Source organism: Brevibacillus sp. FW301-21C12A, from assembly GCF_058788915.1.
The window spans coordinates 1-57671 of record NZ_JBYTBG010000023.1 but is presented as its reverse complement, the minus strand read 5'-3'; the positions used below and the strand labels follow the sequence as shown (position 1 = coordinate 57671).

Annotated in this window: 23 protein-coding genes (1 of these 23 running past the window's edge); 20 read left to right on the top strand and 3 right to left on the bottom strand. The window is 56.2% G+C overall.

The window, feature by feature from the left end; genetic code table 11:
* The 19 genes from AC3WQH_RS15210 to AC3WQH_RS15120 form a co-directional block, all read left to right on the top strand.
* Positions 1–393: the 3' portion of a non-ribosomal peptide synthetase gene (locus AC3WQH_RS15210; RefSeq protein WP_492332132.1), read on the top strand. 3426 nt of this gene lie to the left of the window's left edge; only the last 393 of its 3819 coding nucleotides appear in the window; the start codon falls outside the window, past its left edge; it ends in the stop codon at positions 391–393.
* Positions 339–5321 (top strand): amino acid adenylation domain-containing protein, encoded by a 4983-nt coding sequence (locus AC3WQH_RS15205; RefSeq protein ID WP_492332134.1) that lies wholly within the window; start codon positions 339–341, stop codon positions 5319–5321. Before AC3WQH_RS15210 ends, AC3WQH_RS15205 begins: the two co-directional genes overlap by 55 nt.
* Positions 5314–6126 carry a transglutaminase family protein gene (locus AC3WQH_RS15200; RefSeq protein ID WP_005833628.1) on the top strand — a complete coding sequence of 271 codons (813 nt, stop codon included), beginning with the start codon at positions 5314–5316 and terminating at the stop codon, positions 6124–6126. The genes AC3WQH_RS15205 and AC3WQH_RS15200 overlap by 8 nt, the downstream gene beginning before the upstream one ends.
* Positions 6127–6164: 38 nt before the next feature.
* Complete coding sequence (locus tag AC3WQH_RS15195) at positions 6165–9416, top strand: beta-ketoacyl synthase N-terminal-like domain-containing protein (RefSeq protein WP_492332131.1); 3252 nt, start codon at positions 6165–6167, stop codon at positions 9414–9416.
* Positions 9417–9449: 33 nt separating this feature from the next.
* Positions 9450–13865 carry an SDR family oxidoreductase gene (locus AC3WQH_RS15190; protein WP_492332130.1) on the top strand — a complete coding sequence of 1472 codons (4416 nt, stop codon included), beginning with the start codon at positions 9450–9452 and terminating at the stop codon, positions 13863–13865.
* Entirely contained in the window at positions 13858–20859 is a 7002-nt protein-coding gene (locus AC3WQH_RS15185) for an amino acid adenylation domain-containing protein (protein WP_492332129.1), read from the top strand. The genes AC3WQH_RS15190 and AC3WQH_RS15185 overlap by 8 nt, the downstream gene beginning before the upstream one ends.
* Positions 20860–20888: 29 nt before the next feature.
* On the top strand, positions 20889–25283 hold the full coding sequence (locus tag AC3WQH_RS15180; RefSeq protein ID WP_492332128.1) for a beta-ketoacyl synthase N-terminal-like domain-containing protein: 4395 nt from the start codon (positions 20889–20891) through the stop codon (positions 25281–25283).
* 32 nt (positions 25284–25315) lie between these two features.
* Entirely contained in the window at positions 25316–25795 is a 480-nt protein-coding gene (locus tag AC3WQH_RS15175; RefSeq protein ID WP_025848612.1) for a type II 3-dehydroquinate dehydratase, read from the top strand.
* The gene (locus tag AC3WQH_RS15170; protein ID WP_283857801.1) at positions 25785–28202 is read left to right on the top strand and encodes an excinuclease ABC subunit UvrA; all 2418 of its coding nucleotides are present in this window, start codon (positions 25785–25787) and stop codon (positions 28200–28202) included. The genes AC3WQH_RS15175 and AC3WQH_RS15170 overlap by 11 nt, the downstream gene beginning before the upstream one ends.
* A gap of 59 nt (positions 28203–28261) precedes the next feature.
* Positions 28262–29368 carry a cysteine peptidase family C39 domain-containing protein gene (locus AC3WQH_RS15165; RefSeq protein WP_492332127.1) on the top strand — a complete coding sequence of 369 codons (1107 nt, stop codon included), beginning with the start codon at positions 28262–28264 and terminating at the stop codon, positions 29366–29368.
* Positions 29281–34743 carry an amino acid adenylation domain-containing protein gene (locus AC3WQH_RS15160; RefSeq protein WP_492332126.1) on the top strand — a complete coding sequence of 1821 codons (5463 nt, stop codon included), beginning with the start codon at positions 29281–29283 and terminating at the stop codon, positions 34741–34743. The genes AC3WQH_RS15165 and AC3WQH_RS15160 overlap by 88 nt, the downstream gene beginning before the upstream one ends.
* Before the next feature lie 5 nt (positions 34744–34748).
* Positions 34749–39503 carry a type I polyketide synthase gene (locus tag AC3WQH_RS15155; RefSeq protein ID WP_492332125.1) on the top strand — a complete coding sequence of 1585 codons (4755 nt, stop codon included), beginning with the start codon at positions 34749–34751 and terminating at the stop codon, positions 39501–39503.
* A gap of 20 nt (positions 39504–39523) precedes the next feature.
* Entirely contained in the window at positions 39524–40621 is a 1098-nt protein-coding gene (locus AC3WQH_RS15150) for a hypothetical protein (protein WP_327991289.1), read from the top strand.
* A gap of 54 nt (positions 40622–40675) precedes the next feature.
* The gene (locus tag AC3WQH_RS15145) at positions 40676–41761 is read left to right on the top strand and encodes a Gfo/Idh/MocA family protein (protein ID WP_221842031.1); all 1086 of its coding nucleotides are present in this window, start codon (positions 40676–40678) and stop codon (positions 41759–41761) included.
* On the top strand, positions 41758–42699 hold the full coding sequence (locus AC3WQH_RS15140) for an ROK family protein (protein WP_026557197.1): 942 nt from the start codon (positions 41758–41760) through the stop codon (positions 42697–42699). Before AC3WQH_RS15145 ends, AC3WQH_RS15140 begins: the two co-directional genes overlap by 4 nt.
* Complete coding sequence (locus AC3WQH_RS15135; protein WP_242507356.1) at positions 42696–43880, top strand: DegT/DnrJ/EryC1/StrS family aminotransferase; 1185 nt, start codon at positions 42696–42698, stop codon at positions 43878–43880. Before AC3WQH_RS15140 ends, AC3WQH_RS15135 begins: the two co-directional genes overlap by 4 nt.
* Positions 43881–44037: 157 nt before the next feature.
* Positions 44038–48333 (top strand): non-ribosomal peptide synthetase, encoded by a 4296-nt coding sequence (locus tag AC3WQH_RS15130; protein WP_492332124.1) that lies wholly within the window; start codon positions 44038–44040, stop codon positions 48331–48333.
* Between the two features lie 37 nt (positions 48334–48370).
* Positions 48371–50599, top strand: coding sequence for a condensation domain-containing protein (locus AC3WQH_RS15125; protein WP_492332123.1), 2229 nt, complete (start codon positions 48371–48373; stop codon positions 50597–50599).
* 123 nt (positions 50600–50722) lie between these two features.
* Complete coding sequence (locus AC3WQH_RS15120) at positions 50723–51304, top strand: GNAT family N-acetyltransferase (protein ID WP_005834055.1); 582 nt, start codon at positions 50723–50725, stop codon at positions 51302–51304.
* A gap of 100 nt (positions 51305–51404) precedes the next feature.
* Here the strand turns inward: AC3WQH_RS15120 and AC3WQH_RS15115 are convergent, their stop codons facing one another.
* From AC3WQH_RS15115 to AC3WQH_RS15105, 3 genes are all read right to left on the bottom strand, one after another.
* Positions 51405–52103 carry a 4'-phosphopantetheinyl transferase family protein gene (locus AC3WQH_RS15115; protein ID WP_005834057.1) on the bottom strand — a complete coding sequence of 233 codons (699 nt, stop codon included), beginning with the start codon at positions 52101–52103 and terminating at the stop codon, positions 51405–51407.
* A gap of 67 nt (positions 52104–52170) precedes the next feature.
* Positions 52171–52761, bottom strand: a complete 591-nt coding sequence (loaP, locus tag AC3WQH_RS15110) for an antiterminator LoaP (RefSeq protein ID WP_025844095.1) — start codon at positions 52759–52761, stop codon at positions 52171–52173.
* 910 nt (positions 52762–53671) lie between these two features.
* Positions 53672–53971: a hypothetical protein gene (locus AC3WQH_RS15105; RefSeq protein WP_005834059.1), complete on the bottom strand. Its 300-nt coding sequence runs from the start codon at positions 53969–53971 to the stop codon at positions 53672–53674.
* A 299-nt stretch (positions 53972–54270) separates the two neighbouring features.
* On the opposite strand from AC3WQH_RS15105, the gene tycA reads away from it, so the two are divergent.
* A complete protein-coding gene (gene tycA, locus AC3WQH_RS15100) occupies positions 54271–57537 on the top strand; it encodes a tyrocidine non-ribosomal peptide synthetase TycA (RefSeq protein WP_492332122.1) in 3267 nt (1088 codons plus the stop codon).
* Positions 57538–57671 lie beyond the last annotated feature (134 nt).

Below are 57671 nucleotides of genomic sequence, written 5' to 3'. Positions count from 1 at the left end.
GCGGAGCGCACGGACTTGTCCCGCGACCTTTTGCTGAAAGCGTGCCTGATTCAGTTGGGGAGCACACGCACTTTGCTGCTGTCTGCCCATCATCTCGCAGTCGATGGCGTGTCCTGGCGCATCATCCTGGAAGATTTGAACGCGCTGCTCAAGCAAAGCTGCCTCGGACAAGACGCCGCGCTTCCTTTGAAGACGCATTCGTATCAAAAATGGGCGGAGGCGTTGGAGCGCTCTGGGCAAAGCGTGGGAGCCAGCTTTCCTTGCTCGATGCCGCGGAGCTTGCGCTGCTCGTCACCGGGTTCAATCAGACGGCAGGGGAATATCCGCAGCAGTTGCTGGTGCATGAGCGTTTTGCAGCGATCGCCGACAAGCACGCGGACGAGCCTGCGGTGACGTTCCAACAGCAAACCATGACGTACCGCGAACTGGATGCGCGGGCCAACCAGCTCGCCCATGCGCTCAAGTCGCATGGCGTCGGACCGGACCAGGTCGTCGCCCTCATTGCCACCCGTTCGTGTGACATGATCGCCGGACTATTGGCGATCGGAAAAGCAGGCGCCGCGTACTTGCCTGTCGATCCGGGCTTGCCAGCCAACCGGATCGCCTACATGCTGGACGACAGCCGTGTCCAGGTCATTTTGACCAATACAACCGTAGAGGCAGCAGGCGAGCGACAGGTTGTTGACATGCGCGATTCCCGCATATCGGCGCAGCCTCAAGCAAGGCTGCCTTTGCAAAACAGCAGCACCGATGTGGCGTACTGCATGTACACCTCGGGCACGACCGGATTTCCCAAAGGAATTTTGATCGAGCACCGCGCCTTGCTGAATTTCCTTTTCGGCATGACGGAAGTGCTGTCTTTTGGCGAAAAAGAAAAGTTTTTGTCGTTGACGACCATTTCTTTCGATATTTTCTGGCTGGAGAGCATCTTGCCGCTGTTGGCGGGGCAGCAGGTGGTCATTGCCGATGAGGACTGCCAGCGAGATGTGCGCATGCTGGCAAGCCTGGTCCGGCGCGAGGAAATTACCGTGCTGCAAACGACGCCGTCGCGCTTGAAGCTGTTGCTCGCGGAGCCGGAGTTGGCCGGGCAGTTGAGCCGCTTGCGCTACTTGCTGATCGGCGGCGAAGCGTTGCCGCAAGCGCTGGCAGACGAAGCCGTGCGACTGTTGCCGGCGGGACGGGTGTACAACCTGTACGGTCCGACCGAAACGACCATTTGGTCCACGCTTCAGCAAGTGACAGACAGCGAGCCTGTCGCCATCGGCAGACCGCTGAAAAATACCCAGGTCTACGTGCTCGATCAGGAGCTGGTGCCGCAGCCTGTCGGCGTCCCTGGCCTGCTGTATATCGGCGGGCACGGCTTGGCCCGCGGGTATTTGCACAAACCGGAGCTGACAAGCGAGAAGTTTATCGACAACCCGTTTCGGCCTGGCGAAAAAATGTACGCGACCGGAGACATGGCGAGGTGGACGCGCGAAGGCTTGCTCGAATATTTGGGACGAACCGATTTTCAGGTGAAAATACGCGGCTACCGGATCGAGCAAAGCGAAATCGAAAACCAGCTCGAGGCCCATCCCGCCATCGAAAAAGCGGTGGTGCATGTCCAGCAGGACGCTTTGCGCGAACCTTTGCTTGTCGCTTACTATACTTCGGCAGATGCCGTACCGAACCAGGAGTTGCGCGATTATTTGCGCAAACAACTGCCGGAATATATGATCCCGCCATTTTTCATGCGGCTTGCGCAAATTCCGCTCACCATCAACGGCAAAATCGACCGGAAGTCGCTGCCTGCCGTAACCGAGGTGGCAGAAGCGCACCAGGAGCTGGTCGGCCCGGGCGACGAGGTGGAAGCGAAGCTGTATGACATTTGGCGCAAAGGATTGCGGCGCGAGTCGATAAGCGTTCGCGGCAAGTTTTTTGAGTTGGGCGGAAACTCGATTCAGGTGATGCAGCTCGTGTATGAAATCAACCGCCATTTTTCATGCGCCATGCCGTTTAAGGACTTTATTGAACTGCAAACGATCGAGGCGATTGCGGGATGGATTCGCGCCGCGATCCAGGAAGAGCGCGAGGCGGACTTGCCAGCGCTGACACCGGAGCCAAGCCGGTTGCATGAACCGTTTCCGTTAACGAATGTGCAAATGGCCTATTATTTGGGCAGAAGCAGCCGCTTCGAGCTGGGCGGAGTCTCGACGCACTCGTATCAGGAGGTTGTCACTACACTCGATATCCCGCGCCTGAACGATTGCTTGAATGTGTTGATTCGCAGGCACCCCGCGCTGCGCACGATTTTTTTGCCGGATGCCCGCCAGCAGATTTTGGCCGAGATCCCCGAGTACGCAATCGAAATTCGCGATTTGCAAGGATGCGAAGCGGAGGAGCAGGCTGCGATCATCGCAAACGAACGGGAGCGGATGTCCCACGCGACGTTCCGTCCGGAGCAATGGCCGCTTTTTGAAATCAAAGCGTTTCGCTTGACGGAGCAGAAAAGTTTATTGGGCATCAGCTTCGATCTGCTCATAATGGATGCGTACAGCATGGAAATTTTAGGGAAAGAGCTGCAAGCGCTTTACGCAGGCAAGACGGACGAGCTGGACGATCTAGCGATTTCCTTCCGGGATTATATGATCGGCTATGAGCGGCTGAAAAACAGCAAGCTGTATGAGCAAGACAAGGAATATTGGCTGGCGAAGCTGCCCGATTTTCCGCTGGCCCCGGAAATTCCGTTGCTGGTGCAGCCGTCCCGCGTCCAAAACCCGTACTTCCAAAGAAAGTCGAAGCGATACGCCAAACAAAGCTGGCCTGCCTTGAAAAAGGCCGCCCAGAAGCGCAATTTGACCCCTTCGGCCGTGTTGTGCGCGGCGTATGCGGAAGTGCTGGCGAACTGGAGCAATCAGCTCGCCTTTAGTCTCAACTTGACCTTGTTCAATCGGCTGCCGCTGCACCCGGATGTGGAAAAGCTCGTCGGCGACTTTACCTCTGTTGTGCTGGTCGAGGTGCGGCTAGGTCCGGCGGATACGTTTTGGCAGAAGGCGGGCAACGTACAGCAAGCGCTGATGGAAGCTTTGGCGCACCGTCATTTTGACGGGATTGATGTGATGCGAGAAATCGGCAAGCAGCGGGAACTGGGCAACAAAGCGTTGATGCCGATCGTATTTACGAGCGCCTTGTTTGAAAACGAAGACGTTGTCCAGCAGCAAGCGGCAGACGACGAGCAGCGCATATCGGAACAGGAGAACGATACAAAAGGGATCACGCAAACTTCGCAAGTTTATTTGGACAATCAGGTGGCGCTGCTCGACGGGAACATCGTCATCAACTGGGACTACATCAGCGAGTTGTTCGACCCTGTCGTGATTGACACGATGTTTGCCCAGTACCTGGCCCGGATTGATACGATTTTGAACGACGAGGCCGAGTTGGAGCTGCCAGCGGTGTCCGCCAGTGACCGAGCCGCGATTGATGCGTACAACGATACGGCCGTGGAGATTCCGAGCAAAACGCTGCACGGGCTGTTTGAGGAAACGGTGGCGCAAACGCCTTTTGCCGTCGCGATTGAGGATGGCGAGCAGCAGATCACGTACCAGGCGCTGAACGAGCGCGCCAATAAAGTCGCCAGCTTCTTGCAGGACTGCGGCGTCGGTCCGAGAGACTTGATTGGCGTCATTGCCAAACGGGAAATAACTACCTTCGTCTATTTGTTAGCGATTTTAAAAAGCGGCGCAGCTTACGTGCCGATTGATCCCGACTATCCGGCGGAGCGCGTCGACTACATCCGCGAGCACAGTCAATGCAAGCTCGTCATAGCGCCTGACTTTTACGAGCGAAACGGGCTGGAACATGCTGCGGACAAGCGCGAGGCTGTCGCGGTGCAGCCGGAGCAGCTCGCCTACGTGATCTACACCTCGGGAAGCACGGGCAATCCAAAAGGAGTCATGATTCGGCACGAAGCCGCATGCAATACGATTCAGGATATCAATCAAAAGTTTCAGGTTACCGCCCGGGATCGCCTGCTGGGCGTATCGTCGCTCTGCTTCGATTTGTCCGTCTACGACATTTTTGGCGCGTTTGCCGCAGGGGCGACGCTCGTGCTGGTCAAGGACCAAAAGAACATGACCGAGCTTGCCGAGACGATTACAGCGAAAAACATTACGATCTGGAACTCCGTCCCGGCGATTATGGATCGCGTGGTCGCGGAAAAAAACGAGCGGGGCGGCGAGCAGAAAGATGAGCAGCTTCGCCTGGTCATGCTGAGTGGTGACTGGATTCCGCTTACGCTGCCGCATGCGATCCGCGAGCGCTTCCCTGCGGCTGAAGTCATCAGCCTGGGCGGCGCTACCGAGGCGTCGATCTGGTCGATTTACTATCCGATTGAAGAGGTAGGCGCTGATTGGAAAAGCATTTTTTACGGGAAGCCATTAGCCAACCAGCAGTTTTACGTGCTCAACTCGCAGAGAGAGCTTTGCCCGATTGCCGTACCGGGCGAGCTGTACATCGGAGGACGCGGCGTTGCGGACGGCTATTTGCATGACGATGAGAAGACCGCGCGATCCTTTGTCCACCATCCGCAGCTCGGGTACATCTACAGGACTGGGGATTACGGCGTACTGCACCGCCACGGGCAGATGGAATTTTTGGGCAGAAAGGATCAGCAGGTAAAAATTGGTGGATATAGAATTGAATTAGGAGAGATAGAAGCGCGGCTGCTGCAAATCGAGACGGTGCGAAATGCGGTTGTACTGGTGGCGGGCGATACAGACAAGCGGTTGTATGCGTATCTCGTGCCGGAAAACGAACCGCAAGAGCGGGACCGTTTTGTCAGCGAGATCAGGACAAGGCTGGCCAAAGCCTTGCCGGATTACATGATACCGTATCATTTTATCGTCGTGGGGCAACTGCCGCTGACGGCCAACGGAAAAGTAGATGTACAAGCCCTGTTGAAGCAAAAGCCGACTGGCGCGGGTAACGGAACGGCATACGTCGCCCCGCGCAATGAAGCGGAGGCGCGAATCGTCGCTCTGTTCCAGGAGGTTTTGCAGATGGACCATGTGGGCGTGTTCGACAACTTTTTTGAGCTGGGCATTCATTCGCTGCAGATCGGAATGATTCACAGCAGGCTGAAAGACGTGTTTGCCAGGGAAATCCCGATTCTTGCCATGTTTGAGCACGCCAACATCAACGCGCTTGCCGCGTATTTGACAGCGGACAACCACGACCTGCCAGACGAAGGGCAGGAGGAGACGATCAACGCCCGCAACCAGGGAAGAGAACGGATCAAGCAAAGAAACGCCAAAAGAAGGAGGAACTCCGAAAGTGACTAAAGCCGAACTGCTGCAATTTTATACGACGTTTACTCCCAACACCGATCCCGGCGAATACGGCTATCTCTTTTACGAGTTGCCCCAAGGCCTGTCAGAGCTGTGCCGATTAATCAAGTGCCAATTGATCCATCCCACGATGATAAAAAAAGTGAGGCATGCGCTGACCGACTATACGCGAAATGAAGACGAGAAATTTTACACGGTCGCAGACATGCTCGACGCGCTGGTCGAACGCAACGCAGACGGTCTCACCTACGACCGCCTGCCAAGCGAGCGGCTGCTCATTTCTTGCCGCTTCCATTCGTTACTGCTCATTTCCATGCTGCGCTCCCGGGGCATCCCGGTGCGCAGCCGCGTCGGATTCGCCAGCTATTTGTCCGAGAACGGCCAAAAATACATCGATCACTGGATTTGCGAAGTGTGGGAACAAGCCGAAAAACGGTGGATTCGGGTCGACCCCGATTGGGAGCTTGTTGACATTTGCGGCGACGAGTTCCTGATGGCGGGCGATGCATGGCTGATGGCTCGGGACAAAGAAATCAACCCACAGCTTTTCGGGGTGAAAAAATCGTGGGGCATGCACTACATCCGCAACAACCTGTGCTACGACTTAAACGCCGTTCTCGGAAACGAGCTGGGCTACTGGGACTATCCTCCGCTTTGCCAAAAAGAGATGGACGACCTGGACTGGGAAGAACTGCAACTGCTCGATGAGATTGCTCTCTATTTGCAAGACCCCGATGAAAATTACGCACAACTGCAAGCGTTGTTTTCCGAGCATGACTTCCTGCATTTCAAAGGATAGGGCAGTTGTTCGATTAAACTCGAAGCGGTGATACGAAGATGGATAAATTGAAGAAGTACATTTACGAGCTGGTCGCAGACCGGAAGCTATCGGCCAAGGAAGCGACGGCATACATCACGAGCCTGCAAAAAGCAAGCGAAGCAAAAAGCGATGACATCGCGATTATCGGCATCGCCGGACGCTTTCCCAAGGCGAATACGGTACAGCAGTTTTGGGAAAACATTCGCTTTGGCCGAGAATGCCTCGACGACTTTCCTGTCCATCGCAAGGAAGATGGACAGGCGCTGTTTTCCGACCGGAGCTTTGCGCACAAACGCTTCAAAAAAGCGGGCTATTTGGATGAAATCAGCTTCTTTGATCCAGACATGTTTCGCATCTCGCCAAAAGAAGCCTTGTCCATGGAGCCTTATCAGCGAATCATGCTGGAGCTTGCCTATGAGACCATGCTCAATGCCGGGTACGAGACACGGGAGATCATCGGCTCCAAGACAGGCGTTTTTATCGGCAAAGACCATGTGACAGGGATCGAGTACCGCCACTACGTCAGCCCGGATATTTTCAGCCTGACCGGCTCGTGGCCGGGAATTTTGGCAAGCCGCATCTCGTACGTCTACAACCTGAAAGGGCCGAGCATCGTCTTCGATACATCGTGCTCGTCCGGGTTGGTAGGCGTTCATTTTGCATGCGAATCGTTGCGCAGAAATGAATGTGAGATGGCATTTGTAGGCGGCATCAGCGGCCTTTTCTATTTTCCTCCCGTTAAAGAAGACGGATCGCTCGATCAGGTCGAATCCGCCGAAGAGAAGATTCGCGCGTTTGACAAGGAAGCGACAGGCACGGTATGGGGCGAGGGTGGCGGAGGGCTGCTCTTGAAGCCGTTGTCCAGGGCGCTTGCGGACAACGACGTGATTTACGCCGTCATCAAAGGCAGCGGGATCAACAACAACGGCCTGTCCAAAGGCATTACCGCCCCCAACGGGGAGGCGCAGGAAGCGCTTTTGAAAAGCGTCTGGAAGCAGGCGCAGATCAACCCGGAAACGATCCGCTACATCGAAGCGCACGGAACAGGCACGGTGCTGGGCGATTCCATCGAATTACAGTCGATCATCAACGCCTTTCAAGCTTTTACGTCCAAAAAGCAGTTTTGCGGGGTCGGCTCGGTCAAGACGAACATCGGGCATCTGGTCGGAGCTTCCGGGATTGTCTCGCTCATCAAGGCAGTGATGATGCTCCGGCATGGGGAAATCCCGCCTTCGCTGCACTTCCAGTCGCCCAGCCCATACATGGACCTGACCAACTCGGCCGTGTTTGTCAACGACGCGCTGACGAAATGGGAGCAGCAGGACCAGCCTGTTCGCATCGGGATTAACTCGTTTGGATTCAGTGGAACGAATTGCCACGTTTTGCTCGAGGAACCGCCCAAGGCCGTCCGGCAAGCCAGCCGCGGACAAGACAGCTACTTGCTTGTCCTGTCGGCGAGAAGCGAGCAAAAACTCCAGGAGCTGGCGAAGCAATACCAGCAGTTTTTACTGGCAAACCGGGACGTCCACCTGGGGGATTTGTGCTTTACCGCCAGCGCGTCGCGCCATCATTATGCGCACCGGGCGACGATTGTGTTCGACAGCTATGAAGATTTGTTAGTGAAGGTAAATGAGCTGAAAACGGCGAACCGCGTATCCGCGTGGACGGCAAACCCGGCGATCCGCTACCAACGGCACGAAGTCGTGCCGGACAGCAAGCAGACAGTCGAGGCGTGGGAAATCAGGGAACGAGCGAAAAAATCGTTAGATAGGCAAGCAAACAAAGCGATCAAGGAATGGATCGGGAAGACATCTGACCAGAGGCTGATCTGGGAGCAGGTCGCGTCGCTGTACATACAAGGAGCAACCATTGACTGGGGGATGCTTTACTGTGGTGGCCGCAAGCTGGCGCTGCCGGGAAATATACTGGAGCGGCAAAAGTTTTGGCCCGCAGGCGCACAGCCCAAAAAAGCAGAGGCAGACTTTCTTTACCAAGTGGCCTGGAAGGAAGAAGCTCTGCCCGCCACGGACAGCGAGCAGCAAACGGCTTGCGATACGGTGCTGCTGATTGTCGATGCGGCAGATACAGCCATCTGGCGGGCGCTTTTTTTGCAAAAACACCAAGCGAGACGCCTGGTGACAGTCGAGCTGGGAGCGCGCTCTGCGCAAGTCGCGCCAGACTATTTCCAGGTTTCGCGCACGCTGGACGATATCGCCGCCTTTTGCGCGCAGCTCGATTTGGCGTCGCTCGCTCAGATTGTGTTCATGCCTCCGGCTCGCGCTGCACTGCCGGAGTCGTTGGCCGCTTTTCGCTCGGCCATGGATCAGACCGCCGGGTCGCTGCTGCTTTTCGCCAAAGCGCTCGCTACGACAGGCAAGCTGGCAAACGAAATCGACGTCGTCCTGCTGACGCAAAACGCTCAGGCGGTACAGCCGGGCGATGCGGCCTGCGATCCTTTTCACCATATGCTGGGCGGACTGGGAAAATCGCTTCGCCAAGAAAACTACGGCTTGTCCGTGCGCCATATCGACATCAGCCCGGACGGCTTCGCGCCTGAGCCGCTTTTCGCCGAGCTAGGGCGGAAAGGGACGGACTACTCCGTAGCGCTGCGCCAAAACCGCCGCTACATCGAAATTATCGAAAGAGCAAAGCAGCCGGGCGCGCAGGAGGACGGCTTCGCGGTCGAAGCAGGCGATGTGTTTCTGCTAACGGGCGGTCTGGGCCAGTTGGGAACGGAAGTATGCAAGTACTTGAGCCAAAAAAACAAAGTCAAGCTGATCGTGCTCGGCAAGACGATGCTGCCGGAACGGGAGACGTGGCCGGCCGTGCTGCGGGAGTCGCCAGACATAAGCTTGGCGGATAAAATCAATGCGGTGCTCGCTGTGGAAGCGCTAGGCTCCACGCTCGACTACCACTGTGCAGACATATGCGACGAAGCGCAGTTGCAGCGAACCGTTCAGGCGATCCGCCAGACACACCAGCGGCTTGCCGGAGTGATTCATTGCGCGGGCATAGGCGTTGGCGAGCTGGAAGATGCGGCGCTCGGCGAAGCGGAGTTTGCGCGCAGACATGCCGTGAAAACAGACGGGAGCTGGCTCTTGTACACGCTTACGCAGGAGATCGACACCGGGTTTTACCTGTTCTTTTCCTCGGCGGTATCCGTCACGGGTGGACGCGGGGCGCTTGGCTATGCCACTGGCAATGCCTTTTTGGACGGCTGGGCAGAAGCGATCAGGCGGCAAGGCAAAAAAGTATTCTCCATCAACTAGGCTACGTGGGAGGAGACGGCCGAGCGGCTTTCGATGCAGGAGGAACGGCACGTTTTCCGCTTTCTGCCTACCCATCAGGCGCTGCAAGCGCTCGACTCGATTCTCCGCCGCCAAATGTTCCGGACAATCGTCGGCCAGTTCAATCAGGCGAACGAGCTGCTGGAGCTTGCGCACATCTGGCCGTTCCGCTTGGCAGATGAAGTGAAGAAAGACGTGTTCCGCCAGACGGCAAAGCCGGGGCGTGCAGCCGCCGCACCTGTACCCGTGACGCTCAAGGAGCAGGACGGATTTACCGCGACGCAAAAAGAGCTGGCACAGGTATGGGCAGAGGTGCTCGGACTGTCCTCGATCAGCCTGTTCGACACGTTCCATCAGTTGGGCGGCGATTCGATCCACGCTGCCCAGTTGTACAAGCAGTGGAACGAGAAGTACCCGGGCACGCTTCACGTCGCAGACCTTTACCTGTATCCGACCATTTTTGAAATGGCGAACTACTTGGACGGCAAAAAGGTGCCAGAGCCTGCCGCGCTTACCGTCGAGTCGATCCTCGAAGGGTACAAAACGAGCAAATACTCGCAGGAGGAAACCAAGCGGCTGCTGGAACAGTGGACCGCTTTTTCAGCAGGCGAGACTGCGCCGTCCGAACAAAAGGACGAGTACGCGATCATCGGCTACGCCTGCCAATTTCCGCTGGCGGAAAACGCCGAGCAGTTTTGGACCAACCTGACCGCAGGCGTCAATGCGATCCGCCCGTTTCCCGCCTCCCGAAGAAAGGATACCGACCGCTTTTTGAGCGCAACCCAAACCTACTGCCAGGGCGGCTACCTGGAACAGATCGACCGCTTTGACTCCGCGTTCTTCCACATCGCGCCCAAGGAAGCAGGGCTGATGGACCCGGAACAGCGCCTGCTTTTGCAAAACGTGTACGAGGCCCTGGAAACCAGCGGGCTTGGCGGGAAAAGCCTGTTCGGGACGAAAACGGGCGTGTACATCGGCAAAGACACGACCGGGCGCAACGAGTACAACAACATGATTGATATTCAGCACCCGCTGAAGGTCACCTCTGGCTCGACAGGCATACTCGCGAGCCGGATCGCCTATTTCCTCAATCTGAAAGGCCCTTGCCTCGTTGTGGACACAGCGTGTTCCTCGAGTCTCGCAGCACTGTGTCTGGCCGCCCAGGCTTTGCAGGCGGGGCAAATTGACGTGGCGATTGTAGCGGGCGTGTCTTTGGCCTATTTGCCGACGCAGCACAATTCGCTGATTGATTCCGCCGACGAGACGATTCGCCCGTTCGATGCGCAGGCAAACGGCACGATGTGGGGAGAGGGAGTAGGCACGATTGTGCTGAAGCGGCTCGATCAGGCGGTGCGCGACAACCACGCCATTCACGCTGTGGTCAAAGGCTCGGCGATGAATAACAACGGAGCGTCGAACGGAATTACCGCACCGAATGCGGAAGCGCAGGAAAAAGCGCTGGTCGAGGCGTGGCAGGCAGCCAAGATTGATCCCGAAACAATAACGTATCTCGAGGCGCACGCCACCGGAACGAGATTGGGCGATCCGATCGAGCTGAAGGGCATCGCCAATGCTTTTCGCAGATTTACCGATAAAAAGCAATTTTGCGGGGTCGGTACGGTAAAAGCGAACATCGGCCACCTGGTCGGAGCGTCGGGGATGGCTTCGGTCATCAAAATGATTTTGGCCTTCAAGCACGGGCAATTGCCCCCGGTCGCCAACTTCCGGCAGCCGAATCCGTTCATCGAATTTGCCGATTCTCCGGTCTATGTCAACGACAAGCTGCAGAAATGGCGTGCAGCCGAGACGCCGCGCCGATGCGGCATCAGCTCGTTCGGATTCAGCGGGACGAATTGCCATGTGCTGCTGGAAGAACCGCCTGCGTCCACTCCGGCGAAGCGCGAGAGCAGTCCGGGCTGGCAGCTTCTCGCGTTGTCGGCGAAGACGAAAAGCTCCTTGCGCGCGCTACTCAGCCGCTACGCCCGATACCTCAACGAGACGCCGGCGGTCGATGTGCCCGATTTGTGCTATACGGCCAATGCGACTCGCGGCCATTACGAGCACCGCGTAGCGATCCTGTTCCGCGATCAGGCCGAGTTGCGGGAAAAATGCAAATACGCGGACGCGACAGGGCTGGAAAATACGCAGGAGGCTGCCGAGCGCGGGATTTTCTACAAGGCGAGCCGCGTCATCGTGGACGAAAACGATCCGTCTGAAAACGGGATCATGGAGGAAGAAAAAGTCAAGCGGACGGCGCTCGCGGAAAGAACGATCCGGCAATACAAGGAAAACGGAACCGCGTTTGCGCTGGACAGCCTGCAAACCATCGCCGCCATGTACACGGACGGGGCCGATATCGAGTGGCAGCGCCTGTATGCAAAAGAGCAGCACCACATCATCGCATTGCCAGCCTATCCGTACGAATCGGTCCGTCACTGGATCGGGACCGGGCCGCAAAACTCCGAAGGCCCGGCGCAAACAACAGACACATGCTATCGCCTGCATTGGGTGCGCGACGACAAAGCGACAGCACCGTTGCGGCAAGCTGGCGCGAAACCGGGCACGTGGCTGTTTTTGAGCGGAACGGGCTACAGGAGTCATGAGTTGCTCGTGGAGCTACAAGCGCGGGAAGCGGATGTCATCGAAGTTGCTTTCGGCGCTGCTTTTGAAAAAGGCGGCGATCGTCAATACAAGATCGGCTCGGCGGACGATTTTCCGCGCTTGCTGCAAGAGCTGGCGCACCGGGACATTCGCCACATCGTCCACTGCATGGGCATGACGGAGGAGAAGCTCGCATGTGCGGACGACTTTCACGAGTGGGAAAACCGGAGCGTCTACAGCTTCTGCCAGCTTGTGTGCGAGCTGTTGAACCAGTCGTATCACCAGGAGATCAACCTGTATCTTTTGGGCGACCAGGCGTTTTCGGTGACCAGGCGAGAAGCCGCCTTGAACCCGCAGCACGCCGTTTTGTTCGGCCTGGCAAAAGTGGTCGCGCAGGAGTACCCGCAGTTGAAATGCCGCTGCATTGATCTGGACAGCGCTACTGCGCCGTCTACGCTCTGGGCTGAGTGGGAAGCGGGAGAGGAAGACTTCCAGGTGGCGTATCGGGAAAATGTCCGATATGTCGAACGGCTGGAAGCGCAGACGCTGCAAGCGGCAGAGCCGCAGGCCGTCTCCATCCGGGAAAACGGCGTCTACCTGGTTACGGGCGGGCTTGGCGATATCGGGCTGAAAGTTGCTCATTATCTCGGCAAAAAGCAGCCCGTGCACCTGTGCCTGCTCGCCAGAAGCGCCTTTCCTGCGCGCGAGCAATGGGCCGAAATTGTCCGGGAGCAGCCCCATTCCGCACTGGCGGGCCAAATCGGGCAAATCCGCAGCATCGAGGACAGCGGGTCCAGCGTAGAAGTGCATACGGTGGATGTGGCCGATGAGCGCAGGCTGGCCGATGTGTTGCAGACGATCCGCCAGCAATACGGTGCGATCCATGGTGTTTTCCATTGCGCGGGTGTGGCAGGCGAAGGTCTGCTCATCAACAAAGGACGAGCCAAAATCGCGCAAGTGCTCGCTCCAAAGGTCGTCGGCACCTGGCTGTTGGACCGTTACACCGAGCAGGACCGCCTCGACTTTTTTGTCCTGTTTTCCTCGGTAACCAGCTTGCTCGGCGGGCTCGGACAGGCGGATTACACGGCGGCCAACGCCTATTTGGACGCGTTTAGCGACTACAGGCAAGCCAAAGGCCGACAGAGCGTGACGATCAACTGGCCTGCCTGGAACGACACAGGCATGGCGGCGCGATACCGCATCCAGAAAGAGGCTTCGCCGTTTTGCGGCATGCATCCGGACAAGGCGATCGGCATTTTGGATGCGGTGCTGAGACGAAAGCTCGCGCGCGTCATCGTCGGCGAACTGAACGAGGCGCATTTTCAGACCCACCGCTATCCGTTGCCTTTTGCCATCTCGCCGGAAATCAGGAGCATGTTCGCGCGTCCTGTTGCTTGGGAGCCGGAGACAGCGGACGCCACACCGCTTGCGCCGATGCTCACAGGCAGGACCGACCACACGTACAGCGCGGTGGAAACGCGCCTGGCCGCCGTTTGGCAAAAAGTATTGGGGATCCCGGAAGCGAATGTGTACCAGTCTTTTCAGGAGGCAGGCGGAAACTCCATTCTCGCGACCAGTCTCGTCAAAGAAATCGAGCAGCTCTACCCGGGGCGGATCAACATCGCCACGCTGTTCGCCTATCCTTCGATTGCGAAAATGGCGGAATATCTGGAAAACAAGCCGAGTGCCCACGAGACGCCCCGCAAGGCCGGACAGAGCGAGACGGTCCCCTTGCAGGACAAACTGAGCGATTTTCTCAAGGGCAATGTTTCGATGGAAAACATATTGGACTACCTAGACCAGAAAGAGTGGGGAGAAGAAGATGAGTAGCCGAAAAGAGATGAATGACAGCATCCTGCAACTGCTGAAAGCGGGACATCTCAGCCAGGAAATGGCGGTTTCCATTTTGGAAAAGCTGAATCGCCATCCAGAGCGCAAGAGCCGTCAGGACATTGCTGTCATCGGCATGGCCTGCCGCTTCCCCGGAGCGAGCAGCCCCCAGCAGTTTTGGGACAATCTGGTCCAGGGAGTAAACAGCATCGGCTACTTTCCGGAAGAGCGGTTGCGCGATTTGTCCGGCTTCCTGCCAGAGCTGGAAGAGATGCTGGAGAGCGCCCATCACCAGGCTGGCTACCTCGATCAGATTTGCTGCTTCGATCACTCTTTTTTCCAGATCGGACAAAACGAAGCGCTGGCGATGGAGCCGTATCAGCGCCTGTTTCTGGAGACGGCCTACCACGCGCTGGAGGACGCCGGATACGGGGGAGCGAGGCTGAAGCATTCCAACACGGGCGTGTTTGTGGGACTGGAGACGGCTTACCAGTCCCATTATCGCTCGCTCTTGCAAAACGAAGATATTTCTTCGCTGGTCGGCTCGCTCGTGGGGCTGTTGTCCAACCGGATTTCGTATTTTCTGGACTTGCGCGGGCCTGCTTTCGTGCTCAATACGGCGTGCTCATCGGGGCTTGTCGCCTTGCATCAGGCGTGCACGGCCCTGGCGAACAACGAATGTGAAGCAGCGCTGGTCGGCGGCGTGAATCTGATGGTCATTCCGCAGGTGACCGGGAAGCTGCACGATCTGGAGACGTCGGACGGCAGAGTGAAGGCGTTTGACAAACAGGCGGACGGAACGATCTGGAGCGAAGGAATCACAGCCGTGATGCTCAAGCCGTTGGCGAAGGCGCGCGAGGATCGCGACCCGATCTACGCGGTTATTAAAGGAAGCGGCGTCAATGCCGACGGCGCTTCCAACGGCTTGACCGCCCCCAATCCGGATGCCGAGACGCAATTGTTTTTGCGCACGTGGGAAAAAGCCAAAATCGATCCGCTGTCCATCTCGTACATCGAAGCGCACGGCACAGGGACGCTGTTGGGCGATTCGATCGAATTGCAGGCGATCAACGACGCCTTTCAAAAATCTGCGTCCCGGCCCCATGTGTGCGGGATCGGCTCGGTCAAGACGAATATCGGCCATACGGTTGCCGCATCTGGTCTGGCGTCGCTCATCAAAGTCGTGCTCGCCCTCCGGCACAAAAAAATTCCCGCTACGCTGCACTACCAGTCTCCGAACCCTTTTCTCGATCCGCGCAACGCTGCGGTCGAAATCGTGACCGAGCTAAGAGACTGGAAAAGAGGGGGCACCCCGCTGCGCGCAGGGGTCAATTCCTTTGGCTTCAGCGGCACCAATTGCCATGTCGTCGTGGAAGAGGCGCCGGAAAGCGACCGCCCGGAAACGGAAACAGAAGCGGAGCCGTTGCCGCCGGTGCATCTTTTGACGCTCTCCGCCAAAAGCAAGTCGTCCTTGGCGGAGTTGCTAAAAGCCTACCATTCCTATTTGCAAACTCACTCATCCATAAATCTGGCGGACTTGTGTTATACGGCAAACACGGGCCGAGGACAATACGAAAACCGGGTCGCGTTCGTATTCCAGTCGATAGAAGAGTTGCGGCAGCAATTGCGCGTAGCCGATTTGTCCGGAGCAGAAGAGGCGAAAGACAAAGGAATTTACCTCTATGGGGGTGCCGAATCCAGCCGTGAGGGCGGCACTCCCGCCAGCTCTTTTGCTGGCTTGGGCGAGCATGCCGAGACTGATTGTGACGGCTGGCTGACGAAAGCGTCGCTGGAAAAGCTGGCGGAGCAATACGTCGCGGGAATGTCGATCCCGTGGGAGACGGTGTACCGCCAACCGCGGCAAAAGCTGAATTTGCCCGTGTATCCCTTTGAAAAAATCAAAATCTGGCCGACGGCGGACAAAAAAGCGCAAGGCCCTTTGCCAAGCGCATCGGGAACAAGCGGGCATGCGAGCGAAGCGCCAGCCGCACTACCCGCAGCCGAGCAGGCTCTCTATGAGCGCATCCAGTGGGTCCCTGCCGAGCCTTTGTCCACACAAGCACAGAAACGAGCGAAGGTGCTGGTCATCACCGACTCTACCGATTGGGGCTACGAGCTGGCCGACGCCATCGCGACGCACAGCGAGCGCGTCGTGCATGCCCGGCTGACGACTGCCTATCGCCAAGAAAGTGCCACCGAGTATGGGCTTACTTGCTCGCAAGCCGATTTTGAGCGGCTCATTCGCGATACAAGCGAGGCTGCTTTTAGCAAAGTCGTATTCGCGGTCGCAAAGGCGCCCGGACCGGCCAGCGACGATGCCGAGCAGCTTTTGCACGCGCTGTTTTTCTTGACGAAAGCATTGGCGAAAAATCGTCCTGCCCCCAGCGAAATCGTCTTGGTCGGGAAAAACGCCCAGCGGGTTCTGCCGGACGATCACACCGTCCAGCCGGAGTTCGCGGCCTTGTTCGGATTGGGAAAAGTCATTCGCGAGGAGTACAGCGCTCTTCCTTGCAAGTGCATCGACTTTGATGATGCCACACCTGTCAGCGACATCGCGGCGGAAGCGTTGGGCAGTAGCGGACATTACCAGATCGCGTATCGTTCTGGACAAAGATACTATCCTGAGCTGGCGCCATTGGATTTGTCCGCAGTCGACGACAGCGGCCTGCGCTTCAAGGAGCAAGGGGTGTACGTCATTACAGGCGGTACGGGCGGCATTGGCCTTGCGCTTGCGAAGCATATCGCCCAGCACCACCGGGTGAAACTCGTTCTCATCAGTCGCAGCGCATTGCCCGAGCGTGCCCTGTGGGACGAGTTCAGCCAGCACAAGCACGATAAGCAGGGTAGGCTGCTTCACCATCTGCAAAGCTTGGAGAGCAACGGCTCCCGGGTGTTTACATACAGCGCCGACGTAGCCAACCGGGATGAGATCGCCGCGGCTATCCGCGACATCTACCGCGTCCACGGAAAAATCGACGGCATCATCCACGCAGCAGGCTTGCCGGGCAGCGGTCTGCTCGTCGACAAGGACGAAGCCGATTTTTCGGCCGCGCTCGCTGCCAAAATCAGAGGGACGCAGCATCTGCACGCGCTGACGCGGGAAAACCCGCCTGAGTTTCTCGTGCTGTTTTCTTCCATCGCGGCAGTGGTCGGCGGGATTTACTTGGGCGATTACGTCGCCGCCAATTGCTACCTGGATGCTTTTTCCGGCGTCGCAAGCGCGCCCACGCGAATCGTCGCGATCAACTGGGCGACGTGGATGAATACGGGCATGGCGAAAAAGGCAGGGGCGAGCCTCGATGCTGCTTTTCGCTCCCTCTCGCCTCGCCGGGCGGTCAAAGCGTTCGAGCATGTTCTCCGTAAAAACTTGTCCAACGTCGTCATCGGGGAAATCAACACGGACAATGACTTGTTCTGGAACAGCAGCCTGCCAATCGCGCTTGCCGCGGGGATTCGGGCGAAAATCAGGCTGCCGGAGGTCGAGATTCAGGTAGAGCTGACGGGCCGGGCGGATGGCGGCTATACCGAGCTTGAACGGCAGCTTGCGCAAATTTGGGGAAACGTCTTCCGGCTGCCAACGATTGATATACACGATCATTTTTATGAGCTGGGCGGAACCTCGATCATGGGCATCAAGATCGCCAACCGGATTAACGCGCAATGCCAGGTCACCCTGTCGGTGCAGGATGTGTTTACGCATTTGTCCATCCCGGACTTGGCCGAGTTTGTCTCGCAAAAACAACGGGAGCGAAGCGGGGAAGACGTTCCGCAGCAAAGAGAAGCAGCGCCAGACCAGCGGATCATGCCGCTGTCGCACGCACAGCGGCGCATATGGTTTTTGCAAAAGATGACCCCCGAGCTGGTCGCCTACAACTTGCCGTTTATTCGCACGAATGACATGGCCATTGACGTCGCGCTGTTGGAGCAGGCCGTCGCCTATCTCGCAGACAGACACGTGATGCTGCGCACGAGGTTCACTCTGCAAGACGGAAGTCCTGTGCAAGAAGCGCTGCCGAAGTACCGTCCGGCGATCCAGGTGATCGACGCAACGAAGCAGCCAGACCAGGCGCTTTTTGTGGAAAAAAGCATTCATGAGCAGAAAATGCAGCCGTTTGATCTGGAATCGCCTCCGTACCGCATCTATTTGTACCAGCTTGCCAAGGAGCGCTTTTGCCTGTACGTCAATTTTCACCATGTGATTACGGATGGCTGGAGCATCGACATTTTTTACCGCGAGCTGTTTGGCATTTACCAGTCGCTTTTGCAAGAGCAGCCCCCAAGGCTGACCGAGGCGAAGCCCGATTACTTTGATTGGATTGCTGCCCAAAAAGAATGGGAAACGAGCGAAGAGTTCGCCAAGCACGAAAGCTACTGGCTTTCCGAGCTTGCCAAGCCGTTGCCTACGCTGTCGCTGCCGACTGACAAAAAACGGCCGCCCGTCCAGACGTACAACGGTAGCTACCACAAGTTCGAAATCAGCGGAGCGCTTTATGAAACGCTCAAGCGCCACGTCGAGCAGCAGCAGATTACGTACAGCAACGTTTTGCTGAGCGCCTACTTCCTGCTGCTGCACAAGCTGTCGCAGGACGACGAGCTGATCGTCGGTGTACCTACGGCTGGAAGAAACCAAAAGAAATGGGAAGAAGTAGTGGGGATATTCATCAACACTTTGTGCATTCGCCTTTCTTTTCAGGACGTCGCGACGTTTGCCCAGTTGCAGCATGCTGTCCAGCAAAAAGTGTGGGCGGCGATCGACAAAGCGCAATACCCGTTTGACCTGCTGGTGGAAAAGCTCAATCCCGAGCGTGATTTGGCGCGAAATCCCGTTTACAATGTGCTGTTCCAGTTTTTTGACAAGCTGCATCTGGAAAACGACGGGATCAGCCAGTTTGAGCTGAGCTGTCTCGCGAAGGAAGGCGATCAGCGGATCGAGATTTCCTTTGAGTACAACTCGGACTTGTTTGCGGACAGCACGATCCGGCAGTTTGCCCGCTTTTTCCTGCACATTCTCGCGCAAGTGACGGAGCGTCCGGAAATGCCGATCAAAGAAGTGGCTTTGCTGACTGGCCCCGAGGCGGACGAACTGCTGCACCGTTTTCAAGGGGCGCACCTGGACTGGCCCGAGCCGCTGCCGCTCCACCAGCAATTTGAAGCCCAGGCGCAAAAAACGCCGCATGCGATCGCGCTGGTCTGCGAAGAGCAGCAGATGACGTATCAGACGTTAAACGAACAGGCCAATCAGCTCGCCTGGCTGCTCATCCGCAAGGGCGTCGGCAAACGCGTGCCCGTCGGCATTTTCGTCGACAGAGGTTTGCAGTCCGTCGTCGGCATCCTCGCTATTTTGAAAGCCGGTGGTGTCTATGTGCCGCTCGATCCGGGCTATCCCGAGGAGCGAATCGCCTACATTCTCGCTCACAGCGGAGCCAGACTGCTTTTGACCGAAAATCGCCTGCTCGAAAAAGCCGGGCGGATCGGACAACAGCAGCAGGTCGACATCGTCAATCTGAGCGTGTTCCAGGAAGCAGCCGCGACGGAGGCCGCTTTCGAGACAACTGCCAATCCGCCGACGGAAAGCAGCGGCGCTGACTGGATGTATATCATGTACACCTCCGGCTCGACAGGCAAGCCAAAAGGCGTGCCGGTTACCCATGCCAACGTCCACAATTTTGTGGCGTGGAGCATCGCTGACTTCCAGTTGCGATCAGACGATGTATTCATGCTCGTCACGTCCATCAGCTTTGACATCTCGGTCTTTGAAATCTTCGCCGCGCTGCTATGCGGAGGGCAGCTTTGCATCGTGACGCAAGAGCGGCTCCGGGATATGGACGGATTGCTCGCGTACATGGAGACGCAGCAAGTTTCGGTTTGGCATTCCGTCCCGAGCTTGATGGTACAGCTCACTACGTTTTGGAAAGCCAACAAGGAGCGGTACGGTCATTCTCCCGTGCTGCCAGCGCTCAGGCATGTGCTGCTGGGCGGGGAAGCGTGGAGCTTCGCCCTGGCGAAACAGGTGCGGCAGATGCTGCCGTTTGCCGACATTCGCAACATGTACGGACCGACCGAGACGACGATCTGGGTGTCCAGCTACAAGGTGGAGCCAGACGCAGACGCCCCTTATGGAGCTGTACTCATCGGCAAGCCGATTGCCAATAATCAAATCATCATTTTGGCTCCGGACGGCAACGTTTGTCCGCCGGGCGTGATCGGTGAAATCTACGTAGCAGGCCGAAATGTGACCAGCGGCTACTTCCAGGACGAGGAACGGACGAGACAAGCGTTCATCCGGCGAGCCAGCGGCCAGCTTTGCTACAAGACAGGCGATCTCGGCCGATACTTGCCGGATGGCAACATCGAATTTGTCGGCAGAAAAGACCAGTTGGTAAAAGTGCGCGGCTACCGCATCGAGCTTGGCGAGATCGAGCATGCGCTTCGGGATGCCGCGCCGCTTCAGCAGATCGCCGTGACGACGGTAAAAGACGGGGAGACAAGCAAAATCGTTTGCTACTACACAGCAGACAGACCGCTGCCGATGGGCCAATTGAAGGAGTACGCGCGGAAAAAACTGCCGGAGTACATGGTTCCCGCCCAATTTTTCCATGTCGAGCGATTTTGGCTGACTCCGAACGGCAAGATGGACTGGAAGGCAATGGAGCAACATTGCCAGCAGTTGGACGCGGGGCCTCTGTTTTCGGAAGCCCGGGACGACGTCGAGCAAAAGCTCGCGGAAATATGGAGCAGGCTGCTTGGCGCGCCTAGCATCGGGATTCACGACAACTTTTTTGACATCGGCGGAAATTCCTTGCTGATCGTGCAGTTGCAGGAAATGATTCAGACGGAGCTGTTCCATGAGCTGTCGATTGTGGAGCTTTTCCAATATACGACGATCGAAAAGATAGCCGAACAGATCAAAAGAACGGCCGTGAACCGATCCAGCGTGGAAACGGGACAAAAAAGAGCGGAGCTGCGCAAAAAACGAAGAACGATGCGAAGCTAGGGAGCCGTTTGGGGGAAAGGAAAATCGGAATGGAAAATGCGCATGCGCCAAGCGAGAAAATCGCGATCATCGGCATGGCGGGAAAATTTCCGCAAGCCGAAAATATTCGTAAGTATTGGAACAACCTGGTGGACGGCGTAGAAGGAATCCGCTTTTTCACAAAAGAGGAGCTGTTGGAGTCGGGCGTAGACCCGGCTCTGCTCGCTCGGCCGGACTACGTCCCCGCTTGCGGTCAACTGGCAGGGATCGAATGGTTCGATGCAGCCTTTTTCCACTATACGCCGCGGGAAGCCGAGATTATTGATCCGCAGCAACGGCTGTTTCTGGAAGCTGCCTGGAATGCCCTCGAAGATGCCGGACAAAGCGTGTCGCAGCTTGAGGGTGCGGTGGGCGTGTTCGCCGGAATCGGCGCGAACAAATATGTGACGCATGTGGTCAGTCGCCCCGACTTGTTGCGCATTTTGGACCATCGCCAAATCGAGGTCGGAAACGACAAAGACTTTTTGACGACGCGGGTTTCCTACAAATTGAATTTGACTGGCCCGAGCTTTTCCGTTCAGACGGCTTGCTCCTCCTCGCTGGTGAGCGTGCATCTGGCGTGCCAGAGCCTGCTGAACGGGGAGTGCGACATGGCTCTGGCAGGAGGCGTGTCCGTCCAGTTTCTCGACAAGCACGGCTATTTGTACAAGCAGGGGGGCATCGAATCGCCGGACGGACATTGCCGCTGCTTCGATGAAAAAGCGGAAGGGACCGTCTTCGGCGACGGCGTGGGCGTCGTTGTGCTCAAAAGGCTGGACGAGGCGCTGCAAGACAAGGATCATATCTACGCGGTCATTAGCGGTTCGGCCATCAACAACGACGGCGCAGGCAAAGTCGGATACACCGCGCCTGGATTCGAGGGCCAGATTCAAGTCATTTCCGAAGCGATGGAAGTGGCCGGAGTGACTCCGCACGAGATCGGGTATGTGGAAGCGCACGGCACGGGGACGAAGCTGGGGGACCGGGTAGAGATTGCCGCCCTCAAGGAAGTGTTCAAGGAGCGCGATCCGGCCGATCCGTGTTACATCGGCTCGGTCAAGGCGAATGTGGGGCATTTGAACACCGCTTCCGGCATCGCGGGCCTGATGAAGACCGTTCTCGCCATCCACCACGAAACGATTCCGCCGCTCTTGCACCTGCAAAAGCCGAATCCGGAGCTCGAATTGGAAAACAGCCCGTTCCGCTTGAATAACACCCCGGTAAGGTGGCAGGCGGAGTCGGGAAAAAGAGTGGCAGGCGTCAGCTCTTTTGGCATCGGCGGGACCAATGCGCACGTCATTGTCGAAACGGCTCCAAAGACGCCCGCCCTAGAAGCGGCGAGCGAGTGGAATCTGCTGGCGATTTCGGGGAAAACCAGTGCGGCGAGACAGCGAAACTATGAAAATGTGCTGGCTTATCTCCGCGAGAATCCCGAGGCAAGCTTGTCGCAAGTCGCCTACACGCTGCAAACGGGCCGGGAGCATTTCGATTTTCGCGGGATCGTCCTGTGCCACACGGAAGAGGCGGTTGCCCATCCGGATGCGCTGCGGCTTGTTTGCAGCGAAACGGAGGAAAGCGCGGAAGAGAAAGCGGTCGTCTTTGTCTTTTCCCCGGCGGGAATCGCGTGTGGAAGCACGGCCCGCGACTTGTATCGGCAGTTCCCTTTCTTCCGCGAGCAGATGGACCAATGCTTCCGGTTCGTGGAGCGGGTGCTGCGGCTGGATGCCAAAACATGGCTGGAAAACGATTCGCCCCATGGCCCAATCGCCCAATTCATCCTGGAATACTCGCTGGCGCAGCTATGGCGTCACTGGGGAGTGACACCAAAAGCGCTGGCAGGAGATTGGCTCGGAGAATACGTCAGCGCGTGTCTCGCAGGCGTTTTGGCTTGGGAAGACGCTTTGAAGCTGCTCTGTTTCCGTGGGGACTGTGCTTATGCCATCGCGCTTGGCAAACCGGGCATTCCGTTTTTGTCGAACAGAAGCGGCACGTGGATCACCGAGGAGCAGGCCAGCTCCATGGACTATTGGCGGGAGCTGGTCAGCTTTTCCGGTCAAGGGGTGGATGTGGCTAGCTTGCCTGTGCTCGCCCATGTGCAAAAGCCGGTATTTCTCGAAGTCGGCCCAGGGAAAACGCAGCTTGAACGGCTGGCAGCAAGCGAACGGTTCCGTTCCGCGCCATTGCTGCCGTCCTTGCCCGCCCCCGGAGAAAACGAATCGGCCTGCAAGACGATGCTCGCTTCGTTAGGGCGACTGTGGCTGTACAAGGCGAACATCCGCTGGAAAAACGTCCATGCGCCAGCGCACCCGAGCCGCCTCCCGCTGCCGACCTACGCTTTTGAACGGAAGTATTACTGGATTGAGCGGGCGTTCGCTGCGCCTGCGGAGACGCTTGGCAATGAAAAGCGTCTGCCTCCCTCTACGCTCCTGATAAGACAGGGCGGCGAGTTCATCCAGGACGGCCAGGCCAGCTACACGTTACAAGCGCACCAGATGCGGCAAGTAGAAGAGTTGTTGGCGAGCTTTGCTGCTGATTCTCCCGGAGAAAAGCTCGCACCGCTCGCCAGCGCTTCGGCTTCCGCTCCGGCCACCGAGCAGCAGCCGCGCAATCAGCGTCAGGAGGACATGGCTTCGTGGCTGTGCACAATTTTGGAGGAGTTGCTCGGAAAAAGCCCGATCAGTGTGGCAGACGACTTTTTTGACCTGGGCGGCGATTCCGTGACGGCCATCCAGTTCGCTTCGCGTCTGAAAGAACATCACATTGAGATTGCCTCCGAACTGCTGTTTGATTACCCGACGATGGAGGAGCTGGCGCGGCAGATTCGGCTGGGGAGCGACAGCAAGCCGTCCACGGAAGCATTGGCGGGGGATCACCCGACGATGGAGGAGCAGCAGGCGCGGCAGGTCGGGCGGGAAAGCGACAGCCAATCAACCACAGGAGCATTGGCGGCAGATGACCCGACGCAGGAGCAACAGGCGCGGCAGATCAGCCTGGAAAGCACCAGCCAGCCATCCGCCCCAAGCACGCTGTTCTACAACGTCGACCAGGCCGACCAGGAGATTTTACTGCGTACAGTGGATACACGGGAAGTCGAAAGCGTCTATCCGCTCACCTTCATGCAGTTACTGGTCCTGAACCACAACATTTTGCACGCGCGGCAAGGCACGGTCAGCCTGCTCGCGTTCCCGATTGCAGAGGAACTGAGGCTTGACCATTTCCGACTGGCCTGGCAGCGGGTTATCGACCGCCATTCCGTGCTGCGGACTGGATTCATCTGGAGAAAAATATCGCATCCGGTTCAATTCGTGAAAAGGCATGTCGACGTTGCCATCGACGTGCTGGACTGGACGAAGCTGTCTGCGGACGAGCAAAAGCAAGCTTTGGCCGAATGGATCGCGCAGGAACGGCAAAAGAGCTTCAAGGTGGACGAAGTTCCGCAAATGCGGTTTCAGCTCATCCAATACGACAAGGCAAGCTACCAGTTTGTCTGGACGTATCAACATTCCTTGTTTGACGGCTGGAGCATGAATCTCATTTTGCAGGAAGTGTGGGCGAACTATCAGCTCGGCGAAGCGCTCATCCGCGAGCCGCAGACGCCCGCGACGCCTTTCCTCGATTATGTCAAGTGGCAAAAAAGGCAGGACGACCAGGAAGCGCGGCAATTTTGGACAGGGGAGCTGGGGCCGTTCCGCTATCGCGAACAGCTTGTGCCGACGACACCGAGCCAGCGCAGCGGCTATGTAAGCGCCGTGAAAAGTGTTGCTCTGGCACAAGACGAGGTCTATACTGTAAGAGAATTTTCCAGAAAGAACCAAATAACGCTAAATACGGTAGTCTTGGGCGCGTGGGGCTTGGCGCAGGCGCGACTGCTCGAACAGCGCGACGTCCTGATCGGGCTGATGACATCGGGACGCGTCCCGGAAATCGGGCAAATGGACAAAATGGTCGGACTGTTTACCAACAGCTTGCCCGTCCGGCTGACCTACAACGACGCGGACCAGGTCAAAGAGTGGTTTGTCGCCTTGCAGAAAAAAATCGTGCGCATTCGCCGCTACGAGCATATTACGTTGCAGCAAATGGCGCAGTGGTCGCAAATTCCGCTCGATTTTTTGCAAACCGTTATCAATACGCGCAGCCTGGTTTATACGCACTTTCCGTTCCAGACGCAAGCTGGCGAGCAAAAGCCGTTTCAGGCAAAGAGCAGCGGGCAGCTTCACCTTCCGCTGCGCCTGTTTGTCAACCCGTCCGAGGACCGCTTCACGCTCCGGGCGGAATACGACAGCAGTCAATTTGCCCACGATGCGGTCGCGCAACTGCTGGAGGAAGTAAAACGTCTGGTAGTGGCCGTCCCGCGAGCTGACGGGATTGCCGATTTGTGGGCAGAGGCAAAAAATCAGATGAAGTAAGGCGCATGCCACGTAGGAGAATGATAAACGCTATGAGAATTGCAATCGTAAACGGACCGAACATGAACCTGCTCGGATTGCGGGAAACCGCGATTTACGGAACCGTCACCTGGAAGCAAATCGAGGACAGGCTGTACAGGCTGGCGGGCGAGCTGCAAGTGGATGTCCTCTTTTTCCAATCCAACCACGAAGGCGAAATCGTCGACTTTTTTCAGCAGCAACTGCACGACCTGGACGGCGTGGTGCTGAATCCGGCGGGATTTTCCAAGACCGGTTACTCGATACTCGACGCGCTGGCCGCAGTCGGCGTTCCCTATATCGAGGTGCACATGTCCAACATTTTTGAACGGGGCGGCTGGCATGCCGAATCAATTTTCTTCGCCAACGCTGTGGGCCACGTGATCGGCTTGAAGGCCAATGTGTACGAGCTTGGCTTGCGAGGGATCGCGCAGTACGTAAAAGAGCAGCGAACATCGATCAGTGGGAAGGAATGGAGAACGGGTGCACATTGAAGTCTACAACGCGAAGCTTCACAATCTGAAAAACATCACCACGACGATTCCGAAGCATCGGTTTATCGTCGTCACGGGAGTTAGCGGCTCGGGGAAATCCAGCTTTATTTTCGACACCTTGCACCACGAGGGGCAGCGGATTTACTTGGAGGCGCTGGGCATCGCGCACGATGTCCTGCACTACGACTCGTTTGACATGATTCAGGGACTCAGCCCGACGATTGCCGTGCAGCAGCGAACTGTCAGCAATCTGAATCGGCGCTCGGTCGTCGGCTCCGTCACCCGCATTTTGAACCTGCTGGCGATCATTTACGCCCAGGAAGGACAGCGGGCAGGCAAGGAAATAGCCTCGCACCAGCCAGACGAATTTGTGCCGGGGCTGTTCATGTTTAACTCCCCGCATGGCTCATGCCCGGCCTGCGGCGGCAGGGGAAGTGTCGTCGAGGTAAACGTCGAGAAAATTTTGCCGTCGGAGCGCGAAACGATTGAACGGTGGCATCAGTTCGCCTACCAGTTCCCGCACGCGAAAAAAGAGGAAAAGGAGTACGTGTACAAGCGCCTCGATAATTTCAGCAAACATTTTCAGGTGAGCGCGGACACGCCTTTTGCCGAGTTGCCGCCGGAAGCGAAGGAAGCGTTTTTGCATTATCGGCCGAAGCGGACGCAGAGCAAAGGCCACCTGATTTTTTACGGAGTCACTGTCGTCATTGAAGAAAAGCTGAAAAAGATCAATCTGCAGCAATTTCCCGATCTGCAGACGACGCGGCCGTGCACGAGATGCCAAGGGTTCCGGCTCGGGCCAAAAGCGCTCTCGATTACGATTGGCGACAAGCATATCGGACAGCTTTGCCAGATGAATGTCAGCGACCTGGCGGCATTTCTCCGCCACTACCAGACAGCGCGGCCGCATACCCCGTTTATTGCCCACTTGCTCGGAGAGATTTTGCGCAAGCTGGATTGCCTCGAAACGGTCGGCTTGTCCTATCTGAACCTGTATCGCGAAATCCCGACGTTGAGCGGAGGGGAGACACAGCGGCTGCACATCATGTCTCACCTGTCAGCAAAGGTCGATTCGATCATCTACATTTTTGACGAGCCGACCGCCGGGCTGCACGAAAAAGAAAAAGAAAAGATCATCGAAAGCTTCCATCGGCTAAAGCAGCAAGGCAACACGGTCATTGTCGTGGAGCACGATGAAAGCGTCATCAAGCACGCCGACTACATCATGGACTTCGGCCCTTTGGCTGGCCAACTCGGCGGCTCTATCGTCTACCAGGGGAGCTACGCCGGCTTTCTCCAGTCGCGCGAATCAATCACGGCCCAGTATTTGCGGAAGAAAAAGCACCCGCCAAAAGAATACGCAAGCGGCGTGGACGCATCCGCTCCCAAGCTGTCGATTTGCAACGCGCGCACGAACAATCTGAAAAACATCGACGTCGATCTTCCTTTGCGTGCCATCGTCGGCATCAGCGGGCTGTCTGGCAGCGGAAAAAGCTCGCTGGTGATCGACACGCTTATCCCTAAGCTTCAAGCAGCGTTGAAAGCAAAAGCGGGCAAGCAAAAGCAGTTGCTGGAGGAAGAAGAGCACGACAGCGATTACGCCCATGCGCACGCCGATGCCCGGCTGGAAGGCGCGGAAAACGTCGACGGCTGCATCGTCGTCACGCAGAAGCTGGCGCGGCGCCATGAAAACTCTTGCGTCGCCACGTTTTTGGGGGTGTGGGACCACATCCGGCAACTTTTTGCCGCGCAGGAGGAGGCCATCGCCCGGCAGTTTACGCGCAGCTCTTTTTCGTTCAACTCGACAGGCTCGTGTCCGGTTTGCAACGGAAACGGGCAGATCAAAAGATGGCTCGGGCAGTTGACGTTCAGCGATCCGTGCCCTTCCTGCCGCGGCAAGCGATTCAAGCAGGAAGTAATGCAGGTTCGCTACAAAGAGCGCACGATCTCCGACATTTTGGAGATGTCGATTTCCGAAGCGCACGCGTTTTTCTCTGACCACGCCAAAATCAGCAAGATGCTCGGCACGATCGAGGAACTCGGCATGGGCTATATTCTCATCGGGCAAAGCCTGACGACGTTGAGCGGGGGAGAAGCCCAGCGGCTGAAACTGGCGCGTGAGCTGGGAAAAAGCAGCAAGGGAAGCTTTCTGTACATTTTGGACGAACCGACTGTCGGCCTCAGTTACTACGACACGGAAAAACTGCTGGTCATTCTCGGCAAGCTGATCGCCAGCGGACATTCCGTCCTGCTCATCGAACACGATCCGTACGTGCTGTCTTACTGCGACTATTTGATCGAGCTTGGGCCAGGCGCGGGGCACAAAGGCGGCGAGGTCATCGCCAAGGGAACGCCGGAAGAGATCAAGCAGTTCGCTTGCTCGATGATCGGTCCGTTTTTGGACTAAACGGCACGCTTGCTTGCAGCCATGCCTGAAAAATCATGATTCGAAACGGAAAAGAGGAGATGCTTGTGGAGAGCGTAACGCTGCCAGTCGTCCAGCCGCCGATTTTCGGCTATCAATTTTTTGCCTTTCCTCTATGTATCGTCTTGCAGGACAAAAGAAGCCTGCCCTGGCTGTACAGCAATTTTATCCAGGTGTGCTTCGACAAGCGCCCTGATCCGCCTGTTCCGTTTACGTTTTACATTCACGACTATACGTTGAACCCATGGCTGCACGTCGAGCATTTGCAAAGGGGCACGATGAACATCGTCCAAAGGAACATCGTCGAGTTTGTCCGCGATTGCCTCCTGGACGGCTACTATGTGTACCTGAATGTCGATGAGTACTACATTCCCGAGCGCGCCGTCTATCAAAAAAGCCATCTCTCCCACGATGTGCTGGTGCACGGCGTCGATCTGCAAAACGAAACGTTTCAATTGCTGGGCTTTACAGACAAGCAGATGCTCGCCACCACGAGCGCGTCTTTTCAAGCGTTTGCGCAGGCGTATGACAGCATCGCCCGGATCGACCACCAGGCCATTTGCAATCGCATCTATTTGTACAAAATCAAGGAAACGGGGGCGTATGCGTTTGATTTGGCATTGGTGCAGGAAACGCTGGAAGAGTATTTGACTTCCGGCAATACGTCCAGCAGATTTCGCATGGTCGCCAACCCGTGGGATCATTGCGCCTACGGTTTGGATACATATCGTTGCCTGCAAGACTATTACGAACGCTTGCTTGCGGGCAAGGCAGGCTTCGACGTGCGCCACGTCCACAGCTTATGGGAGCACAAAAGCTTGATGGTCGCCCGGATCAAATACATGCAGGAGCACACCGACTATCTCGACTCGCCCGACCGGCTTCATGCGGCGTATAGCGAAATCGAGCGCAAAGCGCGGAACGCGCGCAACTTGACGCTCAAGTTTTACATGCAGCAGGAGGAGGCGACGCTGCATAAAATCATGCGCTACCTGGAAGGCGGACGAGATTCGGTCCGCGCTGGCACAACATTCGGGCTTTGGCGAAAAGCGAAGAGCGCGTGCTGGTCCACGTGCAGTTGCCAGAAGCCTACCGGAATGATTTTGCCTGGTACGACTTTCATCCGGCCTTGCTCGACACAGGGTTGAATGCCGTGACGATGTTTGTTCTATCAGACCTGTACCTGCCTTTTTCCTTCAAGCGGATGAGCTTTTACAGCAACATGCCTGCTTCTTTTTACAGCTATTTGCAGCAAAGAGAAGCGCGAGGCGACAGCCGGGAGACGGTTTCCTACGATATCAGCCTGATTGACGAGCAAGGGAACGTGTTTGCCGAAGTCGAGAACTACATGTTGAAGCGCGTCTCTCTGGCGATGGTCGCGCACGATTTGTTTTACCAGATTCGCTGGATAAAAGCTCCGTTGGAACAGCGTGGAGAGGTCGACGCAGGCAGCGTGCTGTTGTTTGGCGGCAGCGACAGCGGAAGTGGAAGCGGAACGGTGCGGGAGCTGATTCAGGAATGGGAAGCGCGCGACGTCGAGCTGATTCAGGTCGCTTACGGTGACGGCTATCGAAAAGAGCGGGAAACGAAGTACGTAGTCGGACACGCGGAAGCGGATTATGAACAGCTTTTCGCCGACCTGCAAGGGCGAGGTATCAGCCGGATTGTCCATGCGTATGCGCTGGATGAACAGCATGCCGCCCCCAGCCTCGGCCGCTTGCAAGCAACGCAAGCCCGCACCGTCCGTAGCCTGTTTTCGCTGGTGAAATCGCTGGTACAAGCCAAGTACAGGCAGGAGATCGAGTTGGTCATACTGGGCCGGAATGGCTGGGAAGTGACAGGCAGCGAACCAGAGCTGGAGCCGTGCTACACGGCGTTGTTCCAGTTAGGAAAAGGAATCAACGCGGAGTATCCCCATCTGAAATGCCGAAGTATTGATCTCGACGAAGCGACGGACGGCGGCAGCCTTTTCGCGGAAATCTACGGTGCAACCGACGCGTATCAGGTCGCCTACCGCGGTCAGGAGCGGTATGTCGAAGAATTTGCCCGCTGCCCGGTAGAAGAGTCTGAGTCTGTACAGCCGCTGGAGCTGCAAGAGGACGGGCTGTATCTGATTACCGGAGGCACGGGCGGAATCGGGCTGGAAATCGCCAAACATCTTGCCTCCCGCAAAAAAATTCGCCTTGGCTTGCTTAGCCGCAGCACACTTCCGCCGCGTGAAGACTGGGCGGCAATCAAACGGCGCGAAACAGAAGCAGACAGCAAAACGCGCCGCATCATCGACAGTGTGGAAGAAGTCGAACGGTCGGGCAGCAGCGTCACCGTCTGCGCGTGCGATATCACCGACGAGCAGCAGTTGGCGGCCACGTTGCAGCAGCTTCGCGAGGCGTGCGGCCCGATCAAAGGGGTCATTCACGCGGCAGGCGTGGCGGGCAGCGGATTCCTATTCACCAAAACATGGGCAGAGTTCGCGCAGGTGACCAAACCAAAAATCGAAGGCAGCTACTTGCTGTACAGCTTGCTGGAAGAACGCCCCGACTTTTTCGTGCTGTTTTCCTCGATCGCAACGGTCGAGGGCAGTCCGGGGCAGGGCGATTATGTGGCGGCGAACGGCTACCTCGACGGCTTTGCCTCTTACTTGCGTCAGCAAGGGATTCGCGCTACGACGATCAACTGGACCGCGTGGGCAGAAACAGGGATGGCGGCCGACTATGGCGTGACAAACGGCAACGCTCTGTTCAAGCCACTGAAAACGGCGCAGGCCGTCCAGGCATTTGCCAGTCTGCCAGACGTTCCGCGCGTAGTCGTGGCAGATGTACGCTTCGAGCAGCTCCACGCCTCGCCGGACAAGCGCTTCCCGTTGCAGCTAGTCGCTGGTCTGCGCGGAAACGTCGCGGAGCGAGCCGCAGCGGCCGCACCTGGTGAAGCTTTCCCTCTCGACGTGCCGATTGGCGGCAAACCGCACGACGAGCTGACCGCTACCGAAAAACAACTGGCGCAGGTGTGGGCAAAAACGTTTGGCCTCTCCGAGATCGACCTGCAAAAAAGCTTCTACGAAGTCGGCGGCGACTCGATTATCGCGACGCAAATGGCGAATGTGCTGAACACGCACCTGAACAAGCCGATCACGATTGCGGAAATCTTTGAATTTCCGACCATCCCCGAGCTGGCGACTTATTTGGACGCAAACGTGCTGCCTGCGCAACCCGCAAGGCAGGAAGCGACAGCCGAGCCACATGACGGGCACGATCTGTCCAAGGCGCAATACCGGATCTGGTTTTTGCAAAACTACGATCCGCAGACGACAGCCTATCATTTGCCTGTCGTCAAGCAATTGCAGCTCGCCATTGATCTGGACGTGCTGCAGCAAAGCCTGGACATGCTGACCCGGCGCCACGCCTCGTTGCGCACCGTCGTCCAAACTGTCGCTGGCGTACCGAAGCAGTTCATTTTGCCGGATTGGCAAAACGTCATCCAGTTTCGCGACTACAGCCATGAACCGTCCGGCGCAGAAATGTCGGCCCGACGACTGGAGGAGCAAAATGCGACTCCGTTTGATTTTGCGCAGCCGCTGTTCCGCATGGAGCTGCATCGTCTGGCTGCTAATGAGCATCGCCTTTACGTCAACATGCATCACATCATTTCGGACGGCTGGAGCGTCGGGCTGTTTTTCCGGGAGCTGATGGCGCTGTATGAGCGCATCCGCTCGAAGCAGCCCGTCCAGTTGCCAGCCGTGACGTTGCCCTACAGCGATTGGGTCGAGCAGGAGAAAAAGTGGCTCGCGTCGGAAGAGTTCCGGCACATGGATCGGTACTGGACAAGCGAGCTCATCAAACCGCTGCCAGTGCTGAATTTGCCGACCGATTTTGAGCGGCCGCCCTCTCTCGTCTACGACGGCAGCTACATCAAATTCACGGTGTCCAAAGAAAAAACCGAACAGTTGCGCCTGCTGGCGAGAAATCGCTCCACGACTCTTTACATGACGGTTTTGGCCGTCTATTTTCTTTTCCTGCACAAAATCAGCCAGGAGGAGGACATCATCGTCGGATTTCCGGTGTCCGGCAGGGAGCGGCAAGAGTGGGAAAATGTCATCGGCCTGTTCATGAACATGGTTTGCATCCGCCTCGATTTTCGCGGACTTTCCCGCTATGACGAAGTGTTGGAGGCGGTCAAGCAAAAATGCGTCCGAGCCTATGCCAACGGGCGCTATCCGTTCAACACGCTGGTGGAAAAGCTGAACCCGGAGAGGGACCAGAGCCGGACGCCGATCTTCTCCACGATTTTTCAGCTATACGACAACGTCCCGCAAGATAACGACCGGATCAGTCTCTACGACCTGAGCTGCATTTGCAAAATGGAGCAGGAGCAAATGGAAGTGCGAATGGAGTACAAAACGACGCTGTTTGCCGAGGCGACCATCCGGAAATACGCCGACTATTTTTCGTTTTTGCTCGACCAGGTGATCGACCATCCGGCGCAAATGCTTGGGCGCTATGAGCTGCTGGATGCCGAGCAAAAGGCAGAAGTGCTCGGGCAAAATCCGACGCCTGTTGCGCTGGACGCTCCCGACGAGGTACACCGCCTGTTTGCAGCGCAAGCCAAGAAACAGCCCGCGCAGACCGCCGTCGTTTTCGAGGGAATGCGCTTGACCTACCAGCAACTGGATGAGCGCTCCAACAAGTTGGCCGCCTTCCTGCTGAAAACGAGCGCCGAGGAATCGCAGGAGCCGATCGGCGTCTATTTGCCGCGCGGTATCGAAATGATCGTCGCGCTTTTGGGCATTCTCAAGGCTGGACGCCCGTATGTGCCGTTGGACGTCGATTTTCCGAGCGAACGCATCGCCTACATGATTCAGCACAGCCGGATCAAAACCGTTTTGTCGGAGCAAAGCGTCATTCCGATGCTGGAAACGATCGCTGGAACTCATCTGGAAGCGGTGGTCGATTTATCAGGCGATGTGCTCCTGGCAGAAGCGGTAGGGCATCTTCGCTATTACGGGGACGCGCATATTCGCAACCAGCCCGCCGCACCTGTGACAGCGCCGCCATCCGAGCTGATGTACATCATGTACACTTCCGGCTCGACTGGCACGCCAAAAGGCGTCATGGTGACCCAGCAAAACGCGCTGCACTACCTTTTGTGGAGTCAGCAGCAATTTCAACTGCGACCTGGGCGCAACATGATGCTGGTCACTTCGATCAGCTTTGACATTTCTGTGTTTGAAATTTTTGGCTGCCTGACGAGTGGAGCTACCTTGCATATCATGCCGTCGGAGCGGCTGCGCGACCCTGCTTTGCTGTTTGCCTATCTGGAGGAACATCCGGTCGACGTGTGGCATTCCGTCCCGACTTTAATAAGCCAATTCATCCTTGGCCTTGCTCAGCAGGACGAACAGCGGTTGGCGTGCTTGCGCCAGTTCGAAACCGTCCTCGTTGGCGGCGAAGCGTGGGGCCCTGCCTTAGCCAGCGAGATTGCCCGCTATTTCCCTGCCGCCAAGCTGTACAACTTGTACGGACCGACAGAAGCGACGATCTGGGCTACGTGTTGCGAAGTGAACAGGGAGCTTGCAGGCAAAGCGGTCGTTCCGCTCGGCCGTCCGCTCGGACATAACCAGGTCTACATTTTGGACAAAGACGGAAACTTGTGCGGCCCCGGCGTGCCCGGCGAAATTTGCATTAGCGGCCCTGGCGTCACCCCCGGCTACTTCCGTGACAAAACGAAGACCGAGCAAGTGTATCGCCTGCACCCGTTTACCGATCGGATCGTCTACCATACCGGAGACTTGGGCAAATACGGGACCGATGGACAGCTTGAATATATTTCGCGCAACGACGGCATGGTCAAAGTCAGAGGCTACCGGATCGAAACAGGGGAAATCGAACACAAACTCGCAAGCGTCCCGGGCGTCACGTCAGTTGGCGTCGTCGCGGTCAAGGAAGGCGAATCGAACAAATTGACCTGCTACTATACGTCGACCTGCGACATTGCCGCTTCGGAATTGCAGGAATCGCTGCGCAAAGCGTTGCCTGCTTACATGATCCCGGCCCGGTTTGTGCGCCTGGAGGCGATGCCTGTCACCTCCAACCAAAAACTGGATCGCAAAGCGCTGCAAGCGATGTCGCTCCCGGCTGAATCCACAGAGCAAGGCGAGCTGCAAGCCCCCGGAAGCGAAGTGGAAACGTTCCTGGTTCAGTTGTGGCGCGAGCTGCTCGGTGTGGAACAGGTCGGGACGAGGCAAAACTTTTTCGATCTCGGCGGAAACTCGCACCTGATCGTCCGCATGCAAGCCCGAATCGAAGAGAAATACCCGCAAAAAATCAAAGTGATGGATTTGTTCGAATGCAAAACGATCAGTGCCATGGCCCAGCATATCGAGAGAAGCCAGCCAAACCGAGGACGGTCGGGCGCGAAAGCGGAAGGGCAGCCAAACGACAATGAAATCGGCGACATTTTGCAGCTATTGGACGAATTTAGCGAGGGAGAGGCGTCGGTGGAAGACATCCTGAAAAAATTAGGAGAGTAACGCTTATGGCAAAAAAAGAAGAGATGTACGCCTATATATTGAAGCAGGTCGGCTCCGGGCAGTTGGACAAAAACGTTGCCGCCCGCCTCATTCATTTTTTGCGGCACGATCAGCAAAAGGAGGCGGAAAACGACATTGCCATCGTGGGGATCGCCGCCCGGCTAGGCCAGGCTGACACGGATGCCCGGCTGGAGCAGCTTCTGCATCTCGGCATCGACTCCATCCAGGATATCCCGGCAAACAGACAGGAAAACGCTGCCCTTTTCCTGCCCATGCTTCCCATCGAACGAGCCAAAGCGCAGTTTGACCGAGCCGGATATTTGCCCGAGATCGACCGGTTCGATCCGGGCTTTTTCCACATATCCCCGCGCGAAGCAAGTTTGATGGACCCGAATCAACGCCTGTTTTTGCAATTGGCCTGGGAAGCAATCGAAGAGGCTGGCTATGGAGGAGCGAAGCTTGCTGGCAGCAGAACAGGGGTGTTTATCGGCTACAGCACCGATTTTGGCGAAGTGTACAAAAAAGGCATCCAGCTTCTTGCGCCGGAAGCGATGGGCATTGCGATTCCCGGCAACATCCAGTCCATTATCGCCAGCCGCATTTCTTACCTGCTCGACTTGAAGGGGCCAGCCGTCGCGATGGATACGGCGTGCTCCTCTTCGCTCGTCGCGATTCATTTTGCCTGCCGCCAGCTCATCGAAGGCGCTTGCGACCTCGCTTTGGCCGGAGGAATCAAGTTGCATCTTTTCCCGCTGAAAAGCCATGCGCACGTCAAAATCGGCATTGAGTCCTCGGACGAAAGAACGAAGACGTTCGATGCCAGTTCCGACGGGACCGGAAAAGGCGAGGGGATGGGGGCCGTTTTGCTGAAGCCGTTGAAAAAAGCGCTGGAGGATCGCGACCATATTCATGCGGTGATTAAAGGCAGTGCGATCAACCAGGACGGCAACTCGATCGGCATTACCGCTCCGAACGCGAAAGCGCAGGAGGAAGTCATTTGCCAGGCGTGGGAGCAAGCCGGGATTGATCCCGAGACGATCAGCTATATCGAAGCGCACGGAACCGGAACAAAGCTGGGCGATCCGATTGAAATAGAGGGCATTACGCGAGCTTTTTCGCGCTATACGAGCAAAAAGCAATTTTGCGCCATCGGTTCGTTCAAAACCAACATCGGCCATCTCGATCATGCCGCAGGGATTGCGGGCTTGGTAAAAGTGATCCACGCCATGAAAAGCAAAAAACTGTTTCCTTCGCTGCATTTTCAAAAGCCGAATCCAGCGATTGATTTCAGCTCGTCCGCCGTTTACGTGAACGACCAGTTGCGCGACTGGAGCGCTTCTGGAGGGCTACGGACGGCGGGGATCAGCTCGTTCGGGTTGAGCGGCACGAATTGCCACATGGTCGTGCAGGAGGCTCCGCCCGCTTTTTGTGAGCGAAAACAAGCAGCTCCCCTTTATTTGCTTCCGCTGTCCGCAAAAGACGAGCAGGTGCTGTCGAGGCTAGTTGCCAAATACGCCGCCTATGTAGCTAGCCATCGGCAAGTTGATCTGGACGATTTGTGCTACACCGCAAGCACCGGGCGCGGCCACTACAGCCATCGGCTGGCGATTGTTTTTACCGATTACGACGATCTGCTCGGCAAGCTGGATGCGCTCCAAAAACGCGGGCTTGCCTCAGATGAGCGTGTGTATTACCAGGTTCACGGAAGCGAGGTGGGCGGCGACACGATAGCAGCCCGGGCTGGCGGCTGGCTGAAAGTGACGGAGGAAGAAAAGCACGCGCGGACGCTACAGGCAAAGCGGGAGCTGCAAAGCATGACCAGCGCCTTGCCGGACAGAGAGCTGCCCTCCTATCTCCGCTTGGGTGAGCTGTACGTCGCAGGCGCCGAAATCGACTGGGAACGGCTGTACGAGGGGCTGGCGTGCAACCGCATCAGCTTGCCTGTCTATCCTTTTCAAAAAGTGCGCTGCTGGCTCAACCAGGAGGACTTCGCGGCCTACAAACAGCAGCCGCTTCCCCGTGCACAGAAGCCGCCGCATCCGCTGCTTACGAGCTTGCCGGAAAGCGCATCCGACCACATAACGTATCGCGTCGGCCTGTCTGCCGCAGACGATTGGGTCGTAAACGAGCATCGCGTGGGCAGTGAATACGTATTGCCCGGCACGGCCTACATCGAACTGCTGCTCGAGGTGGGCAGGCAGCAAGGCGGGCTGACCGTCATCAAGGACCTCGCCTTTTTGCAGCCCTTTTCGTTGCGGGAAGGGGAGAGCCATGCGCTGCACATCACGCTGAAAAAAGCGGGCGACGAAAAACACTTCCGCATCGCGAGCATGGATCAGACAGACGGCTCGTGGCGCAAGCACGCAGAAGGCAAGCTGTGCCGTCCGACAGCGCAGCAAAAACGCGTAGACGTGTCGGCTCTCATGAAGCAACTCCCTGTGGCTGCCCGCGCAGCCGATTTGCAGGCAAGCGGCGCCTATATCACGACCGGAGCGCGCTGGAACAACCTGCAGGAATTGCGCAGCGAAGGCGCGGAATGTCTCGTTGCGATCGAGTTGGCCGAGCCGTATCGCGCAGAAGCTGCTGACTACCACTACCATCCGGCCATGCTGGACAACGCGGCGAACATCGCGATCAGAAGCATTGGCGAGCATCTGTATTTGCCCTTTTACTACCAGTCGATTCGCGTTCACGCGCCAATTCCTGCGGCGATTTACAGCTACGTGAGGCGGCGGGAGCAAACGGAAGGGAGCGAGACGGCGACCTTTGACATCGACATCGTCAATGCTGCTGGCGAGGTGCTTGTGGAAATCGAAGGCTACACGATCAAGCAGGTGCGCACGCAGTGGACGGCAGCAAGCTACTACGAAAAAGACTGGGTCGTGCAGGAAGCGCCGTCCCCCGCTCAGGCAAAGGCAAAGGCTGACGAAGCCGTGGTCGTGTTCACCGGGGCAGGCGAGCTGGCCGAGCGGCTTCGCGAGCAGCTTGCCGCTGTCTACGGAGAAGTGATCGAGGTCGCCTTCGGAACAGAGACGGGGCAGGTCAAGAATCGCGTCGATTACCAGCGCTTGTGGCCGCAGTGGCAGGCGAAAAAGGTCCGCAAAATCGTGCATCTGATGAGCGTGACAGACAAAACGATTCAATCGGTAAAAGAGCTGGAGGAAGCCGAACAAAGAGGCTTTTACAGCCTGTATTATTTGCTCGACAGCCTGTTTGCCCATCCGCATAGCGACGAGCTGGACATCATCCTCGTCGGGGACTGCGCCAACCGGGTGACAGGCGACGAAGCCGCTCTGCGGCCGGAGCATGGCTGCTTGCTCGGCCTCGGCAAAGTAGCGCGGGAAGAGTTCCCGCATGTGCGCATCCGGTTCCTGGATGTCGACGCCTATACCGCCCCGTCTGTAATCGTCGCGGAATTTTCGGTCGCCGATGCGCCGTATCAGGTCGCCTACCGCCATAACAAACGGTACGTGGAACGCCTGCAACAAACGACGCTGGCGGCGACAGGTGACACCGCTGCGATCAAAGCGGACGGCGTCTACGTCATCACAGGCGGAACCGGGGGACTCGGCCTGGAAGTCGGCAAGCGGATCAGCCGCCTGCATCCGGCAAAACTCCACCTCATCAGCCGCCAAGGCTTGCCCGGGCGCGAAAAGTGGCCGGAGATCGAGGCGGCCGGAGCCGATCAGCGGCGAATCTCGCAGATTGCGGCGATCCGCGAGATGGAAAAACAAGGAGCGAGCGTGCACGTTCACGCCGCAGACATCAGCGAAGAAAGCGAGCTTTCGCAAGTGCTGGAGCACATCCGCGCGAAGTCTGGCGCGATCCGCGGCGTCATTCATTGCGCAGGCGTGGCAGGAGAAGGACTGCTCGTGCGCAAGCCGGAAAGCCGCATCCGCGAAGTGCTGAACGCCAAAGTGAAAGGCACGTGGCTGCTCGACCAGCTTACCGAAGCCGACGACCTCGATTTCTTTGTGCTGTTTTCCAGCATGCACACCGTCACAGGCGGCATCGGGCAGAGCGATTACGTGGCTGCTAACAGCTACCTGGACCTGTACGCCGCGCATATGCGCCAGATGGGCAAAAAGGCGCTGACGATCAACTGGCCGCTGTGGCGTGACGTCGGGATGGGGCAAGCGCACGAAGCCGACAATCGCCACAGCCCATTCGAGAGCCTCGCGCCCAGACAAGGAGCGGCGATCTTCACAGAACTTTTGCACGCGGATCAACCTCAGGTCATCGTCGGCCAGCTCAAGCGCCGCCTCCCGAAAGAAGCGATTGGACACAGTCTGGTGCGCGATTACGCGCTGGGAGAGGGCATCGAGCGGGCTGTCTCGCAGGCGATTGGCGGCGGGAGCCATCCGGCAGAGGTGTCAGGCAAGGAAACGGCCGCGATTATCAAGGAAGCAGAGCATCAGGAGATCACGGCGTGGGACGAGGAAATCGCGCACATCCTGGCAAGTGTGCTGGGGCTGGATGAGATCAGCATTTTTGCCAACTTCGAAGACTTGGGCGGCAATTCGCTGCTCGCGGTCAGACTGCAAAAGGAGCTGGACGCAGCCTATCCCGGCGTGTTTATGATCTCCGATATTTTCTCCTATCCGACGGTTCACGATATGGCGGCTTATTTGGAGCGAAAACGCGCCACTCCGGCAAAGCGGAGCATGACGATCGAACAAATCATGAGCGATTTGGAGCAAGGAAAAATCACGGCGGACGAAGCCGATCTGCTCATCAGAGAGAGCAGCGAGCCAGTCTAGCATGAGCGTGGAGGTGAGGAGTGTTGGATGCGTTTTCACTCCCCGCAGAGCCTTTTAACGGCACGTGGGTGAATTGTGTCAGCAACAATTTGATCTCGATCCTGATGAATCGCGACAAAAGCTTCGCGTATGCTCCGTGCATGGCGCAAGCCCAGTTTCACCTGCACGTTGTCGAAGCCGATGACGGGCAAGAGGCGGCAGCAGCGCATGAGGAAGGAGTCCTGTTGCTGGACGTTGCCCGAGGGCTGGATTTTTCTTCTGTGCTTGATTTCCAGACCCGCTCTTTGCAAGCAAACGACAGCGTGCATGTGGCCATCAAGGAGCTTTTGCGCAGCGGATACTACGTCTTTGTCGATCTGGACCGCTTTCATTATCCTTCTGGCGTGGACGCAGAAAAGCAGCACCAAATCCACCCTGCTTTTCTGTACGGCTACTATGAACACGCGCGCTCCTATTTGTTGATAGAAGATTGTCTTCAACCGAGCAAAATGGAGCCATACGCGCTGCCTTACGATTGTTTCGAGCGGGCGTTGGCAGCCGCGCAGACTTCTTCTCTGCTCGTCACGCGGATCAAGGCACAGGAAGAAGCAGCGTTTTTTTCCAGGTGCACAAAAGAGCTGATTTGCGCGAATCTCCAGACGCTTCTGCGCGAAGAGCGCAAGCCGTTCAAGACCGATCATGCGGGAAATACGCTACTTTCCACGACGTACGGACTGTCTGCGATCAAGCAATTCGCCGAGAGCCTGGAGCCTCGATTGCTCGGAATGTCCCCTGCGCAGTTTCAGCGCAAGGCCGTGGCGATCAAAAATCCGTATTTTTTTCGCAAGTCTACCGTCCATTTGCCGCTGATCTTGCAGAAGCAAAGCTGGGTGAACGAGCGGGAATGCGAGCAGTTGCAGGGCGAGTATAAAACGCTGTGCCAGCAGTGGGAGCTATTCGGGAACGCGCTCATCAAATTTTATTACAAGAGCTATTACAGCAAGGGCAGAGGCTCTACTCCGGCGCACCAGCGCGAAGTCGAGTCGCTGCAAGAACTGCTTGTCGGCCTGTACGAAAAAGAAAAGCAGGCGGCGTCTTTCACGCTTGAGCTTTTGACATGCCCGGTCGCAGGAACATAACCTTTTCTTTCGACCGAAATGAGTCGCAACCAACAGACGAAGAGGATGAATGCTTTGGCTAAACAACGTCAAATGTCCATAGGGATTGTCGGAGCCGGGTGGATCGCCGAACACGCGCATCTCCCGTGCTTTTTGTCGCTGGATAACGTGTCCGTGCGCGCGATATACGATACAGACGAGGCACGGGCGGCGCGCCTGGCCAAACAGGCGGGAGCGACGGCGTGCTCCCGTCTGAGCGAGATCGGACAGGTCCCGCTGGATGCTGTCATTTTATGTACGCCCAATCACACCCACTACGAAATAGCCAGGCACTTTTTGGAAAAAGGAATCCACGTGCTGTGCGAAAAGCCGATGACGACCACAGCAAAGGAAGCCGCGTCTTTGCGCCGCCTGGCGGAAGAAACCGGGACCGTTTTGATGATGGGCTTTGTCAACCGGTACCGGGACGATATCCGGGAGCTTCGCTTCCGAATCGCAGCCGGGCAGATTGGCGAAGTGCAAATGTGCGAAGTCACCTGGCGCCGCAAAAGAGGGATTCCCCGACCGGGAAGCTGGTTTACGCAAAAGCAGCTTTCGGGAGGCGGCGTCCTCATTGACTTGGGCAGCCATATGCTCGACCAGTTGCTTTTCCTGACAGGAGCGTCGGAGCCGGTCGCTTGCCTGGGCAGCTTCCATTCCCGTCCGTTTTTCGCCCGGGAGGGATACAGCAATTGGCTGGGCGGCTTTGAATCGGAACAGGTAGAAGTGGAGGACACGGCAGTAGGGATGATTCAATTTGCGGGCGGCATGCTCGGCAAGGTGCATGTAAGCTGGCAGGACGACGTAGCCGGAGATTTTGTGCAGATTCATCTGAAAGGCGAGCGGGGCAGCTTGACGCTGAATACGCTGTTCGGCTTTAGCGATCAAGGGTTGTACAAGCAGCCCCATTTGCTTTTGACTTACGCGGGTCAAGAAGCCCAGTATTTTCCTTTGCCGCCGAAGCCAGATCCGCTCGTTGCGTTCAAGCGCCAGGCGGACCAGTTCGTCGCGTGTATCCGCGAGAAAAGCCAGCCCGTTCCGTCGGCGCAAGATGGCGAACAAGTAGTTCGACTGATCGAGCTGCTTTATCAATCAGCGCGCAAAGGACTGATGGTCACATGAGCGAGGGACTCGTCGCTGTCGATCTTGGCGGTTCTACCGCTAGAATGGCGCTCTTTGCTCTCGATGGCGCCACGATGCTGGAAACGGCCCGGCTCGAATTGGGGCAGGAAACGGGACCGCTGCAAGCGATTTCGCAAGTCGCCAGCGTCATCGCAGGCTGGGAACAAGGGGCGCAGACGAAAATCCGCGGCGTTGTGACCGGGCTTGCTGCCGTGCACGATGCCGCAGGAACGATTGTCACCTGGCCCAATCGTCCAGCATGGAATGGCTTCGCCTTCCGCGATACTTTTGCCGCGATGGTCGGCAAGCCTGTCGTGCTGTTTGACGATGCCAATCTCGCAGCGCTGGGAGAGTATGCGTTCGGGCTTGATTACCCGGTGCCGCATCTCTTGTACACAGTAGTCGGCACAGGCATTGGCAGCGCCTTCGTCTGGCAGGGCCATGTGTACGCAGGAGCGAGGGGAGCGAGCGGAGAGCTCGGCCATATGATGGTTGACCCGCGGGGAGAAAAATGTCCGTGCGGCGGCTTCGGCTGCTTGCAAATGTACGCGTCTGGCCGGGCGATGGAACGAATCGCGCAAGCCAGCGGGCTGCCCGCTGCAAGGGCGAGTGACGTGTTTCGTTTGGCCTCTGCCGGAAACGCAACAGCACAGGCGATTGTGGACGATGCCATACGGATGCTGGCGATCGGAATTGCCAATGCGGTCCGTCTGTTCGACCCCGACATGGTGGTCGTGGGCGGCGGGATGGCAAGCCGATTTCCGGAACGCTATCGCTTGCTGGAAACGCTCGTTCAGGAGTTTCTAGGGACTTTGCCGCAGCGAAATGTCAGCGTCACGCTTTCCAATCTGGGAGACGATGCGGCGCTTTGGGGCGGGATCGCTTACGGTTTGCAATGGTTTGCCAAAAACAAAGAAACGGAAGGTGTTCGCAAATGAGTAACCTGACAGGAAGATTCCCAAGCTGGCCGATGGCAGATGAGAACCAGGAAAAAGAACTGCTGGAGGCGCTGCGCAGCAATCAATGGTGGCGCATGTCCGGCACGAAAGTCAAAGCGTTTGAACGAGTGTTTGCAAAGATGCACCACGCCAAGCATGCGCTGGCCGTGACGAACGGAACGCACGCAATCGAGCTGGCTTTGCTGAGCCTGGGCGTGAAGCCGGGCGACGAAGTGATCGTTCCGGCTTTTACCTTTATTTCGACAGCGCTGCCCGTCATTAGCCTGGGGGCGATCCCTGTCCCTGTCGACGTCGATCCCGGCACGTTTTGCCTCGATCCGCTCAAAGTGCGGGAAGCGGTGACGGCGCGCACGGTCGGCATGATCCCCGTACATATGGCGGGACACCTGTGCGATATGGATCGGCTCCAGCAAATTGCCGACGAGTTCCACCTGTTTATCATCGAAGACGCGTGCCACGCGCACGGCGGAGAATGGAAAGGAAAACGCGCAGGGAGCATGGGAGACGCCGGGGTGTTCAGCTTCCAGCAGTTTAAATTGATGACGGCAGGAGAAGGCGGCGCGCTCGTCACCAATTCCCAGGACTTGTACGACCAGGCTTTTCTGTACCACAACGTAGGGCGGCCTGTCGGCGACAAAAAATATCAGCACCTGGTCGAAGGCTCCAATTACCGGATTTCGGAATTTCAGGCCGCTGTCCTGCTGCCGCAGACGTCCCGCCTCGCGGAGCTGAACGAGCGACGCGAGCGCAATGCGCAAATTCTCGATGCCGAAATGCAGGCGATTGCAGGGATCGTTCCGCAAACCCGCGAAGCGGCGTGCACGCTCCATACGCACTACATGTACATGTTTTACTACAACCCGGTCCCGTTTGGCGGAATCACGCGCGAGCGGTTCGTGGAAATGCTGAACGAACAAGGCATTCCCGCCTATATTGCCTACACGCAGATTCACGATACGCCGATCTTCAAGCAGTTCGTCGCCAGCCTGGGTGAAGGCTACGCTTTCCCGAACGAGCTACATTGCCCCGTCTCCCGAAAAATTGCCGAAGAAGTCATCTGGATCCACCATCGGGCGCTGCTCGGCGATGCCGAATCGACAAAAGGGATCGCCCGCACCGTCAGGGAGCTGCAAGCAAGCGCAGAAGCGAAGCTGGTATAGCCAGCGTTGACACATTTTCTCCATAGCTGATGTGGAGAAGGACGGGTACCTGGGCGCATTCGCCGGGACCCGTTCCTTTTTATATAAGGGCAACTAAGGCTGCGCCACAGGCTTGGCGCAGCCAAGTTTTCTAATCCAGAAGGGGGAAAAGCAGACGATGAATGGAACCACCCAGACGAAGCCTGACGATGTCGAAGAAAGACTGAAAGCGATTTGGACAGATGTGCTGCAGCGAAGCGACGTGGGCATTCATGACAATTTTTTCGCGATTGGCGGCCACTCGCTAAAAGCGCTGGAGCTGGAAGTCAGAATCGGCGTGGAGTTCGATCTCGAAATCTCGCTGGAAAACATTTTCCAGAACCTCACGATCAGCGAGCTGGCAGAGTATATCCGCCGTTCGCAGGACGACGCGCGCTCTTTTATCAAGCCTGCGCCGGACAGACCTTACTACCCTGTTTCCTGGACGCAAAAAAAGATGTTCTTTGCCTATTTCGACGGGCTAGACAATGCTGTGATCGACCTTCGCAGAGTGCCGCAGGAGATCGAGCCTTACGAACTGGAGAGAGCTTTTTCGTACATAATCAAAAGGCACAAACTGCTGCGTACCACCGTTGGCATCAAAGACGATGCGGTCGTCCAGTTCGTTCACGACGAGGCGGTTGCGGATTCTTTTCGCCTGCATGACTGGGAGGCCCCCGAGGAACAAGCGTTGCAGGAGGAGTTCATTCGCCAATGCGTGGTCGAAATCAGTCAGCCGTACACGCTCGACCAGCTCCCGCTCTTTCGCGTTGGCCTCGTCCGCTTGCCGCAAGAAGGCAGCCTGTTGATCCTGCATTTTCACCATATTATTTTCGACGCCACTTCCCTGCAACTGGTGTATCACGAGCTGGCGTGCATCAGCCAGGGGCGTCTATTGCCCCAGCTCCACTTGCAATACGTCGATTATTGCGTATGGCAAAACGAACTCGAAAAGTCGGAAGCGCATCGGGAAAAGAAAGCTTTTTGGCTGGATCTGTTTGGCGACGAGCTGCCCGTTCTGAATCTGCCGCTTGATCGCCCCCGTAGCCATGGCCTGATTTCCACTTACGGACACAAAAACTTCTTTTTGAGTGAACAGACGGCAAAGGCCATTCAGACCGCCGCCAAACAGTATCAAGTCACGCCCGGCATTTTCCTGACGGCCATCTACGGCCTGCTGCTTGCCAACTATTGCGGGCAAACCGACATCACCATCGGGATGTTATCTTCCCGCCGCTACAGCGGACTCGAAAACAGTATCGGCGTGTTCATCCGCACCGTCCCGATCCGCTTTCAGGCTGCCGCAGAGCAGGCGTTTCCCGACTATTTGCAACAGGTCAAGCACAGCCTCATCCGTTCGCTGGAGCATCAGGAGTACGACATCGACGAGCTGGAGGAGACGATCTGCCGCCAGCATGGCGTGTCGAGGACAGAACATCCACTGTACCGCGTCTCGCTGAACATTCACACCGAGATGGAGTCGGTTACGGAATCAATCATCGGAGGGGAACAGGATACGCTGCAGAGCGGCAATGCGCAAGATATTGCCTGCGGCGTCTATTTTCTCGACTCGGGAGCGATCTGCCTGAACATGGAGTACAACATGGAGCTGTTCGAGCCAGCCACGATTCAGCGAATGGGCGAACACTTCAGCGTTCTGCTGGAAGCGGTTCTCGTGCAGCCAGAGCGCAAGCTGGGAGCGTACAGCTTGCTGACAGAGGCAGAGCGGCAGCAGATTTTGCACTTTTTTAACAAGGAAACGGCTGATTTGCCCGCGGAACAAACGTTGCAGGCGATCTTCGAACAACGCGCCGAACAGTATGCGGACAAGCTCGCGGTCAGTTGCGCCGAGCACGCGCTTACATACCGGGAGTTGAACCAAAGGGCCAACCAACTGGCGCGAGCGCTCGTGGAAAGAGGCGTCGGCCCCGGCGTAACGGCAGGCGTCATGTTGGAGCGGTCTGTCGACATGATGGTAGCGCTTTTGGCGGTTTGGAAGGCGGGCGGCGCGTATGTGCCGATCAGTCCGGACTATCCGCCAGAGCGGGTGACGTTTTTGCTTGCGGACAGCCAGGCCAAAGTCGTCCTCGTTGACCGGGACGCGCGAGACAGCAGCCCGCAGGCGAAGTCGCTGTACTTGAACGTAAAGGAGCCAGCCATCTATTCCCGGGATGACGCCAATCTGGCGCCGAGAAGCGGCCCCGCCGATCTGGCCTATATCATGTACACCTCCGGCTCGACCGGCCAGCCAAAAGGCGTCATGATCGAGCATCGTTCCGTCCTCAACCGGATCGTCTGGATGCACAAGCAGTTTCCGATCACAGCCGACGATTGCACGTTGCAAAAAACGCCGTTTACGTTCGATGTTTCCGTCTGGGAGCTGTTCGGATGGTATTTTCACGGCGCGCGCGTCTGCTTCCTTGCTCCCGGCATGGAGAGAGATCCCGAAGCCATTCTCGCCACGATCGCTCGCGAGCGCATCACGCTTTTGCATTTTGTCCCCTCCATGTTGAGCAGCTTTCTTTCCTATGTAGAGCCGCGCATGGAGCAGGAAGCAGCGCGGCTGGTCAGTCTGCGCTTTTTGTTTGCGAGCGGCGAAGCGTTGCTGCCGAGCACCGTCAACAGCTTCAACCGGATGGTCCACGCGCGAAACGGCGCACGCCTCATCAATTTGTACGGCCCGACTGAAACCACTGTCGAAGTTTCGTGGTTCGATTGCTCGGAAAACTACGGGGAAAAGCCTGCGCGGACGACGATTCCGATCGGCAAGCCGATCGACAATATTCGCTTGTACGTAGTGGATCAAACAGACTCGCTCCAGCCGATTGGCGTCGCAGGCGAGCTGTTGATTTCCGGGATCGGGGTAGGAAGAGGGTATGTGAACCAGCCCGCGATCACGGCGCAAAAATTTGTCGACGATCCATGGAGCCCCGGCAGCAAAATGTACCGGAGCGGCGATTTCGTCCGCTGGATGCCGGACGGCAACATCGAGTATCTCGGTCGCATGGACGAACAGGTCAAAATCAGGGGCGTGCGCATTGAATTGGGCGAAATAGAAAACGCGCTGCTCGAACTTCCAGAGGTTGAGGCCGCTGCAGCCGCGATCAAAACGAGCGAGGCAGACGAGAAGTTGCTCTGCCTGTACTACGTGCCCAGAGACAAGGTCGAGCCGGATGAGCTGAAACGCTATCTTGGCAAAAGACTGCCGCGCTTCCTCGTCCCGGATGCGATTATGGCGGTCAAGGAGATTCCGTTGACGGCCAGCGGAAAAGCAAACCGAAAACTGCTGCCCACTCCTGCTGTCGCAGTCGACTTCCGCGCGGATGAACTGCCTGTCAGCGAGCTGGAAAAGAAGCTCGCGGCGATTTGCCAAAAAGTGCTGCATATCGAGCAGCTTGGCGTCCGTACCAACCTGTTTTCCGTCGGGGCCAACTCGCTGAAAATCATTTTGATTGCCGCGCAAATTCGCCGGGAGATGAACATGGACATTCCCGTCAGCGACGTTTACACCAAGCCGACAATCGCGGAAATCGCTGCTTACCTGCAAGCAGAGGCGCTGCCGGCATCGGCTGGCGACGATCACGACCTCGTTCTCATCAACAAATGGTCTGCCGAGTCCCCACCCTTGTTTTTGATTCACGATATTAGCGGCAGCATCGACGCCTACTTTGAACTGGTCCACCACCTCGGCGACCGCTTCACCTGCTACGGCATTCCGGCAGAAAGGAGCGACGGCGAGCGAAGCCGGGGGATCACCATCGAAGCGCTGGCAACGAGCTATCTGGAAAAAATCAAAAAGGTCCAGGGCGAAGGTCCGTACAATCTGGCGGGCTGGAGTCTCGGGGGACTGCTCGCTTTTGAGATCACGAGACAGTTGGAAGCCGACGGGGATGAGGTAGAGATGCTCGTCCTGATCGATTCTTCTCCGCCGCTTTTGCACCAGCACTTTCAGCACCCTGACCCGGCGGTTGTCGCCTCCTTCCGCCAGCAGATGGCGCAGATGGTCACGGCGGCAGAGTGGATCGCCCGGTTGGAGCAGGAAACGACGTTGTACGGCTTGTACAAACAGGTGGCGCAGTACATGGAGCACCACCACCTGACGTATGAAGCGCTGGAAGCCGTGCTGCCGAAAGAGATGATGCAGGCGATTCCGGCCTATGCCTACGGCGAGCGCACCGATTTTTACCGCTACGTGCATTTGTTTCTTGATTTGCAACATGCGTATGTTCATTACCAGCCGCCGCGAAAAGTTTTTGCCCAGGCGCACCTGGTCAGAGCGCAGAAATCTGCCATCGCGGAAGACAAGTGGAACGGCTTTTTCTACCGTCCTGTCAGCCGGCATGAAGTGGCGGGAGATCACTACTCGATCTTCAAAGAGCCTGCTGTGCGGGAAATGGCCTCTATCTTTGCAGCGATTGCCCCCGAGCGCGGGTGATGGGAGCCTCTTATTTGAGACAAAAGGAGCGCAAATGATGATCGAGAAGCTTGCTGGTGCTGCCAACAGGAACGGCCAACTACCGGTCGGCGTCGAGCAGTCGGCGTCTGATTGGCAAGTGGATGAATACTGGAAGACTATACTGCAAAACCGTACTCATGCATTAAATTTGCCGCTGGATTTTGTGCGGCCAGCGGTGAAAGGCGGGCAGCGAGACGCCGTCACGTATAAAACTACTTTGGCGTTACAACGGGAGCTTGCGCTTGCTGCCGAAAACGAAGCGGTATCCGTGGAAGTCGTTTTGCTCGCTGCGCTCATGCTGCTGCTCGCGAAATATACGGGCCAGGAGTATGTGGTCGTAGGCTGGACGTCTAATTCTGTGCAACATGCTTGCGGTGGCAGCGAGACAGCTTGCACGACGGTAGTCGCTGGTTGCGTGGAGCAGAGCCGTACATGGCGCGAGTTTTTGGCGGCAATCGAGCAGACGTGCTTGCAGGCGCGCGCCCCGAAGCGGTTTTCGTACGAGCAACTGGTGGACACAATGGATGCGGACCAGGACCCGAGCAGAAATCCGCTCTTTGACGTACGCCTCAAACAGCGCCATACCGAAACTGCGCGGCAAAAGGATGATTTCGCGCTCGGCTTCGACGTGGAGCGTGACGGCATTTCTTTGCGAATCGAGTATGATGCAAACCTCTTTTTCGCAAGCACGATGGAGCGGCTGCTGCGCCACTACTGCCATCTGTTGGAGCAACTGGTCCAAGATACCGACCAGCGACTGGCAGACCTGGACATGCTCGCCGCAGACGGGGACGAGCCTCTCGTTTACGACCGCGGCCACAACCTGACGACGGATTCAGCCGATCCAGTGCGGAGCGCGGCACACCAGCCGCAGCGAAAACAGCAGGCCGAACATCCGGAGAAAAGCGCCGCCGTGCCCGGCGAGCGTCAGGCGAGCATAAATCCGCTGCCTGCTTTGGAAGCAGCGCAAAAGCGTCCGGATTACCCGGCATCGTCGGCGCAAAAACGGTTGTTCATGCTGGATAAACTGCTGGGAAGAAGCACTGCCTACAACGTCCCTGTCATCCGCAACATCAATGGCAGAGTGGACAGCAAGCGGCTGGAAAAAGCGCTACAGGGACTTGTCGAGCGGCATGAATCGCTGCGGACGGCGTTCCATCTGGAAGTGGAGAGCGGTGCGCTCCGGCAAAAGGTACATTCCGCTGTTCCATTTGCGTTTCCGGTTTACGCGCTGACAGAGGCAGAAGCCGCAGAGATGATTCGCGATTTTGTCAGGCCGTTTCGTCTTGACAAAGCGCCGCTGTTCCGCGCGGCGCTGATCGAACTGACGGACAAAAAAGAGAGCATCCTCATCCTCGACATGCACCATACGATAACAGACGGCCTGTCTGTCGGGATCATGCTCAAAGAATTGGCAGCGCTGTACGAGAACAGGCAACTGGAGCCTCTTAGCCTTCAATACAAAGACTACGCCGTCTGGGAAAGCCAGCTCATGCACACGCAGGAGTGGAAAAAGCAGGAAGCATACTGGCTGGAACGATTCAAGGAGCCTGTCCACCCGGTGCGATTGCGGTTCAGCCGCCCCCCGGCCTTGACAGCAGAGGCGACATCGCGGACGCTTCATTTTTCCTTGGAAGAAAATACGGCGACAGCGCTGCAAAATCTCGCTCACTCGACAGAGACAACTTTGTTTATGGTCATGCTGGCTGCCTTTACCGTCCTGCTGTCCAGGCTGTCTGGGCAGGACGACATTGTCGACGGTACGCCCATTTCGGGAAGACACCGCGAAGGGCTGGAAAATATCGTCGGGATGTTTGTCAACACGTTGGCTATTCGCAACCAGCCACGAAGCAGCCAGTCTTTCCTGACGTATTTGCACAAGGTAAAAGAGCGCCTGCTGGACGCATACGAAAATCAGGACTACGCCTTCGACCAGCTTGTGGACAAACTGAACGTCCCGCGCGAGATCAACGGAAATCCGCTGTTCAATGTCATGTTCCAGTTTGCGCAGCACGACGAAGCGGAGACGATCGACGGGCTGAAGCTGCAAGCTGTCGAGTACGACGGCGCACCAGGCAAGTTCGATCTGCATTTCGTCGTCGTGCAGGAAAATCAGCGCGCCCTGCATCTGGAAATGACGTACCGGGCCCAAGGCGCCGACTTCCTTTATCGCTGCCACCAACCCACCAGCCTAACCACCACGACCATACAAACAAGTCGCTTTTCTCACCTGTTTTTGGCATAATATACCATAGCCAACAACAGCAACAACTCACCTCGAAAAGCAGACGGCCAAAAACTTACGATCAAGCCAAAATGCTCAACCTGGCTGGAAAAAAGCAAACTCGGACAGGAAAGGAACGGAAGAATGAATAGTAACGCGCTGTTTCACGAGTTTCCGGTCTTGAAATCAGACCATTTGATCCTGCGGGAGATTGAAGATTGTCACCTCGAAGAACTGTATGAAATTTACAGCAACGACAACGTCTTTGAGTATTGCGGCATCATTCCCAAGCACAAAAAAGATACCGTCCTGACCATGATCGGGCATTTCAAAAGAGATTACTTGAAAAAGTCGAGAGTAAAATGGGGGATGTTTCCCGCTCAGCAAAGCGAGAGATTGGTCGGCATTATCGAAGCGTTCGAGTTTAACCAGCGTGTAAACATGGCGACAATCGGCTACTTTCTGGCCGAAGCGCACTGGGGAAAAGGCTTTGCCTCCGAGGCGGTCCAAATGGTCGTGCGCTTCTTGATGGAGGAAGTCAACGTGAACAGAATCCAGGCAGAGGTCATGCCGAAAAACGAACCGTCCAAACAAGTATTGCGCAAAAACGGCTTCACCCTGGAAGGAACGCTCAGACAGGCAGCCCTCTGGTCAGGCAAAGGGATTGTCGACCTGGAAATCTACGGCTTGCTGCAGGAAGACTATCAAAATCGGCAAACGAGATAGCGGCATCGCGCAGTCAGGCCACACAAGAACGTTCCAAACCAAAAGGTTTCATCCCCGAAAGCCAAGCGGGGATGAAACCTTTTTTGTTGCCCAGTGCCGATCACTGGCTGAAGCTGAGAAAATACGGAAGCAGCGTGTCCAGCGACACGATTTCCACCTGTTCACAAAACTGGCCGTTTTGCGCACAAGCGGTCAGCGTGTATTCGTCATCCAGAACGTACGTCTTGAAGTGCCATTCCTCCTGGTCATAGACACGCCAACCCTCGACCGTTCCCTCTCTGACAGTAGAGAAGCTGTGCAGCGGAAGCGAAAGCCCTTTGCCGATCGCTTTTATATAGCTTTCCTTGGCGGTCCAGACCGTAAAAAAGCGTGCCTGCCAGCGCTCGCTGTCCCGTTCTGCCTCAATAAACTCGCATTCCTCCTGGGCAAAAAACTGCCGGGCAATTTGCAAGTCAATCGCATGCTTTTTTTCAATATCAATTCCTACGGCACGGTCATCGGTTATGCAGACGACCCAGTCGCCCGAATGGGACAGGTTGTAGTGCAAGCTGTCCAACGGCTCTTGCAAGGAAGGCTTGCCATAGGCATTCGTGCCAAACCTAATGTTTTTCACAGGAACCGCGAACGTCTCCGCCGCAATTTTTCGAATCAACAGGTCGGCGAGCAACCCTCTGACACAATCTTCGCGGCGGTAGAAAGCAGAGAGCCGCAACTGCTTTTCTTCGCCCACAAAAGACAACAGGTGGGGAATGGATTCGTCCGGAAAATCGGTGATGTTAACCGCGTATATTTGCACCATGTTGAACCTCCTATTTCGTCTGTCGACAAGCTTTGCGCAACAAAAGCGCGAGCAGGGCATTGCCTGCTTACACGCTCGGCTCGATCAGCTCAATTCCAAGGTCGATCACCCGCTCATCGCCCATGAGCGAGACGAGCACTTTGACCCGCCGTTTGTGCTTGTCCACCTTTTTCACGATCCCTTCCAGCCCTTTGAGCGGGCCGGACTCTACATATACTTTGGAGTCTTGCGTATAGACCTGGGAAAAATCAATTTGCTCATCGTGATTCAAAAGCTTGAGAATAATCGTCATTTCTTCGTCGGGAATCTTTTTGAAGCAGAGCGCTTCTTCCTTGCTTTCCGTTACGTTCGCGCGGCTTTTGCGCAGAGCAGCCGGTCTGTCGTAGGTGAGGTCGATTTTATTCAAATAGTTCAGCATCCGAATGATTTTGGAATGGCTTTTAATGAAGTAATATTTCGAACAATTCATGTTCGTTTTGACAAAAATGTAGCCGGGAAACAAATCTTTCTCCACGCGCAAAATCTCGCCGTTTTTCTTCTCGGGAACGATTCGTTGCGGTACCATCGAATACAGCGTTTCTTTCTCAAAAGATTTATTCAGCCAATTTTTTACAGAGTGCTCATAACCCGTTTTCACATAGAAAGCATACCAGTTCATCAACTTGCAAGACTCCTTTTCATAACGTTTCTAAGATCATTGGCAGGTGCAACCGCTCAGCAATCCACAACCTCCATAGATTCGTCTCTCTTGGCAGTTCCTGATCCGGGTATAAAAGCTCATCTCCTGTCACCACGATGGGAAACCTTATGTTTCGCATGCCGGAAGCGGATGTTTCGGTCGGCCAGATGGAAGCCGCATCAGCCATGCGCAACTATGCAAGATATAAATGATTGATTACATAATACTGTTTTATTTTCTAAATAATGGTAACTGTTGACAGAAAGACCCTCAAGCCCAACCAAAACAAAAACGTTGGGAGTGGTGACAGTATTCGGATTTCTTTTGTGCAGGCTGGTTGGGGAGCTTTATCTGGCGAACGGCGAACGATAGAGAGCAAAGACGGACGGCTTGGTGGATCGCAAAGCATAGGACCGGCTGCTGCCGGCTTTCCTTGAACCGGGTCCGGGCGGCAGTCAGAATAGATAAAAACTTTTTTTGCGAAAAATCCAACGCAAGTAAAAAGGAGGAGTAGGGTATTGGTTCGTGACTTCTATCACAAGCTTTCTGGGAGTCTGCGGGCTTGGCAAGACCGTGGCGAATGCAGCCCACAGGAGAGCAGACTCTGCTGATTTTTAGAAGAAAACCCCTGATTTACCAGTATAAAGCATTATATAAGCTGTGAACATATAAAATATTTAACGTTATGAAAATATTTATCAAAAAAATATCAGCAGAAAAGCTTGCTTCGCGCTCCATGCTTTTGCCGAAGGGGAGAGAAACGGGCATGACCACGAAACATGCTTGCCCATTCGGCTTACACACGCAAGTTGACACAGGCTTGCCAAACAGGACCTCTGTTTACGTAAAGAGGTTGTAAAAAATCTGGTACATTTTTAACAAATTATCCCTATTTTTTAACCCATTTCCAAATTTTCTCTGTTATAATGATTTTCAGCGTCAGCAACCTAGTGCTTTCAGCCTGCCAGCCGCTTTCGTTCGGCGCTTCCAAAAGAGTGAGGGAGAAGGGATGCCAACGGGTTAGACGAATAGGGAGCTTCAGGTGATGGTTTTCAAGTAAAGGAGTTTTCCTTCGCGCCGCGGGCAAAAGCCAGCAAGCCAGCCCGTATCCATCAGCCTTGAGTACCAGCGCCCGTTTTCCGCTGTCGCATCGTGAAAATGTGACTTTTGTATGAAAAGTGCATCCCATAAACAGGAAATTCTCCTGATTGTTAAAATTACCCAAATGAAGGAGAATGAAAAACTGGAATGGGACTGATCCCATCGACTCAAAAGTTGTAAAATAATGGCAAACAAGTAACAAAATCCTATTTCTTCGTTACATTCGGCCCTCATAAGAACGATCATCCTGTTATTTCCTGCTATATCCGTCTTTTTTAGCTTCGGCGCCAACTCCACAGCACGTTGAGCTCGCCCTGTCACTCGTTGGCCAGCATTTTGTCGCACTTCATGATAAACACACGCAATTTTCATTATCGGAGGGGACACATGTTAGCAAATCAGGCCCATCTCGTCGAGATCGAGCGGGAGACGAAGCACCAGCCGCAAGTGCCATATGCCCAGGATAAGTCGATCCATCAATTGTTCGAAGAGCAAGCAGAGGCTTTTCCAGACCGGGTTGCCATCGTTTTTGAAAACCGGCAGCTCACCTACCGGGAGCTGAACGGAAAAGCCAATCAACTGGCGAGAGCGTTGCTCGAAAAAGGCGTGCAAACAGACAGTATCGTCGGGGTGATGATGGAGAAAGCGCCGGAAAATATCATCGCGATTTTGGCCGTTCTCAAAGCGGGCGGAGCGTACGTGCCCATCGACATCGAATATCCCCGCGATCGCATTCAGTATATTTTGCAGGACAGCCAAACGGAAATCGTGCTCACGCAAAAAAGCGCAAGCAAGCTCGTGCATGACGTCGGGTACAGCGGGCATATCGTTGTGTTGGAAGAAGAAAAGCTGGACGCTCGCGAAGCTTCCAATCTGCGCCAGCCAAGCAAGCCTACGGATCTCGCCTACGTCATTTACACCTCAGGGACAACGGGCAAACCGAAAGGCACCATGCTGGAGCATAAAGGCATCGCCAATTTGCAATCGTTTTTCCAAAATTCGTTTGGCGTCACCGCGCAAGACCGAATCGGGTTGTTTGCCAGCATGTCGTTCGACGCATCCGTTTGGGAAATGTTCATGGCTTTGCTGTCCGGCGCAAGCCTCTACATCCTTTCCAAGCAGACGATTCATGATTTCGTTACGTTTGAAAACTATTTGAGTGAAAATGAATTGACGATTATCACGCTGCCACCGACTTATTTGACTCATCTCACCCCAGAACGAAACACTTCTCTGCGCATCATGATTACGGCAGGTTCATCTGCCTCCGCCCCCTTGGTAAACAAATGGAAAGACAAACTCAGGTACATAAATGCATACGGCCCAACGGAAACGAGCATTTGCGCGACGACATGGGAAGCGCCTGCCCACGAGTTCCCCGTGCAGTCCGTTCCGATTGGTAAGCCGATTCAAAACACGCACATCTATATCGTGGGCGAAGACTTGCAGCCCCTGCCGATTGGCAGCGAAGGCGAACTGTGCATAGGCGGAGTCGGCCTGGCGAGAGGGTATTGGAACCGCCCTGATTTGACCGCAGAAAAATTCGTAGACAATCCGTTCGTACCGGGAGAAAAGATGTACCGGACCGGGGACCTGGCGAAATGGCTGGCGGATGGAAACATCGAGTTTCTCGGCAGGATCGACCACCAGGTAAAAATCAGAGGTCATCGTATTGAGCTAGGCGAAATCGAGTCTGTCTTGCTCTCGTACGAACCAATTACAGAGGCCGTAGTCATCGCCAGAGAGGATCAACAGGCCGGGCAGTATTTGTGCGCCTATTTTATTTCGCGACAAGAAGTAACTCCTGCACAACTCAGAGAATACGCCGCGCAAAAGCTGCCAGCGTACATGCTGCCTTCCTATTTCGTCAAGCTGGACAAAATGCCGCTGACGCCAAATGACAAGATCGACCGCAAAGCGTTGCCCGAGCCTGATTTTGCAACAAACGCAAACCTTGCCGCCTACCATCCTCCGCGCAACGAGACGGAATCAATCCTCGCATCCATCTGGCAAGATGTGCTGGGGGTAGAAAAGATAGGGATACGCGATAATTTTTACTCGCTCGGCGGCGATTCGATCCAGGCGATCCAGGTCGTCGCGCGCCTGCATTCCTATCAGCGGAAGCTAGAGGCGAAAGACTTGCTGAATTACCCGACGATCGAACAGGTTGCCCTGTTTGTAAAAAATACGACGCGAAAAAGCGATCAGGGCATCATCGTCGGAGACGTACCGCTTACGCCCATTCAAAAATGGTTTTTTGAGAAAAATTTCACGAATATGAGCCATTGGAACCAGTCGTCTATGCTTTATCGCCCGGAAGGATTCGACCGTGACGCGATCCAGAGGGCCATGGACAAAATCATCGAGCACCACGACGCGCTTCGCATGGTGTATCGGCACGAAAACGGGCAGGTCGTTCAGCGCAACCGCGGGTTGGACGGCAAACGATACGATTTCTCCCTGTACGATCTGCGCGCGCACGCGGATGTCGAGCAGGCGATTGCGGAAGAAACGCAGCGTTTGCACAGCAACATGGATTTGCAGGAAGGACCGCTGGTGAAGGTCGCGCTGTTCCAGACGCTACATGGCGATCATTTGTTTTTGGCGATCCATCACCTGGTCGTGGACGGCATTTCCTGGCGCATTTTGTTTGAAGATTTGGCAACCGCCTATGCGCAAGCACTTGCCGGGCAAGCGATCACTTTGCCGGAAAAGACGGATTCTTTTCAAAGCTGGTCAGAGTGGTTGCACGAATACGCGAACGAGGCGGATTTGCTGAGCGAGATTCCGTATTGGGAGAGCGTCGAATCGCAGGCGAGCCATGTCTGGCTGCCCAAAGACTTTGAAGCGGCAGGCTGCAAGCAAAAAAGCGTGCGAAACATGCGAATCTGGCTGCGGGCGGAAGAGACGGAGCAACTGCTGAAGCACGCCAATCAGGCCTACCAGACGGAAATTAACGACTTGTTGCTGGCGGCGCTCGGCCTGGCTTTTGCCGAGTGGAGCAAGCTTGAGCAACTCGCGATTCATCTCGAGGGGCACGGGCGCGAGGACATCATCGAGCAGGCAAACGTGGCGCGAACCCTCGGCTGGTTTACATCCCAATATCCGGTTTTGCTCGACTTGCGGCAAACCGCTCACTTGTCCGACTTCATCAAGCTCACCAAAGAAAATTTGCGAAAAATTCCCCATAAAGGAATTGGCTACGACATTTTAAAGCATGTGACGCTCCCGGAAAATCGCGGTTCCTTGTCTTTTTCCGTGCAGCCGGAAGTGACGTTCAACTACTTGGGCCAGTTTGATGCGGACATGAAGACAGAGCTGTTTACCCGCTCGCCTTTCAGCGGAGGCAACACGCTTGGCGCAGATGGCAAAAACAATCTCAGTCCTGAATCGGAGGTGTACACCGCTTTGAATATAACCGGATTGATTGAAGGCGGAGAGCTTGTCCTCACTTTCTCCTACAGCGCGGAGCAGTTTCGGGAAGAGTCCATCCATCAATTGAGCCAAGGTTATCAAAAGCAGCTTCAGCGCATCGTCACGCACTGCATCGAGAAAAAAGAAGTAGAGCGGACGCCGAGCGATTTTAGCGTCAAAGGTCTTCAGATGGAGGAAATGGACGATATTTTCGAATTGCTGGCCAATACACTGACCTAACCAAGTGATGACAGCGATTTTGCGGGGCGGCCGCGCATCTTTATTTTCCTTTTTTATGATTCATCACCATAACCCGTGCTAGACATTGAAAAAACGTAGATGTTCCTCTATCGTGAAAGTTGTCCTGACCATCA

Coding starts and splice junctions, on each gene's coding strand:
- AC3WQH_RS15125 (WP_492332123.1), top strand. CDS start 48,371: ATGATCGAGAAGCTTGCTGGTGCTGCCAACAGGAACGGCCAACTACCG.
- AC3WQH_RS15185 (WP_492332129.1), top strand. CDS start 13,858: ATGAGTAGCCGAAAAGAGATGAATGACAGCATCCTGCAACTGCTGAAA.
- AC3WQH_RS15180 (WP_492332128.1), top strand. CDS start 20,889: ATGGAAAATGCGCATGCGCCAAGCGAGAAAATCGCGATCATCGGCATG.
- AC3WQH_RS15165 (WP_492332127.1), top strand. CDS start 28,262: ATGCTTGTGGAGAGCGTAACGCTGCCAGTCGTCCAGCCGCCGATTTTC.
- AC3WQH_RS15135 (WP_242507356.1), top strand. CDS start 42,696: ATGAGTAACCTGACAGGAAGATTCCCAAGCTGGCCGATGGCAGATGAG.
- AC3WQH_RS15190 (WP_492332130.1), top strand. CDS start 9,450: ATGCAGGAGGAACGGCACGTTTTCCGCTTTCTGCCTACCCATCAGGCG.
- AC3WQH_RS15195 (WP_492332131.1), top strand. CDS start 6,165: ATGGATAAATTGAAGAAGTACATTTACGAGCTGGTCGCAGACCGGAAG.
- AC3WQH_RS15155 (WP_492332125.1), top strand. CDS start 34,749: ATGGCAAAAAAAGAAGAGATGTACGCCTATATATTGAAGCAGGTCGGC.
- AC3WQH_RS15130 (WP_492332124.1), top strand. CDS start 44,038: ATGAATGGAACCACCCAGACGAAGCCTGACGATGTCGAAGAAAGACTG.
- loaP (WP_025844095.1), bottom strand. CDS start 52,761: ATGAACTGGTATGCTTTCTATGTGAAAACGGGTTATGAGCACTCTGTA.
- AC3WQH_RS15140 (WP_026557197.1), top strand. CDS start 41,758: ATGAGCGAGGGACTCGTCGCTGTCGATCTTGGCGGTTCTACCGCTAGA.
- AC3WQH_RS15175 (WP_025848612.1), top strand. CDS start 25,316: ATGAGAATTGCAATCGTAAACGGACCGAACATGAACCTGCTCGGATTG.
- AC3WQH_RS15105 (WP_005834059.1), bottom strand. CDS start 53,971: ATGGGATGCACTTTTCATACAAAAGTCACATTTTCACGATGCGACAGC.
- AC3WQH_RS15120 (WP_005834055.1), top strand. CDS start 50,723: ATGAATAGTAACGCGCTGTTTCACGAGTTTCCGGTCTTGAAATCAGAC.
- AC3WQH_RS15115 (WP_005834057.1), bottom strand. CDS start 52,103: ATGGTGCAAATATACGCGGTTAACATCACCGATTTTCCGGACGAATCC.
- tycA (WP_492332122.1), top strand. CDS start 54,271: ATGTTAGCAAATCAGGCCCATCTCGTCGAGATCGAGCGGGAGACGAAG.